Annotated in this window: 51 protein-coding genes (1 of these 51 only partly in view); 24 read left to right on the top strand and 27 right to left on the bottom strand. The window is 61.8% G+C overall.

Translation table 11 applies throughout. From position 1 onward, the window contains the following. Positions 1-158 carry the start of a glycosyltransferase family 39 protein gene (locus MUG98_RS12230; RefSeq protein WP_265112387.1) on the bottom strand. The gene continues 1567 nt to the left of window position 1, outside the view, so the window shows 158 of its 1725 coding nt (coding positions 1-158); its start codon is at positions 156-158; the stop codon falls past the left edge of the window. 82 nt (positions 159-240) lie between these two features. After that, positions 241-1224 (bottom strand): NAD-dependent epimerase/dehydratase family protein, encoded by a 984-nt coding sequence (locus MUG98_RS12225; RefSeq protein WP_265112386.1) that lies wholly within the window; start codon positions 1222-1224, stop codon positions 241-243. A 358-nt stretch (positions 1225-1582) separates the two neighbouring features. Between MUG98_RS12225 and aglF (MUG98_RS12220) the strand changes: the two genes are divergently transcribed. Together aglF (MUG98_RS12220) and MUG98_RS12215 are read left to right on the top strand one after the other, a co-directional pair. Continuing rightward, on the top strand, positions 1583-2356 hold the full coding sequence (aglF, locus tag MUG98_RS12220) for a UTP--glucose-1-phosphate uridylyltransferase AglF (protein ID WP_265112385.1): 774 nt from the start codon (positions 1583-1585) through the stop codon (positions 2354-2356). A gap of 176 nt (positions 2357-2532) precedes the next feature. After that, positions 2533-2715: a hypothetical protein gene (locus tag MUG98_RS12215; protein ID WP_265112384.1), complete on the top strand. Its 183-nt coding sequence runs from the start codon at positions 2533-2535 to the stop codon at positions 2713-2715. Positions 2716-2886: 171 nt separating this feature from the next. Here the strand turns inward: MUG98_RS12215 and MUG98_RS12210 are convergent, their stop codons facing one another. Further along, positions 2887-4647 carry a PGF-CTERM sorting domain-containing protein gene (locus tag MUG98_RS12210; protein WP_265112383.1) on the bottom strand — a complete coding sequence of 587 codons (1761 nt, stop codon included), beginning with the start codon at positions 4645-4647 and terminating at the stop codon, positions 2887-2889. Positions 4648-5247: 600 nt separating this feature from the next. Beyond that, entirely contained in the window at positions 5248-5949 is a 702-nt protein-coding gene (locus MUG98_RS12205) for a phosphatase PAP2 family protein (protein WP_265112382.1), read from the bottom strand. Between the two features lie 399 nt (positions 5950-6348). On the opposite strand from MUG98_RS12205, the gene aglF (MUG98_RS12200) reads away from it, so the two are divergent. The 5 genes from aglF (MUG98_RS12200) to MUG98_RS12180 all read left to right on the top strand — a co-directional run bounded on the left by aglF (MUG98_RS12200) (position 6349) and on the right by MUG98_RS12180 (position 12152). Next, positions 6349-7122: a UTP--glucose-1-phosphate uridylyltransferase AglF gene (gene aglF, locus MUG98_RS12200; protein ID WP_265112381.1), complete on the top strand. Its 774-nt coding sequence runs from the start codon at positions 6349-6351 to the stop codon at positions 7120-7122. Positions 7123-7128: 6 nt separating this feature from the next. Next, a complete protein-coding gene (locus MUG98_RS12195) occupies positions 7129-8115 on the top strand; it encodes a GDP-mannose 4,6-dehydratase (RefSeq protein WP_265112380.1) in 987 nt (328 codons plus the stop codon). Further along, positions 8112-9311, top strand: coding sequence for a glycosyltransferase family 4 protein (locus MUG98_RS12190; protein WP_265112379.1), 1200 nt, complete (start codon positions 8112-8114; stop codon positions 9309-9311). Before MUG98_RS12195 ends, MUG98_RS12190 begins: the two co-directional genes overlap by 4 nt. Positions 9312-9701: 390 nt before the next feature. Further along, positions 9702-10949, top strand: a complete 1248-nt coding sequence (locus MUG98_RS12185; protein ID WP_265112378.1) for a glycosyltransferase family 4 protein — start codon at positions 9702-9704, stop codon at positions 10947-10949. Positions 10950-10967: 18 nt separating this feature from the next. Beyond that, positions 10968-12152, top strand: coding sequence for a glycosyltransferase family 4 protein (locus tag MUG98_RS12180; RefSeq protein ID WP_265112377.1), 1185 nt, complete (start codon positions 10968-10970; stop codon positions 12150-12152). 54 nt (positions 12153-12206) lie between these two features. Here MUG98_RS12180 and MUG98_RS12175 read toward each other — a convergent pair whose 3' ends face one another. From MUG98_RS12175 to MUG98_RS12165, 3 genes are all read right to left on the bottom strand, one after another. Beyond that, entirely contained in the window at positions 12207-13118 is a 912-nt protein-coding gene (locus tag MUG98_RS12175; protein WP_265112376.1) for a glycosyltransferase family 2 protein, read from the bottom strand. After that, entirely contained in the window at positions 13115-14059 is a 945-nt protein-coding gene (locus tag MUG98_RS12170) for a glycosyltransferase family 2 protein (protein ID WP_265112375.1), read from the bottom strand. Before MUG98_RS12170 ends, MUG98_RS12175 begins: the two co-directional genes overlap by 4 nt. 164 nt (positions 14060-14223) lie before the next feature. Then, the gene (locus tag MUG98_RS12165; protein WP_265112374.1) at positions 14224-14922 is read right to left on the bottom strand and encodes an FkbM family methyltransferase; all 699 of its coding nucleotides are present in this window, start codon (positions 14920-14922) and stop codon (positions 14224-14226) included. Between the two features lie 626 nt (positions 14923-15548). On the opposite strand from MUG98_RS12165, the gene MUG98_RS12160 reads away from it, so the two are divergent. Next, positions 15549-16211 (top strand): hypothetical protein, encoded by a 663-nt coding sequence (locus MUG98_RS12160; protein ID WP_265112373.1) that lies wholly within the window; start codon positions 15549-15551, stop codon positions 16209-16211. Between the two features lie 153 nt (positions 16212-16364). Here MUG98_RS12160 and MUG98_RS12155 read toward each other — a convergent pair whose 3' ends face one another. Then, complete coding sequence (locus MUG98_RS12155) at positions 16365-17108, bottom strand: polysaccharide deacetylase family protein (RefSeq protein ID WP_265112372.1); 744 nt, start codon at positions 17106-17108, stop codon at positions 16365-16367. A gap of 466 nt (positions 17109-17574) precedes the next feature. Here MUG98_RS12155 and MUG98_RS12150 point away from each other — a divergent pair, with 466 nt between their 5' ends. Beyond that, positions 17575-18423: an FkbM family methyltransferase gene (locus MUG98_RS12150; RefSeq protein WP_265112371.1), complete on the top strand. Its 849-nt coding sequence runs from the start codon at positions 17575-17577 to the stop codon at positions 18421-18423. A gap of 8 nt (positions 18424-18431) precedes the next feature. Here the strand turns inward: MUG98_RS12150 and MUG98_RS12145 are convergent, their stop codons facing one another. Further along, positions 18432-18734: a hypothetical protein gene (locus tag MUG98_RS12145; RefSeq protein ID WP_265112370.1), complete on the bottom strand. Its 303-nt coding sequence runs from the start codon at positions 18732-18734 to the stop codon at positions 18432-18434. Between the two features lie 619 nt (positions 18735-19353). Here MUG98_RS12145 and MUG98_RS12140 point away from each other — a divergent pair. Then, complete coding sequence (locus tag MUG98_RS12140; protein ID WP_265112369.1) at positions 19354-20268, top strand: glycosyltransferase family 2 protein; 915 nt, start codon at positions 19354-19356, stop codon at positions 20266-20268. Positions 20269-20652: 384 nt separating this feature from the next. Continuing rightward, a complete protein-coding gene (locus MUG98_RS12135) occupies positions 20653-23082 on the top strand; it encodes an MFS transporter (protein ID WP_265112368.1) in 2430 nt (809 codons plus the stop codon). 98 nt (positions 23083-23180) lie between these two features. Here MUG98_RS12135 and MUG98_RS12130 read toward each other — a convergent pair whose 3' ends face one another. Further along, positions 23181-24110, bottom strand: a complete 930-nt coding sequence (locus MUG98_RS12130; protein ID WP_265112367.1) for an NAD-dependent epimerase/dehydratase family protein — start codon at positions 24108-24110, stop codon at positions 23181-23183. A gap of 342 nt (positions 24111-24452) precedes the next feature. Here MUG98_RS12130 and MUG98_RS12125 point away from each other — a divergent pair, with 342 nt between their 5' ends. The 4 genes from MUG98_RS12125 (at position 24453) to MUG98_RS12110 (ending at position 29419) form a co-directional block, all read left to right on the top strand. Continuing rightward, positions 24453-25886 (top strand): sugar transferase, encoded by a 1434-nt coding sequence (locus MUG98_RS12125; protein WP_265112366.1) that lies wholly within the window; start codon positions 24453-24455, stop codon positions 25884-25886. A gap of 38 nt (positions 25887-25924) precedes the next feature. Beyond that, entirely contained in the window at positions 25925-27076 is a 1152-nt protein-coding gene (locus MUG98_RS12120; RefSeq protein ID WP_265112365.1) for a glycosyltransferase family 4 protein, read from the top strand. A gap of 380 nt (positions 27077-27456) precedes the next feature. Further along, a complete protein-coding gene (locus MUG98_RS12115) occupies positions 27457-28398 on the top strand; it encodes a glycosyltransferase family 2 protein (RefSeq protein ID WP_265112364.1) in 942 nt (313 codons plus the stop codon). A gap of 64 nt (positions 28399-28462) precedes the next feature. After that, positions 28463-29419 carry an NAD-dependent epimerase/dehydratase family protein gene (locus MUG98_RS12110; protein WP_265112363.1) on the top strand — a complete coding sequence of 319 codons (957 nt, stop codon included), beginning with the start codon at positions 28463-28465 and terminating at the stop codon, positions 29417-29419. A 15-nt stretch (positions 29420-29434) separates the two neighbouring features. Here the strand turns inward: MUG98_RS12110 and MUG98_RS12105 are convergent, their stop codons facing one another. The 3 genes from MUG98_RS12105 to MUG98_RS12095 form a co-directional block, all read right to left on the bottom strand. After that, positions 29435-31246: an ABC transporter ATP-binding protein gene (locus MUG98_RS12105; protein WP_265112362.1), complete on the bottom strand. Its 1812-nt coding sequence runs from the start codon at positions 31244-31246 to the stop codon at positions 29435-29437. 285 nt (positions 31247-31531) lie between these two features. Next, complete coding sequence (glmS, locus tag MUG98_RS12100; RefSeq protein ID WP_265112361.1) at positions 31532-33328, bottom strand: glutamine--fructose-6-phosphate transaminase (isomerizing); 1797 nt, start codon at positions 33326-33328, stop codon at positions 31532-31534. After that, positions 33328-34512, bottom strand: coding sequence for a sugar phosphate nucleotidyltransferase (locus MUG98_RS12095; RefSeq protein ID WP_265112360.1), 1185 nt, complete (start codon positions 34510-34512; stop codon positions 33328-33330). Before MUG98_RS12095 ends, glmS begins: the two co-directional genes overlap by 1 nt. A 1117-nt stretch (positions 34513-35629) precedes the next feature. On the opposite strand from MUG98_RS12095, the gene MUG98_RS12090 reads away from it, so the two are divergent. Both MUG98_RS12090 and MUG98_RS12085 read left to right on the top strand, forming a co-directional pair. After that, the gene (locus MUG98_RS12090) at positions 35630-35995 is read left to right on the top strand and encodes a hypothetical protein (protein WP_265112359.1); all 366 of its coding nucleotides are present in this window, start codon (positions 35630-35632) and stop codon (positions 35993-35995) included. Between the two features lie 330 nt (positions 35996-36325). Further along, on the top strand, positions 36326-36955 hold the full coding sequence (locus tag MUG98_RS12085) for a hypothetical protein (protein ID WP_265112358.1): 630 nt from the start codon (positions 36326-36328) through the stop codon (positions 36953-36955). Between the two features lie 53 nt (positions 36956-37008). Here the strand turns inward: MUG98_RS12085 and larC are convergent, their stop codons facing one another. Next, positions 37009-38421: a nickel pincer cofactor biosynthesis protein LarC gene (larC, locus tag MUG98_RS12080; RefSeq protein ID WP_265112357.1), complete on the bottom strand. Its 1413-nt coding sequence runs from the start codon at positions 38419-38421 to the stop codon at positions 37009-37011. Between the two features lie 201 nt (positions 38422-38622). Between larC and MUG98_RS12075 the strand changes: the two genes are divergently transcribed. Next, the gene (locus MUG98_RS12075; RefSeq protein WP_265112356.1) at positions 38623-40851 is read left to right on the top strand and encodes a CDC48 family AAA ATPase; all 2229 of its coding nucleotides are present in this window, start codon (positions 38623-38625) and stop codon (positions 40849-40851) included. Between the two features lie 393 nt (positions 40852-41244). After that, the gene (locus tag MUG98_RS12070; protein ID WP_265112355.1) at positions 41245-41517 is read left to right on the top strand and encodes a DUF8028 family protein; all 273 of its coding nucleotides are present in this window, start codon (positions 41245-41247) and stop codon (positions 41515-41517) included. A gap of 76 nt (positions 41518-41593) precedes the next feature. On the opposite strand, the gene MUG98_RS12065 is transcribed toward MUG98_RS12070, so the two are convergent. The 7 genes from MUG98_RS12065 to MUG98_RS12035 all read right to left on the bottom strand — a co-directional run bounded on the left by MUG98_RS12065 (position 41594) and on the right by MUG98_RS12035 (position 50012). Beyond that, positions 41594-42520 carry a DMT family transporter gene (locus MUG98_RS12065; protein WP_265112354.1) on the bottom strand — a complete coding sequence of 309 codons (927 nt, stop codon included), beginning with the start codon at positions 42518-42520 and terminating at the stop codon, positions 41594-41596. A 185-nt stretch (positions 42521-42705) separates the two neighbouring features. After that, positions 42706-43071: a DUF7344 domain-containing protein gene (locus MUG98_RS12060; protein WP_265112353.1), complete on the bottom strand. Its 366-nt coding sequence runs from the start codon at positions 43069-43071 to the stop codon at positions 42706-42708. Positions 43072-43201: 130 nt separating this feature from the next. After that, on the bottom strand, positions 43202-43534 hold the full coding sequence (locus MUG98_RS12055) for a DUF7268 family protein (protein WP_265112352.1): 333 nt from the start codon (positions 43532-43534) through the stop codon (positions 43202-43204). An 8-nt stretch (positions 43535-43542) separates the two neighbouring features. Beyond that, positions 43543-44478, bottom strand: coding sequence for an ABC transporter permease (locus MUG98_RS12050; RefSeq protein WP_265112351.1), 936 nt, complete (start codon positions 44476-44478; stop codon positions 43543-43545). A gap of 1 nt (position 44479) precedes the next feature. After that, the gene (locus tag MUG98_RS12045; RefSeq protein ID WP_265112350.1) at positions 44480-45523 is read right to left on the bottom strand and encodes an ABC transporter permease; all 1044 of its coding nucleotides are present in this window, start codon (positions 45521-45523) and stop codon (positions 44480-44482) included. A 69-nt stretch (positions 45524-45592) separates the two neighbouring features. Next, the gene (locus MUG98_RS12040; RefSeq protein ID WP_265112349.1) at positions 45593-47251 is read right to left on the bottom strand and encodes an ABC transporter substrate-binding protein; all 1659 of its coding nucleotides are present in this window, start codon (positions 47249-47251) and stop codon (positions 45593-45595) included. Between the two features lie 70 nt (positions 47252-47321). Beyond that, positions 47322-50012 (bottom strand): ABC transporter ATP-binding protein, encoded by a 2691-nt coding sequence (locus MUG98_RS12035; RefSeq protein ID WP_265112348.1) that lies wholly within the window; start codon positions 50010-50012, stop codon positions 47322-47324. Between the two features lie 127 nt (positions 50013-50139). Between MUG98_RS12035 and MUG98_RS12030 the strand changes: the two genes are divergently transcribed. The 4 genes from MUG98_RS12030 (at position 50140) to MUG98_RS12015 (ending at position 52428) form a co-directional block, all read left to right on the top strand. Continuing rightward, the gene (locus MUG98_RS12030) at positions 50140-50652 is read left to right on the top strand and encodes a DUF7529 family protein (RefSeq protein WP_265112347.1); all 513 of its coding nucleotides are present in this window, start codon (positions 50140-50142) and stop codon (positions 50650-50652) included. A 150-nt stretch (positions 50653-50802) separates the two neighbouring features. Next, positions 50803-51450: a ribonuclease H family protein gene (locus MUG98_RS12025; RefSeq protein WP_265112346.1), complete on the top strand. Its 648-nt coding sequence runs from the start codon at positions 50803-50805 to the stop codon at positions 51448-51450. An 81-nt stretch (positions 51451-51531) separates the two neighbouring features. Next, on the top strand, positions 51532-51984 hold the full coding sequence (locus MUG98_RS12020; RefSeq protein ID WP_265112345.1) for a DUF2240 family protein: 453 nt from the start codon (positions 51532-51534) through the stop codon (positions 51982-51984). Between the two features lie 24 nt (positions 51985-52008). Then, positions 52009-52428: a DUF7993 family protein gene (locus MUG98_RS12015; protein ID WP_265112344.1), complete on the top strand. Its 420-nt coding sequence runs from the start codon at positions 52009-52011 to the stop codon at positions 52426-52428. 282 nt (positions 52429-52710) lie between these two features. On the opposite strand, the gene MUG98_RS12010 is transcribed toward MUG98_RS12015, so the two are convergent. The 5 genes from MUG98_RS12010 to MUG98_RS11990 all read right to left on the bottom strand — a co-directional run bounded on the left by MUG98_RS12010 (position 52711) and on the right by MUG98_RS11990 (position 56528). Further along, entirely contained in the window at positions 52711-53379 is a 669-nt protein-coding gene (locus MUG98_RS12010; RefSeq protein WP_265112343.1) for an HAD family hydrolase, read from the bottom strand. A gap of 109 nt (positions 53380-53488) precedes the next feature. Further along, positions 53489-54769: a cation:proton antiporter gene (locus MUG98_RS12005; RefSeq protein WP_265112342.1), complete on the bottom strand. Its 1281-nt coding sequence runs from the start codon at positions 54767-54769 to the stop codon at positions 53489-53491. 35 nt (positions 54770-54804) lie between these two features. Then, positions 54805-55299, bottom strand: a complete 495-nt coding sequence (locus MUG98_RS12000; protein ID WP_265112341.1) for a cation:proton antiporter regulatory subunit — start codon at positions 55297-55299, stop codon at positions 54805-54807. Positions 55300-55399: 100 nt separating this feature from the next. Then, positions 55400-55768 (bottom strand): methylglyoxal synthase, encoded by a 369-nt coding sequence (locus tag MUG98_RS11995; protein WP_265112340.1) that lies wholly within the window; start codon positions 55766-55768, stop codon positions 55400-55402. Between the two features lie 58 nt (positions 55769-55826). After that, positions 55827-56528 (bottom strand): SDR family NAD(P)-dependent oxidoreductase, encoded by a 702-nt coding sequence (locus tag MUG98_RS11990; RefSeq protein WP_265112339.1) that lies wholly within the window; start codon positions 56526-56528, stop codon positions 55827-55829. Between the two features lie 290 nt (positions 56529-56818). On the opposite strand from MUG98_RS11990, the gene MUG98_RS11985 reads away from it, so the two are divergent. Beyond that, positions 56819-57238, top strand: a complete 420-nt coding sequence (locus MUG98_RS11985) for a VOC family protein (protein WP_265112338.1) — start codon at positions 56819-56821, stop codon at positions 57236-57238. Positions 57239-57299: 61 nt separating this feature from the next. Here the strand turns inward: MUG98_RS11985 and MUG98_RS11980 are convergent, their stop codons facing one another. Further along, positions 57300-57578: a hypothetical protein gene (locus MUG98_RS11980; RefSeq protein WP_265112337.1), complete on the bottom strand. Its 279-nt coding sequence runs from the start codon at positions 57576-57578 to the stop codon at positions 57300-57302. Between the last annotated feature and the right edge of the window lie 93 nt (positions 57579-57671).

Here is a 57671-nt window from a genome sequence, read left to right as displayed (position 1 = left end):
GGTCCGACGTACCTGATGGCGGAAGCCAATACGAGCGCACCTGCCACGATGAGCGTCAGTCGATCGATTGGAACGATCGACCCGATATCGACGACGACATCGAGCGCCACGAGCCCGACTGTCACGTAGAGCAGGTATCTAACGGCAGTCTGACCCACGGACCGGTGCGTCGAACCCATCATTCGCTTTTCCACGTCCAACCCTTAGAATTCCCGTAGCGGGCCACCGAACGATCACGTTTCACGACTGAACGACGAGCGGCTCGTACCAATCGCGGTTCTGCCGGTACCAGTCGACGAACGCCGAGACTCCGTCTCGAATCGATATCGACGGCTCGTACCCGATCAGATTCCGGGCTTTCGACACGTCGGCGTGGGTGTGGCGTGCGTCCGCCGCTTTCGGCTCGGTGTACTCGAGTTCGAACTCACCGCCGGTCGCCTCGGCGACGTGTTCGGCCAGTTCCACGATCGTGATGTTGCCGGTCGACCCGACGTTCAGCACCTCGCCATCGGCCGCGTCGGTCTCGAGCAAGGCTACGTTCGCGTCGACGACATCGGCGACGTGGGTGAAATCCCGGCTCTGCCGGCCATCGCCGTAAATCTGCATCGGCTTTCCGTTGAGACAGCGGGACGTAAAGTTCGTGATCGCCATGTTCGGGCGCATCCGCGGCCCGTAGACGGTGAAATACCGTAAACTGACTGTCGGAACGTCGTAGACGTCGTTCCAGACGCGACAGTAGTGTTCCCCGGTACGTTTCGTGACGGCGTAGGGGCTCCGGGGCCGAGTCCGGGCATCTTCCACGTACGGCAGGGTGTCCGCGTCGCCGTACACCGACGACGACGAGGCGTTGATGAGCCGATCGACGCCGTGTTCGTCTGCGGCCTGGAGCACTGTCAGTAGTCCGGTCGTGTTGATTTCGTGGGGTTTGTGGGGATTCTCGACGCTCGTGCGGACGCCCGCCTGGGCGGCCTTGTGATAGATCACGTCGACGTCGCGACTCGAGATGACGTCGCGTACCGTTCGCTCGTCAGTAATCGATCCTTCGACGAACTCGAATCGATCGCCGCCGGTTTCACGACAGATCCGCAGGTTCCGTCGCTTGATCGAGCGATCGTAATACGAATCGAGGACGTCGAGCGTGACGACGTGGTGACCTCGGTCGAGCAGTCGTTCGGCGACGTGCGAACCGATGAACCCGGCACCGCCGGTAACGAGTACGTTCATGGCCGATCGAACTGCGGTACGACATCGGCTCCAGTTCGTACTCGACCGGTATCTCTCTGTTCAGCCGTGTCCCCGATTGTCCACGGTACTTTCGTCTCTGTTGCAAGTGCGTGGCCGGGCCCCTCGAGTTCGCCCATACCACGCCTCCACACCGAATCAGTACATTATACTTCCATACGTTAATAGCGTAGAATGACAAGATCTGTGGACAAAGAACCGTCTAATTCTGGGTATACGGCTAATTTTCGCCAGGTGTTCGAGTCGATTATCGACGGAAACGTGTCCGCACAGTCGAATCGACGACCGCTGAAAATGCAGGTGACAGCTATTTACCCGGATTCGAAGTGGTTGGCGGCACATGCAAGCAGTCGTCTTGGCGGCAGGGAAGGGAACGCGCCTGCGCCCACATACGGAGGACAAACCCAAGGTACTCGTAGAGGTCGACGGACGCCCCATCATCGAGGACGCCTTCGACAACCTCCTCGAAATCGGCGTCGACGAGTTGATCGTCGTCGTCGGGTACCTGAAAGAACAGATCATCAATCGGTACGGTGACGAATACGAGGGCGTTCCGATCACCTACGCCCACCAGCGCGAACAGCTTGGGCTGGCCCACGCGATTCTGCAAGCAAAACCCCACGTGGACGGTGACTTCATGCTGATGCTCGGTGACAACGTCTTCCGGGCAAACCTGGCGGACGTCGTCAATCGTCAGCAGGAAGACCGCGCCGACGCGGCCTTTCTCGTCGAACAGGTACCGTACGAAGAGGCGTCCCGCTACGGTGTACTCGACACGAACGAGTACGGTGAGATCGTCAAAGTGGTCGAAAAGCCGGACGATCCGCCGTCGAATCTCGTGATGACTGGCTTCTATACGTTCACGCCGGCGATCTTTCACGCCTGTCACCTCGTCCAGCCGTCGGACAGGGGCGAGTACGAACTTCCAGCCGCTATCGACCTGTTAATCCAATCCGGCCGAACCATCGATGCCATCCGTATGGAAGGATGGCGAGTCGACGTCGGCTACCCCGAAGACAGAGATCGCGCCGCGGAGCAGCTACAGGACGAATCGAGTCGGACTGGTGCCATCGAAGCAGAAATCATGGAAGAACCGGAGTCCGCGACCGACTGACAGTGATCGTTTACTCAGGAGCGTCTACCGTCGCTATCGTGATTCTATTTCCTCACTTGAGCCACTGCTTCGACTCACCGAAGGACGTCTCGAACGGGTAGCCCCGTATCCGAAGCGATCGGCCGGGCGACGGATCAGAGCGTCCCCCTCGAATCGATCGCGCCCGGGGGTCCGCGGTGGATCGTGTACGTTTATTCGAATCGGTCCCGAAGGGGGCAGTCGTTATCGTCGTCGCCACCGAGGACTTCGAACTGTGGCGGGTTGCGGCCGGCGAGTTGACGATCGATGAAGCGCTGGCCGAGCACCGCGGCGAGGGCGCGGCTCTCGACTCGTCGAATACCGACGATACGAGCAACTGACGATCCGCCGTCCGCTGAGGACTCGACGTACGCTGACGGTCCGCCATACGCAATTCGATCCCGCGGCCGTTGCAACACTGTCTCTGGCTGCCGACGTCCGAAAAAACGAGTCGTCGAAATTCGACCGATTACACTCGACCGGAGCCGTTTCGTCGGAAACGGTGCTCGCTGTTACGTGCGCCTCGCGAGCATCGCTGCGGCGAGCATCGCGACGAGAGCGACTGCGGCCCCGAAGCCGGGCATCGAGTCGTCCTTCTTGGTGTCGTCGTCGGATTCGGATTCGGATTTCGTCTCTTCGACCGTGTCGGACTCCTCGTCGTCGTTCGTCTGCTCCTCGTCGTGGTCCTTCTCGTCCTCATCGTCCTGGTCTTTCTCGTCCTCGTCGTCGACTGGTTCCTCGTGGACCGACGTCGCCTCTGCGTTGGCGATCTGGACGTTCTCGTTCTCCTGCATGCTGATCTGGAACGCGGAGGCACTTCCCTCGTCCTCGGCGACCGCTAGTGCGGTGTTCGAGTTAACAAGGTTCACCTGCGTGACGTTCTGACTCTGCTCGATCTCCGCGTTCGAGTACTGGTCGACGTCGTTTAGCTGATCGTTGGAGCCGTCGTAGTCGAAGGCCGTCATATTGGTGTCCCCGACCCCGTCACCGTTGATCGTCGCGGTCGTCGTCTCGGTCGTGAAGACACCCTCGTAGTCGTGGCCCTCTTCGTAGTCGCCATCCCCTTTCTTGTCTTTCTTGTCGTGGTCCCCGTCGGCGTCTTCGAGGAAGACGTTCAGGGCCTCGGCGGAGGCGACCTGCGCGTTGATGTTCTGCTGGTAGGTCAGCTGTACCGCTTCAGCCTCGCTCCCGCCCGTGGCGATCGCCTGGGCCGAACTGTTGAGGTTGAAGTTCACCTGTTCGACGCTCTGGTACTGCGTGACGCTGGCCTCGGCGGCCTGCGTGACGCCGTCGTCAGCGTGGTCGCCCTTCTTGTCCTTGGGCTCGGGGTAGTCCGCGCTGTCCTGGCTCACGACGTCGGTGGTACCGTCGGTGCTCGCGGTCGCGACGTGCATTCCCGCGGATTCCATCAGGACGTTGATGGCTTCTGCGGTCCCGATCTGTTCGTTGATGTTCGACTGCTCGCTGATCTGAACGGCCGTCGCGGACGCGTTGTCACCGACTGCGATGGCGACGGCGGCGTTCCGCTCGTGAACGTTTATCTGCTGGACCTCCTGGGCCTGTTCGACGGTTGCGCTCGCGGCCTGGGCGGCAGTCGCGGCGTCACCGTCGTCGCCCTTCTTGTGTTTGTCTCCGTCGTAGTTATCGCCGTACACGTTCGTCGCGTTCGCCGACCCCTCCTGGAGGTTCAGGTTCGACTGTTCGGTCACCTGCACCGCGGTCGCCGTACTCTCGTCTTCGGCGTACGCGAGCGCGGTGGTGTTCTGGATGACGTTCGCCTGACTGACCTCCTGGGCCTGGGAGACGGACGCCTCGGCGGTCTGGGTGACCGTCGCCTCGCCGTTGTCGTCGACGATCCCCCAGCCGTCGAACTGCTTGTCGCCGTCACCCATGATCAGGTAGACGTCGCCGACGTCCTCGAACATCGTCTCGTGGCCGGCGAAGTTCTCCGCGGCCGCTTGGCCGATCTGGGAGTTGTTGTTCTCCTGGTTGACCTCCTGGATGGCAGTGGCCTCACCGCCATCGATGGAGATGGAGACCGCCTGTCCCTGTTCGTTGATGTTTACCTGATCAACGTCCTGGTACTGGATGACCTCCGAGTTCGACGTACCGCTCTCGTCCGCGTGCTCCTCGACGTACTCCTCTAACGACATGTCGCCGAGATCGGCACCGAACGAGAGGTAGAGCGCCTCACCGTTCTCCATTTCGATCGTCTGCATACCGTCGTCGTTGTCCTCTCCCGCGATAGCGGCCGGTCCGGCGGCTGCTACCATCGACAAGACGACCATACAGGCGACTAAAATCGTCGTAAACCGTGATCGTTTCGCTGTCGTAACTTTCATGGATCGATCTGCGATTCGCCGTGAGAGTCTTTTTTGCTGAATCTGCGCATCGCAAACCGACCTATCTCGAAGACTTGCTTTGTTATCTACCAGTTGTCGCAGAGAACAAGGGGGCTACCGAGACCTCATGCGTCGACTACTCGAGCGAAATCCCGTGCTTCTCCACCATCCCTGACGAGACGGACCTCCTGTCACCGGGACAATCGATCGAATACTGTTCAAAGCGGTCTCGCACGGTCGAACGGAGCGTTTTTGAATCGAGTGATCGATTCAGACTACTGTTTCTGCCAGAGAAATCGACGGGTAGCGTGTTACAAACGGCAGTTCGAGATCCTCCGGAACTATTTCTGGGACGGCGTGCGGGTCGACGGCTCGTTAGTCGTGGTTACTCGATCGAGTGGCGCTTTCACCATTGGACACGGGGTATCGGCACCGTGACGGTTGTATCAGTCCCGATTCTGGTGCACACCGCGGCACCCCGTGCCGTCCGTGAGAACAGCGCCTCACATTCAAGGTGACGACGCCGGGGAGTTACTGCGTTACTCCGCGCCAGACCTTCCAGATCGACGGTCTGGTTATGACCCACCATCCTGCGGTACCACCGAGACAGCCGACGAACGCCAGCCATCCGTCGACGGTCCCTCCAGTCAGCAGGACTGCCAGGCCGCCGAGCAACGCCGTGCCAGCGAACGCCCTGTCGGGTTCGTGTTCGGTGACCTTCGCAGCGAGCACGAGATACGCGATGCCGAACCCCACCGACGCGAGGACGTCGACGAGGTAGTGGACACCGAGTGCGAGGCGAGAGAATCCGACGAGTGCAATTACGACTACCGTCGCAACCATCCGTTTGCGGTCCGTGAATCGCTCATCCCAGAGTGCGAGCGCCCCCCAGAAGACGGTCGCAGCCATCGTGTGGCCACTCGGGAAACCGCCGCCTTCGCGGGGGATCGCTTGCATAGACGATGGGGGGCGTGAGAATCCGAACGTCGTCTTCAGGACTAGTGCGAGCGCGAGCCCTCCGAGAACGGTGGCGACGACGAATCCCGTCCGATCGGACGCGAGCCGATCAGACCCGCGCCGAACCGAGCCCCGGACGTCCGCGATCACGAGCACCAGCAACCCGATGACGATCACGAGTTCGTTGCCGAGCACGGACGCGAACTCGAACAGTTGTACGCTCCACTCGGGGAGGGCAGCACGCACCAGTTCTGTCACGCCGAGGCTTCGATCCATGGCGGGTTTCAGCGGGGTGATGTTGCAGATGCCGCAACGACGTCACGGACGCCGCATCACGTCCCCCGTACACTGTCCAGTCGGATAATGGCTACAATCGGCGACGAGAGCCGGCAGTGGCGAGCGAGAACTGTGCGACGATCGTCGAGCGGGCCGTTCGATCGCCGACGGCGAACCTCCCTTCCGCCGAGACGGAAGACACCACCTGGCCGAACTCTCCCGTCGTATCTGCCCTCAGTAGTGTGGTAATCGCCCCGTTCGTCTGTGCCTCGTTGGGAAAGACTTCCAACGGTGATTGTCCCGGTAACGGGAACGAGAGCGACTCTGAATGGGTTCTACGTTGAAAACCGGCAATGACAGGCCGCACCTATTTACCCGATTTTGGAGTGGTCGTAGCACATGCAAGCTGTCGTCTTATCTGCAGGAAAAGGAACACGTCTTCGCCCGCTCACCGACGACAAGCCGAAAGTCCTCGTCGAGGTCGACGATCGGCCGATCGTCGAGGACGTCTTCGACAACCTGATCGAGATCGGTGCCGACGAACTGATCGTCGTCGTCGGCTACCTCAAAGAGCAGATCATCGATCGGTACGGCGACTCCTACGAGGACGTTCCGATCACCTACGCCCACCAGCGCGAGCAACTCGGGCTGGCTCACGCCATTCTCCAGGTCGAGCCGTTCATCGACGACGACTTCATGCTCATGCTCGGCGACAACGTGTTCCGGGCGAACCTCGCGGACGTCGTCAACCGCCAGCAGGAAGACCGCGCCGACGCGGCCTTCCTCGTCGAACAGGTCCCATACGACGAAGCCTCCCGGTACGGTGTGCTCGACACGAACGAGTACGGCGAGATCGTCGAGGTGATGGAGAAACCCGACGATCCGCCGTCGAACCTCGTCATGACTGGCTTCTACACGTTCACGCCGGCGATCTTCCACGCCTGCCATCTCGTCCAGCAGAGCGATCGCGGCGAGTACGAACTTCCGGACGCGATCGACCTGCTGATCCAGTCCGGCCGAACGATCGACGCGATCCGCATGGAAGGGTGGCGCGTCGACGTCGGCTACCCGGACGATCGAAACCGTGCGGAGCAGCGACTGCAAGGTGGGCCGGAGGGAACCGCCGAGCTAGCAACGGAGACCGCCCAGCCCTCGGAAGCCGGGACCGATTGACCCGCGATGACGCACGCACTCGTCACCGGCGGTGCCGGGTTCATCGGGTCGCACGTCGCCACCGGACTGCTCGAACGGGGCCACGTCGTCACCGTCCTCGACAGCATGGAGCCGTACTACGACCTGCGGATCAAAGAGCAGAATATCGGTCGTTGCCGTGAGGCCGGCGGCGATCGGTTCCAGTTCGTCGAGGGATCGATCACCGACGAGGAACTCGTCGACGACCTGTTCTCGAGCCAGGACATCGACGTCGTCTATCACCAGGCCGCCCAGGCGGGCGTCCGCACGAGCGTCGAGAACCCGAAGAAACCTCACGAGATCAATACGACTGGATTGCTCACTCTCTTGACCGCGGCCGACGAGTACGGCGTCCGCCGGTTCGTCAATGCCTCGTCGTCCTCTGTCTACGGCGAAGTGGAGTATCTGCCCTACGACGAGGATCACCAGACCGTCCCGCAGAGTCCCTACGGCGTGACCAAGCTCACGGCCGAACACTACTGTCGCGTCTGGAAGGACGTCTACGACGTCCCGACCGTCAGCCTCCGGTACTTCACCGTCTACGGGCCGCGGATGCGCCCGAACATGGCGATCACGAACTTCACCTCGCGGTGTCTCGACGGAAAGCCGCCGATCATCTACGGCGACGGTGAACAAACGCGGGATTTCACCTACGTCGACGATGTCGTCGAGGCGAACCTCGCGCTGCTCGAGACGTCGGCCGCCGACGGCGAGGTGGTGAACGTGGGCTCGACGCGGAGGATCACGATCGAGGAACTCGCCGAGCACGTGATCGCCGAAACTGGGGCGGATGTCGATCCCGAGTATACCGATCCCAAAGAAGCGGATGCGCGTCACACGCACGCCGACGTCACGAAAGCCCGCGAGTTGCTCGACTACGAGCCGAGCACGGAGATTCGCGACGGCGTCTCTCAGTTCGTCGACTGGTACCGGGAAAATCGAGAGTGGTACAGGCCATTGGTGGTCGAATCTTGATCGATCCGTCTATCGAGGCCGACGCGAGCGTGTTCACCCGAACTGAGACCGAAAGCACACGGCCTTCACAGCAGGTCCCTGCATCGTCGAATCGTGAGACGGCGACGAATCAGGGACTGTTGACGAGCCGGGAAACGGACGTGTGCAACCTGGTGTACGTGATCACCACGCTTGATACGGGAGGGGCCGAGGTCGGCCTGTGTCGATTGCTGGATGGGCTGAATGACGATCGGTACGACGTCACGATCGCAACTCTCGACGGCTACGACGAAACGTTCGTCGACCGACGAGTTCCGGACGTCGAATCGATAATCGACTGCAAACGCCTCAGAACCCCGCGGGATGTGTCGAGACTGGTGTCGGCCGTCGTTGACGCAGACGTCATCGTCGGCTCGCTCTTTCACTCCGTCTTGGTCGCTCGACTCGCTGGCGTCGTCAATCCGGACGCTGTCGTTGCCACGTGGCAACACAACGAGCGATTCCAGACGACGGTTCGAAAGAAAGTCTTCGAAACCACGAACTCTTTGAGTACCGTTCTCCTCGCGGATTCCGAACCCGTCGCGGAGATGTTACGAGATGAATTCGGACTCAGCGAGGAGTTCGTCAAGACGGTTCCGATCGCTGGCATCCCACTAGACGAGTTCGAACGGCGAGAGCACGAGGATACCGACTGCGTAGTCGTCGGAAGCGTCGGCGTATTGTCGGAACAGAAGAACTATCGAACGCTCCTCGCCGTCGCGGATGCACTCTCGGACGACGAGATCGTCTTTCGAATCGCCGGCGACGGCCCCAGACGACGGGCGCTAGAATCCAGAATCGAGTCGGCCGGCATCGAAAACGTCGAGTTTCTCGGAGCGGTTCGCGATCTGCCGCAGTTCCTCGACACCGTCGACATCTACGCGCAACCCTCGTTGTACGAGGGTCTCTGTATCACCGTCATCGAGGCCATGGCAGCCGGACTTCCGGTCGTCGGCAGTTCTGTCGGGGGGATTGAGCACAGCGTGGCCGACGGCGAGTGCGGCTACCTCCATGAGCCGGACGACGTCACTGGCTTTTGCCGATCGATCCGGAAACTGGCCGCCGATCCCTCGAAACGCCAGCAGTTCGGCGATCGAGGACGGGAGTTTGTCGAAACCGACTACTCACAGGACGTGCTCGTCGAGGAATTCCAGCGAGCGATTCACGGCGATGTGTGAATCCGGAACCGTTTACAGTCGCCGTTTCGGGCGCAACGCGTGATACTCGTCACCGTCGGCTCTCGACGCGTGTCTTCTGCGGCGGTTCGTCTTTAGCCCAGACTGGTAGTAATCTGAGGAATTAGTATCATAATTGATGATATTTGAGAGGCGATCCCAGCTGGTGAGATGCTCTTCATTGTGAAATCAGACGCCAGACAACGCTGAGAATTGGCGTCTCCGGCGGTTTAGTGAGGTTCATGGATGAAATCAGACCGAAAATCACGGTCAGACTGTATTACTGTGGGTATTAGCCAAAGACGGATGCTTCCGCGGCGATTCGTTAGCTTCGAACACTCTCACGGCGATAGTGACGACCTATTATAAAACGCCGCGTGATACCCGTTCGTAATGCAAATCGCCTTCATCCATCCACATTTTCCGTCGGCAGAGGGAACGGGGGCGACTCACACGGCGACCCAGATCGTAACCGGCCTCGCTGAAACGGACCACGAGGTCTGCGTCTACTGTACCGACACGCCGGACGACGAACTCCAGTACGCCGGCGTCGAGTACCGGTATCTCACCGGCAACAGCAGCCACCCGCACACGGACACGAGATTAAACGAGGAGGTCACCGCTCGACTCGACGAGTTCGGCGAGTACGACGTCGTTCACAGCTACCTGATGTCGTTGATCCCTGCCGTCGCGAAGATCGGAGCGGCGACTGACGCAGGGACCGTCGTCACGCTGAACGCGTACCAGGGCGTGTGCGCGAAGAACGATCTGCTCTACCTGAACGAGACGCAGTGCGAGCGGAAATCGCTCTCGAAGTGTCTACACTGCATCGCTCGGACGGGGTTCGAAAACGAGGAGTTCGGCTATCTCTATCGGACGGCGAGCCAACTCTTCTCGCTTCGATTGGTTCGATCTGGAGAACGACGCCTCGAGCACGTCGACGCGTTTCGTGCACCCTCCGATCACGTCCGAGAGAACTACGCTCAGTTCGGGTACGATCGCGACAAGATACGCGTCGTTCCCCATCCCGTAGACGAGACGTTCTGGATCGACCACCGGAGCGAGTTCACAGAGCGCTACAGACTCCTGTACGTAGGGTATCTCATCGAAGCGAAAGGTGTGAGAAAGCTGATTCCGATCCTGAGCGCGCTGGACGACAGCGAGTTCGAGTTCGAACTGACAATCGTCGGAACCGGTGGATTGGAGTCTGCGCTGTGGACCCAGGCGGAAGCGCACGGCGTCGAGGACCTCGTTGATTTCAGGGGATTCGTTCCGAACAGCGACCTTCCGGCCGTGTATGCGGAGCACGATTGCTTCGTCTATCCCGGTATCTGGGAGGAACCGTTAGCTCGAGTGTACCTAGAGGCGCTCGCAACGGGGACTCCGATCGTGACCAGCGAGTACGGGACCGTCGAATCGATCGTCGGACCGGGCGGCGTCACTACTGACGGTTCCATCGACGACTTCCGGGAAACGATACTGCAACTCGTCCGCGACGAACGACTCCGCACCCTGTCGCGTGGCGGGAAGCGGAAAGCGAGGGAGTACGATCGGGAGCGCGTCCTCGAGAGTATCCTGAAACTGTACACCGCTGTCGCGGATAATGGAAGTGAGGCGGAACTGTACGCGGAAACACGATAGCAACCGGGTAGCAAATACATGGAGATCACGATCGTTTGCGAGAAGTTGACCGCAAGCGGCGGCGGATCGAACGTCAGTCTCGATGCGCTGGCCCGGTCGCTCTCGGAACGCGGCCACTCGGTACGGGTCGTGACAATCGATCGGGATCAGAACGAGTTGCCGTTGGAGCGACCCTACATCGTCGCCGAACACTCGATCGACCGATCAGCGCACGCGGTGCGCTGGATTCGGGAAGTCGCACGACTCATGGATCGATACGACGACTGTGACCTCTTTCACGTATTTACGCCGATTTTGCTTCCCGCGGCCGGACTGTATCGAAGCAGCGGCGAAACCCCGGTCGTCGGGAGGCTCAATTCGTACGCCCTGTTCTGTACGAATCAGTCGAAGATGACTCCCGACTGTTACGAGCGCTGCTCCAGTTTCAGTAAATTGGTCCACGACGACGCGGGAGGAATTCGAAAACTGCTGAAGACGCCGGTGTACGTCGGTCGGACGTCCGTCGTCCCTCGACTGGTCGGTCGGGTGGACAAGCTATTCGCACAAAGTCCGGCCGTAAAAGAGGTCTACTCGTCCGTCGGGTTCGACGTCGAGATCACGGTCGTCCCTAATTTTTACGTCCCCGAATTCGCTCGGATGGACTCGCCCTGTCGGCTTCCCGATCGATTCGACGAGCGAGGCCTGGACGTGCTCTCAGTCGCCCGCCTCGAGGAGTACAAGGGCCTTCGAACGCTCCTCGATGCGACTGCGGAACTCGATCTCCCACTGCGCGTTCACGTCGTCGGAGACGGACCTGACCGGAGGGCGCTCGAATCGTACGCGACGTCGCTCGGCGTCGCGGATCGAGTCACGTTCCATGGCTGGGTCTCCCACTCGGAGCTTCCGGCCTATTACGCCGCAGCAGACGTGTTCGTCCACCCGGCGACGTGGCCGGAGCCGTTCGGCCGAGCGGTGCTCGAATCGATGCAGTGTGGGACCCCGGCGATCGTTTCCGACGTCGGCGGTCCCCCGTGGGTGGTCGGCGACGCCGGCCTGACGTTCGACCCGGGTGACGTCGACGAATTACGCTCGAAACTGGCGTCCATCTCCGACGATCCCGAGACGAGAGCCGTGCTCTGTGAACGGAGCGAGGCCCGACTCGAACGGTTCGAACCCGATCACGTCTTGGATCACATCCTTCGGGAGTATCGTAGCGTCACGTGACTCTCAGGTGACCGGGCGATGTAATTCTCTCGGGTGGTGATAGCTGCGCGGTTTTCAGGTGAGTTTCGAGGCCAACTCTCTGGCGCTTTCGTGGACCGTTCGTGCCGCGTCGTACCGTCTCCTCCCAGCCATCGTCGCGATGAGGTAGTAGTAGTATGGAGGTCGGAACGGAAAGGCTGCGATCGCGCGCCGGAACTCCTCGATCGCTTCCTCGGTATCGTTCCGTCGGGCACAGATGTGGGCCAGGTTGTAGTGGCGTTCGGCGAGACGGTACGCCGACATGCGATCTTCGTGTTTGTCGAGGAACCGTCTGATACTGTCCCTGTGCTCGTAGTGGCCCCGTTCCGACGTGAGTTGTTCTTCGATGCCGGTGTAGTGGACGTAGAGCGGCCGATCGAGGGCGTACAACGGGAACCGCTCGGCGAGGCGGAGATACAGGTCGTAATCTTCGCTGTGTCTAAGGTCCGGATCGAAGAGTCCGACGGCCTCCAGAGCGTCGCGTTCGAAAATACCGCCACCGATACCCCCGAGAACGTTCTCTTCGCGGAGATCCTCGGCCGTCACGACGGCGGCTTGCAGGGTTTTGTATCTGACGCTCCCGTCAGCTTCGACCTTCGTTTTCGAGGGGATCACGCCGACGAACTCGCCCCGATCGATGGTGTCGACGAGCACCTCGACCGCGTTCGGCTCGAGTTCGTCGTCCGCGTCAAGAAAGACGATTCGGTCGCTGCTCGCGTTTCTGATTCCGACGTTCCGCGTCTCGCTGAGCCCGCCGTTTTCTTCTTTCCTGATGTATCGGACCCGATCGTCGTAACTGGCCATCACCTCGGCCGTGTCGTCGGTCGACGCGTCGTCGACCACGACGTGTTCGATATCGTCGTACGTCTGATCGCGGACGCTTTCGATCGCTCGAGGCAGCAGATCCGCGTGGTTGTACGTGGGGGTGACGACGCTAACGGTACTCATGACTCGCGTTTCCCGAGACGGGTCTGTGGGAGTGTCGAGCCGACCCGTCGCCTAGTCTCCTCGTGGAGTTTCGACGCCGCGTCGTACGTCCACTCGCCGAACAGCACGGCGACCAGATAGTAGTAGTACGGCAGCCGGAACGGGTGCGCAGCGATCGCGTCGACGAGGTTTCTCGCTGCTCCGTCCATGTTACCGGCCTCCGCGTGTGAGTGTGCGATCCGGTAGTAGTGTTTCGACCGGTGTCGTTTCGAGAGTCGCTCTCGATTCTTCTTCAAAAACTTGCGTCTCTGGCTCAGGTACTCGTCTTTGTGCGTGGTCAACTGGCCCTCGTACCCTCGGTGATACAGGTACAGTATTTCGTCCGTTCCGTACAGCGCCCCCTCCTCGACGAGTCGGAGACAGACGTCGTAATCCTCAAGATACCGGAGTCGTTCGTCGAACCATCCAGCGGCTTCGAGCGCTCGAGATTCGACCATCATTCCCCCGACTCCGCCAACTACGTGCATTCCATCGGTCCGCATGTCCTCCGTCGTAATTTTGCGAGGTGGGGCGGGGTCTACCTCCGTCGTTCCGTCTTTCCAGATCCACAACTGCGACGGACACACCGCGATCCAGTCGCCGGCTTCGACGAGTTCGATCAGGGTTTCGATCGTGTGCGGGAGTAATTCGTCGTCAGCGTCGAGGAAGACGACGTACTCCCCCTTCGCGACTCGAAGCCCGTCGTTTCGAGCAGCGGCCAGTCCCCCGTTCGTTTCCCGTTTTACCCGTTTGATCCGCGGATCGTCGTACTGGTCGAGAATTCGAGACGTATCGTCCGTAGATGCGTCGTCGACGACGACGTGTTCGTAGTCGTCGTACGTCTGACCAAGGACGCTGTTTATCGCTCGAGAAACGGATTGAGCGTCGTTATACGAGGGAGTAATCACGCTGACGCGAGCCATTCACCGGTGGACGTTGGAGGGAAATCGCATTGTTATATGCGCGCTACTGCGGGGGCAAAATATCCTTGTGTGACTGGTTCTGTGCAGTTCGTTGGTTTGACTCGTCTCCTCGGTCCCCCCAGCGCCCATACCGTGAGAGCGTGGATACCTCCGTCCCGGCGCGATCAGGTCCGCTCACAGCGGATGAAGTGCCCGCCGTCCCAGTCCCACAGCCGTTCGGTTTCGAACCCGTGCCGGTCCAGCCAGTCGTACACCTCGTCCGGTGCCACGGTCCGGTCGTAAAATTCGTCCGACGTGATCACGTCGATGTAGAGTACCCGGACGTCCTCCTCGACCGTCCGTTCCATCCCTTTCAGGACCTCCAGTTCCGCACCCTCAACGTCGATTTTGAGCACGTCCGGGGCGGGGACGCCGTCGTCGACGAGCGCGTCTCCGGTCGTGGTTTCGACGCGAACACTCTCGGTCGGATCGATCGTCAACGACTCGCTCTCGACCGAGGACCCGTCCTCGGAGAGGAACCCGAATGCCCCGGCCTCCGCGTCCTCGTAGATCTGTAGTACGCCTTCGTCGTTTTCTGCCATCAGTGCCCGTTCGTGGACGTCCGCCGAAAGCCCGTTCAACTGCAGGTTCTCCTCGATCCGATCGACGTTGTTTGGATTTGGTTCGACGCTAACGACGTGGCCCGACTGGAGTTTCGCCGCCGCGAAACAGGTGTAGATGCCGACGTTGGCCCCGACGTCCCAGAAGACGTCGTTCGGTCCCAGGTGTGTCAAGATATCCCCGTGGACGGGGAACGACTCGTCCTTCTCGGGGTACTTTTGAAAGACGAAGTATTCCTCCACGTCCTCGATTTTGAACCGCATCGTGAGTCCATGGGCGGTAATATGTTGTTCTATCGGAAAAAACGGACTGAGTATCCACCGATAAGCGTCCGACAGCGCCGATTTCACGCCAAGCAGGCGAAGTGGCGACTTGACCGGTTCCGGAACATATTGAACACTATTTTTGAGTTTCGGGACCAGTGCGCTAACGAGGTCCACGACGTTCATACGCTCGCTCATCCCTCTATCGATTATGTTATCCGGATCCTACATTGACGATGCGATAGCAAAAATCAGGTTATTCCGTACTATTCGGTGCGATTTGCTTCAGAGGAGAAGTGTGCGATCGCAACTGACGTTCCTGTCATTATCGCGCCCGAAATTGACGTTTACCACCTCGTGCGCCCCCCTTCGAGGGCTATATGAGCGTCTTGGTGACGGTAGTCTTGACCAAGGGATCGTGATTCATTCCCGAGTTATTTCGCCGTCACGCCTGCGGAACGCGGTCAATCGTACCCTGGTCGGCGGTATTCTAACTTACCTCCGCGGTGCGCTGATTTCACGACCGACATTCGCAATACCATGAGTGAAATGTTATGGGTCTCGGTGACATTTCTTGATCAATTGACTTTCCCCGATGAAGCCATACGTTCGAACGGGTATGTGGTGTGCGGGCTCTCCTCCCGACTCTGATCGACGACGTTGATGATTATAGGTTCAAGCAGAAACAGATCCTGAAGCTAGTGAACTTTGGGTACGACGCGCCAATCGATCCCTTCGGACTCGTATACGTCGATCCGGATGCGATACGGTCGTACAAAACGGTCTTTAGCAAATACACCGACGCTGGAGCCGTTTACGGCGGTGACTGGGACGAAAAAACGCATGAATTTTCGGACTCTCCCACGCATATGGCGATTTGCCATCATTTCAAGAGGGGAGTGCCGTGGGAGGAGAAATACCTCTTAAACAAGTATAAAGAAATCGTTTCTGATCGGGGGTCTGTGAAAGGATGCACGGCGGTGGACGAGGTACGGGAGTACTGCAACAGAATCGATCGGTCGTACGACTCCGTCCAAAAAAAGGGTGTACCTAAGCGAGAACTGATGGGTTCACCGTCTGACGATTTAGATACGTTTCTGGACGACGTTTGTATCAATATCGGACGCGACTGTCAACTGATATTCCGTGGGAACGGGTGGCATCGGCTAAGTATTGCAAAAGTACTTGACCTCGACGAAATCCCGGTGCGGATCGTGGTCCGCCACGAGAGGTGGCAAGAGATACGCGACGAGATATACAACGTCTCGACGGCGGGTTTCAGCCGCTGATCGATTTGCAACGTAGACCACCCGGACGTACGACATCTCCTGAATAATCACGCGGATCGCTCTCCGCTCAGATAGACGCCGGTGAAAGTTCGAACGCGTATCCGAGCGGCCAGCGGTGTGTCGGACTTAGATGTCTCTACAGGGCACCTCCTCCTACCCGAAGAATCGACGGTATCCGCCGACGAGTTGAGTTGAAAAATCGGGTACGAGCCACCGAACGACTTCCGGCGTCTTTTCGCCTCTCGTCCGCGGAATCCGGTGCGGATCGGTCTCGGCCGTGATTAGCTGTTGATCGCCGCCGCTAGTAACGGCCGTGGCGTGGTGTCTTCGGGCGACGTCGACCGCCGTCGCGTCGTAATCGTTGAACGGGTAACAGAACCGATCGACCCCGACGCCGAGTTCAGACTCGATGATCTCCTTTCCCTCGACGATTTCGGCTTCGATCGCCTCTCGATCGAGCTCCGAGAGCTTCGGATGGCTCCGCGTGTGATTGCCGACCGTGACGAGCGAGTCGTCGACGATTTCGGTCAGCTGATCCCGGGTCATGTAGTCCGATTTGACCGGCATGTACTCGCCGTCGGGATCGAGAACCGCCTCGCCGATGAGATAGACCGTTGCCGGCGCGTCGTACTCTCGAAGGATCGGCAGGACTGTGTGGTGAAAACTCTGTAATCCGTCGTCGAACGTGAGTGCGATTTCTTTACCGGCCGTCGATGAAATCACGTCGGGGAGATCGACGATCTCGTACTCCGATTGCAACCACTCGAGGTGTGCTCGAAACCACGCATCCGGGATGTCGTCCCAGCCGGTCCCGTTCACCGAGTGATACTGGAGGACGACGGGATGGCGGTCTGCGAAGCGGTGAACGAACTTCCAACGGGCGTTAACCCGGCGCAAGATGCGTTGCTTTGGAACCATAGGAATAGCTAGGTTCGGCGTGATGGGATTCAGCCGCGACGCGGAAGTCAAAGGTGATCCGCGATTCGGTCGCATTTCGAGATTCGATCACGATCGTCGTTCGGGAAGCGGAGGCCGATCGGGACGACGGCTTCGCGGATCGCGACACCGGTTGGTTCGGACGAGCGTCTCCGTATCGAACGTGTTGGGCCATCGCTGCGCAGTCCGTGCCCACCGACGGGATCCTGCTACTTGACTATTCTCTCCGAGAATTCGGTAACTCCCGATCGCGCTCATCGTCCAGTGACGATCATCGGCGAACCGGTTCGGTATCGTCTCGTGACTGGACGGATGCCGCTCGTGATCGTTCGGGTATGAGTCCGTTACCGGTCACCGATCGTCGCCGAAGCCGCTCTTCGATCGATATGCTGGATTTAAATAAATAGTCCCGTGGCCACGTGGGGGTATGGAATTTGCGAAGCTACTCGTCGGACTGCGCTCGAATCTCAGACATGGGATCGGTTACGTGCCGGAGCCGATCAAGGACCCGCTTCGGAAGCAGGGGATTAGAGAAGTGTTCTCGTACTCGTATCGACGGGCGCTTGCGCCGTTCGTTCCCTCCGAAGAGCGGATCACGGTCCACGGGCTCACGATTCGGTTCAAAATAGCGAACGTCGACGAGTACCTGCTGTTCCAGCGCTATCCCGAAACTGACCGGTCGTTTCCGGTCCTCGGCGATATCTTGACGCACCTCGAACCGGACGACGTCTTCTGGGACGTCGGGGCGAACGCGGGTATCTACACCTGTTTCGCGGCGGCGAAACTGCCAACTGGTCGCGTCGTCGGCGTCGAGCCGAACCCGAACAACGTCGATCGGATCGAGGAGAACCTCCGGTTGAACGGGCTCTCGGCGGACGTCCACGAGCGGGCACTGATGGCCGAACGCGACGAACGAACGCTCAAGATAACCGAAAAGGCGGGTGCCGGCGAGTTCGGCTATCTCTCCGACGATGCGTCGGACGGCATCCGGGTCGAAACGGCGAGGGGTGACGACCTCGTGGCGGAAGGCGTTCCGGCTCCGGACGTGCTCAAAATCGACGTGGAGGGCGCGGAGATGGGCGTTTTGCGGGGGATGGAACGGGCAATCTCGGAGTGTCGACTGGTCTACCTCGACGTGGTCACGTCGGATAGTTACTACGGGTCCAACGCGTCGGCGAACGAAATCTACGGATGGCTTCGAAACCGCGGCTTCGAGATCGACCGCCTCTGGGAGTGGGACAGTGGCCACTTTATTCGCGCGGAGCGATCCGCCTGAATCGCCGCTCAATCGGCGCTGTCTCCGTCGACCCTGTCGGGATTAGTCATCCGCTTCCGGTGACGAACGAGCACGTATACGGGCACCGACTCCAGGTCGAGAAGCTTCGCCATCGAGAGCCGATGAAACGAATCGACGAAGAGCAACTCGCCATTACGGCCGATATCGGCGGTGATCTCGTTGACGAGTAAGTAGGGAAAAAATTTGTTTCGTTGGGAAAATTGCTCCCGAAACCGGTCTGGATTTCGCTTCCATAACTCTCGCTGGCTTTGATAGCCATCGTTGCGTAACGATCGCCAGAGCCGGTCCATCCCTGCGGCTTTTCGCCGGATCTCGGCCGGAGAGTCGAGATCCCAGGGCGGGATCCGTTCCGTTACGACGGGCGTTTCCTCCCACGGCCGGTCGTGGAGATATCGTTGTCGCACGGAACGATAGATCTCGCTGTCGTCGAACTGCCGATCGGTTCGATCCCAGTCGCCGTCCCTGACTCGTCCGATCGCTCACGTCTTGTACGTCGTCGGTTCTGAACGGGCCGTTCGATACGTTATTCGGTCGGGTGCGACCCGGATGAGCGTCGTCGGATCCGGCGGCCGAGGATAAGTTCCAATCTCCCTGTTCAGCCATTTCCGGCGATAGTACCTTCTTGCAAGTTCGTAGATAACCGGTTGTGAGACCGACAGCGCGGTTCGGTTTCGCGAGCGAGCATACCACGACCCGTCTACGAGCGGCGCCACGACCCCTTCGGTGTGGTATTTATACAGCTCGCTGTAGTTCGGTCTTCATCTCGAGATATTGATCACGTCAACACGACGGGAAATAATGGTTGCTCCGGTGACGATACGAGCGACGTCGACAGTGTCCATTCGGTAGCGTTAGTGCCGAGTTCTAACCAGTCACATCGTTTTTGCACCTGTCCAGTCTACAATCGGTATGATAGCCGCAAGCGTTGTCGTTCCGACGTACAACCGGGCCGACGTTCTTCCCCGAACTCTCGACAGCGTCCGCGAGCAGACGTTTCAGGAGTTCGAAATTGTCGTCGTGGACGACGGCTCCACCGACAACATCGCCGCCGTCGTCGATCAGTATCCGGACGACAGGATCAGATACGTTTCACACGAAACCAACCGGGGTCCCTCGGCCGCTCGAAACACCGGTATACGGGCCGCGGAGGGGAAGTACGTCTCGTTTCTCGACTCCGACGACGAACTCAAACCGACGTTTCTGGAGCGATCGATCGAAACGCTTCGGGCGGAATCCGCCGAGTGTGCGGGGACGTTCGTCGCGCTCGAACGCTATCGAGACGGCGAGGTCATCGAGACCCACGGGGCGACGCCGGTGATGGCTTCGCCCGCCGACTTCGGACCGTCGATCGAGACCGAGGCGAGGACGGGTGGGTTGACGGTGCGTGCGTCGGTGTTCGCGGACGTAGGGACTTTCGACGAACGGATCGCGTATATGGACGACGTCGCGTTCTGGGTGAAACTCCTCCGAGAGTACTACCTGGTCGGTGTCGACGAACCGCTGTACAGATACCACAGCCACGACGGACAACTCACCGGAAACGACGCCGAAAAGATCGAGGGGTTGACCACGTTTCTCGAGACGTACCACCACGAGTTGCCCGCTTCGTACCGTGCACAGTACCGGTACATTCTCGGCAAATCCCACGTCCGGCGGCGAGAGTTCCTGAACGCGGCGTTGGAGTTTCGCAAATCCGTAATGGCCGATCCCCGGCGGGCGCGGGACGTGTCTCGCTTTCTGTTCGAAAAGGGTAAACTGCAACTGAGCGGCGTCCCGTCCGCTATCAGCGCGCGGGTTCGACGGCGCGACGGCGGACGCGACTGAGTCCGACCGCCCTGCCGTGGTAACGGCGAACTGAACTCGGGGCCCGAGCGTGTAGGTGGGCGCAAACAATAATCGTTCGTCGGGAACGCCTCCCGAAAGATGGTTCATGAGGGTTCGAGATCTATCACGAAATCCGACCGGTCGGCTTCGGGTAACGTGGAGAGCGATCGCTGACGGCGATCGGACGGCGAACGCGTCTCTCGAACCGCGTTCTCGAGCGCCGTCGAGGGGATCGAACCGGATCACCACCCGCCGTCACGTCGGTTCTTCGATCGAGTGCTCGGTCCCGAGGTCGGCCGGCAGTAGCGATCGGATCCGCTCGCGTCGCGATCGTCGGCCGGGGCGGAATCCGAACCGAACCGGGAACCAAACGGGGAGCCGGTAATGGTCGGCGACACCGATCCCGCTACGGTCGCAGACGCGGTCGACTCGTTCTGTGAGAACTACGCCGACGGGGAGCGTGCGATCGAGACGCTTCTCGAGGTCGATGCCGAACACGACACCTGGACCTTCGACGTCCTCCCGCTCGATTCCGGAACGTTCGGGGAACTCGTCTCTCGCGGCATCGTCACGAAGGTCGACGGCGAGTATCGCATCTCGAGTAGAGAGGGGGTGCGGGCCGGTCTCACCGGCGAACCGATCGCGGTCGAGGAGGAGTCGGGCCCGGGATCCGTCCGCTCGATCCTGATCGACATCGATCGACGCGCTGCGGTGGCGTTGGCGGCCGCGCTCGGCGTGCTGTTCGCGACGCGAACGCTGATTTATCCGTCAGTAATGCGCGGCGAGCACGTCGTCTCGCCGTCGAACGATCCGTACCACTACCGGTACTGGCTGGAGGAACTCCTCGCGGAGGGTGGAATCGTGATAACCGACATGCCCGAGGGGGCGGCCGGGACGAGACCGCTGACTCACGCCGCGAACTGGCTTTTCGCTACGTTGCTCGGCGGGGACCAGTGGGCAGCGAACATGGTCGCCGCGTGGTTGCCCGTCGTCGCGACGCTCGCGCTTGGCGTCATCGTCTACTGGCTCGCCGTTATCGTCAGCGACGACGTTCGCGTAGGGGTCACGTCTGTCGTATTGCTGGCGATCACCCCCCTGCACGCCGTATACTCGACCATCGGCTTTCTAGAGCATCGACCGCACCAGTACTTCTGGCTGGGCGTGACGATGCTGACGCTCGCCTGGCTGGCCGTCGACCTCGATCGGCGACGGAACGGTGCATCGACGGTGCAAGCGGCGATCCACGAGCACCTTCGACAGTCGTGGACGTGGATGGCTGCCGTCGCACTGGGTATCGCGGTCGCGTTCTCGGTCCACGCCTGGGGTGGTGGGATTCTGTTGCTCGTTCCCGCTGCAGCGTACGTCGGGCTGAAAATCGCGATCGACGTTCGGGCCGGCATCCCGCCAGCGTCGGCGAACCTGCCGGTTCTCGTCGGGTTGAGTCTGGGGGCGGCTCTCGCCGCGTTCCTGCACTTCGGCTGGGGGTGGCACGAAGTGTTCACTGCAGCGATCCCGGTACTCGTGGTCGTCGGTGCCGTCGCCGTCGTCGGACTCGGAAAGCTGTGGCGTCGCTTCGAGTGGCCCACCTGGGGACTCGTCGGTCTCGAGGGCGGCCTCACCGGCGTCGGTCTCGTTGCGTTCCGATATCTGCGACCAGAAGACTGGGCCAGACTTTCCGAACGGGCCGGCGACCTGTTTTTTAGGGGAGGTGCCGTGGAGACGTCGTCGTTGTTCTCGTTAGAGCATGCAATCGTCCTCGGGCCCCTGTCGCAGTTCGGAGTCTGGTTTTACATCGCGCTTCTGTTCCTGGGATGGGCCGGCTGGACCTCGGCTCGGCGCTATGCGCCCGGTTGGACGCTGCTCTCCGTCTACGGTGGCTTCTGGCTCGCGCTGGCAGCAATACAGGCTCGCTTCGCGGGCCAGTTGACCCTCCCGTTCGCTGTACTCGGGGGGCTTGGCTTCGTGCACCTGTTGGCGTGGGCGAATGTAGCCAGAGTTCCAGTCCCGCTCAGAGGATCAGACGCGAGCGAACGTGCAAGTTCGCACGCACAGACCGCCACAACAGACGGTGGGGAACGCGAACCCAGTATCGTCGTCCCGAGGAACGTCAAGACGTTCGTCGCGCTCGTCTGGATCGGACTGCTGATCTTCGGAATGAGTCTGCTCTTCCTCCCGTCGTTAGTCGGGCAAACGACCTACAGCGATGCGGAGTTCGAAGCAGCGATGGCCATCGACGAACACGCGACGGGCGTCGACCGAGAGTATCCGGACAACTTCGTGTTGAGCGACTGGGGGGACAACCGCATGTACAACTACTTCGTCAATGGGGAAGCCGATCGATACGCGTACGCCTTCAACCACTTCTACGAGTTCCAGGTCGACGACAATCCGGACGCCTGGTACGAGGAGTTCGAACGGAGTCAGGTCGGATACGTCGTGATGACCGATGTAGATGAGCCGTACCCCGAAAACATCTCACAGGCGAAACTCCACGATAATCTCGGGACGGGTGGCGACGACGGAGAACCGCTCGAGCACTACCAGGCGATCTATATCGACAACGAAGTGACGGTGTTCGCCGTGGTCCCCGGAGCGACGATCACCGCGACCGGCGAACCGGGCGAGACGGTGACGGTCGGGACCGAGGTGACAGTCTCGGGCGAGACGATCACGTACGAGCAGGACGTGACTGTGGGAGAGGACGGAACACTGGAAGCGACGGTACCGTATCCCAGCGAATATACGATCGGCGATCAGGAAGTCGACGTCTCGACAGACGCCGTTGAAGACGGGTCGACGCTGGAACTGGATTGACGCGGTTGGTCGCTGCTGCAACTCGACTTGAGCGACTCCACGAAGAAACAGGCTCTCTCGGATGCTCCTATCTTGGAGGGGTGTGATCACTCGTCGAATTAGCGTTCGGTGTTCTCGGCCAGGGACCGGAGGCCCGCTTCGAGCATGACCGTCGGCTCGTACCCGAGTTCGGTCTGTGCCTTCGTGATGTCCGCCTCGCTGTGGCGGACGTCACCTTCGCGTGGATCGTCGTAGACGAGTTCACTGTCGGAGTCGGTCACGTCGACGATTGACTCCGCGAGTTCCGTGATCGTGACTCGGGTTCCCGTTCCCACGTTGTACGCTCTTCCGACCTGTTTGGTCGTCGCGGCCCGGAGGTTCGCCTGGACGACGTCGTCGACGTGAACGAAATCTCGGGTCTGCTCACCGTCACCGAAAATAGTCAGGGGGTCGTCGTTGCGGGCACGCTCGACGAAAACGCTGATCACGCCGCTATAGTCGTTCGTTTGCTGGCCCGAACCGTAGACATTGAAGTAGCGCAATGCAATCGTCTCGAGACCGTATAGCTCGTTGTAGAGGCGAGCGTAGTGGTCGGCCGTGAGTTTCTCGAGTCCGTACGGGGAGGTCGGTGTTTTCGGGTCGTCCTCGGCAATGGGAATCCGAGTGGGACGTCCGTAGATTGCGGCACTTGAGGCGAACACGACGCGAGCATCTTGCTCGCGTGCCGCTTCGAGGAGATTGAGCGTCCCGGTCGCGTTTTGACGGTGACTCACCAGCGGGTCTCTGACCGATTCGGCTACGCTGACGAGTGCTGCCTGATGGAAGACGACGTCTACGTTGCGAACCGCTTCGGCAATGGCTTTTCGGTCGCGGATATCGCTCTCGACGACGGCCGCTGCGTCGGGGACCCGATCGGGCCGTCCGCTCGAAAAGTCATCGAGGATCGTGACCTCGTTGTCGGCCACGAGTGCGTGCGCCAACCGACTGCCGATAAAGCCCGCACCACCGGTGATGAGGACACTCGCGTCTGTGAGCTGTGGCTCTTCCATCATCGTACTTGTAGACCGCGACGTGGTAAGGCATAACGGGGAAACGGTTGTAAGTGTGTCGTCAAATTTCGCGATTACTTCGTGAAACAGAGAGTATATGTGTATTACCAACCTCGAGACGATGCTTCCCTGTAGTCGGGTAAACATACTTAACAGCCGGAAAGCGTTCGATTCAGTCTCATCGGTCCACGTCGACCTCGTTGGCAGTCACCAATAATATGATGCGGACACATACTAATTGACGGTATTTAATCGTATGGTGCAAAGATTATGTTTCTGGAATAAATCATCACGAGAAAACATCAAATGTGTTATACTACTCACGGGTGTGTCAATCAATGAATGACAACGGGATGGAAGTACCGCGTAGTGAGCACCCTCGGTGCGATTCTGCTAACCGTCGGAGCGGTACTCGTCGCAAACCACCAGATCGCCCAGTGGTGGTTTACGACGTACGTGCCACTGTTCAACCGTCTCGACGTGACCGTGTTGGGCGGTGAATCGCTGTACTGGACGATCACATTAAGCGTCCTCGCGGTCGCGGGTAGCCTCGTCCCGTTGTACAAACCCCAACCACGGCGCGTCCTCGATATCGTGTTTCTCGCGCAAAAGCGCGTCCTCGTCGGCGGCCTCGCGCTCGCGACGCTGGGATATTTCGAATGGTCGTATCGGCTTCCCCGAGCGACGCTCGTGATGACCATTGGATTGTTGGCCGTCGTGATTCCGCCGTGGTTCGTCTGGATCCGCCGTCGGCCAACCAGCGACCCCGAACGGACGCTGGTCGTCGGCGACGATCCGGCACAGATCGAGCAGATCGCTCCCTCGATCCCGGCGTCCACCCTCGGTTTCCTCTCCCCCTCAATCGGTGCGGGTGACGAACGTGCGTCCGGCGAACCTGCTTCGGACGGCGGAATATCCATCGACGACGCCGATATCACCTCCCGGGAAACCACGACCACACTCCCTCGTATTGGCGGCTTATCGCGGCTCGGAGACCTGCTCGTCAAGTACGACGTCGACACCGTCGTGTTAGCGTTTCAGCGAGCAGATCGTGCGGAGTTCTTCGGTGCACTGAACGCATGTCACGAACACGGCGTCGACGCCAAAGTGCATCGGGAGTACACAGACGATGTTCTGGTGTCGACGGACGAGGTTAGCGAACTGGTAGACGTGAATCTCGAGCCGTGGGACCCGGTCGATCACTTATTCAAACGTGCCTTCGACGTGATCTTTGCCCTTGTCGGGGTGACGTTACTCGCTCCACTGATACTCGGCGTTGCGGTCGCGATCAAGCTTAACAGTTCTGGACCGGTGCTGTACAGCCAAGAGCGTACCAGAGGGTTCGGAGATACATTCGTTGTGTATAAATTCCGTACGATGGCCCCCGACGAGGAGTCTACAGTCCCGACCGAGGACCACGAAAACGATCGGATCACCGGTGTCGGTCGCACGTTGCGGAAAACGCACCTGGACGAACTTCCGCAGTTGTGGTCGATTCTTATTGGACAAATGAGCGTCGTCGGTCCGCGGGCCGCATGGGTCGACGAGGAACAGTTGGTCGAGCAGGACACTCCCACGTGGCGCAAGCGGTGGTTCGTCAAACCAGGACTGACCGGACTGGCACAGATCAATGACGCCAAGAGCACTGATCCGAGCACGAAGCTCCGTTACGACCTCGAGTACATCCGGCGGCAGTCGATTTGGTTCGACCTCAAGATCGTGATTCGACAACTCTGGAAGGTGTTCGAAGACATCTATGAGGTCGTGTGCCGATGAGAGGATTCAGTAGAGATCGGCGGCACGGAGCAGAGACGATGCGAATCCTCCGAGTCGCCCAGAAAGTCCACCCGGACGTGAACGGTGGCGGACCGTACCACGTCCACGCGATGAGCCGCGATCAGGCGGCGATGGGCCATGACGTCACCGTTCTCACCGTCCGAAACGATCCGAACTTGCCCCGAGCCGAGGAGCGCGACGGATACACGGTAGTGCGGTACGATCCGGCGCTCGAATTGCTCGGGAACGACATTAGCCCCGGCGTTGCTCGGTATCTCTCGAATGCGGCGAAGTTCGATGTCGTTCACGCCCATTCTCACCTGTACTTCTCGACGAATCTAGCCGCGCTGAAGACCGCGATCGGAGACGTTCCGCTCGCAGTAACGAACCACGGACTCTACTCGCAGAACGCCCCCGAGTGGGTGTTCGACCTGTACCTTCGATCGCTCGGTAGGTGGACGTTCAACCGGGCCGACGTCGTGTTCTGCTATACGGAGACCGACAAGGAACGAATCCGGGAACTCGGCGTCTCGAGTCGGATCGAGGTCGTTTCGAACGGGATCGATACGGACCGATTCACGCCCGACGGGCCGGAGAGCGAGTCGATCGATCACGACGGTCCCGTGGTGTTGTTCGTCGGTCGGTTTGTCGAGGGAAAACGGCCGACCGATGCGCTCCGTGCTGTCGCTCGGGTTCGGGAAACGTTCCCGGACGTCGAATTACACTTCTGTGGCGACGGACCGCTTCGAGGTGAGTTGGAATCGATCGCTCGCGACCACGGGCTTCGGGACAGCGTCCGGTTTCACGGGCAGGTTCCCTACGACGAGATGCCGGAGGTGTATCGCAGTTCGGACGTGCTGGTCCTTCCGAGCAGGTCCGAGGGCGTCCCACGAACGGTGTTAGAGGCGATGGCGACCGGGACGCCAGTCGTCACGAGCGATCTCGACCAGATCACGACTCTCGTCGGGGACGTGGGACGAACCGTTCAAGTAGGACAACCGGACCGGTTTGCGATGGCAATCGAACGCGAATTAACGGAGACGCTCGAAACCTCTCCGCGATCGGTGATCCGGAAAGGTGGATACGATTGGCAGCGTACCGTCGACGGAACGACCAGGTATTTGCGAGAGATCGCCGATCGATCCGGTCTGAATGCCGTGATAGGCGACTCTCTGAACATTTCGTCGTGATCGAGTCGTCTGACAACCCCGGCGAATTCAGTCGGTCGGTCGAGATCGGCGTGGGAATCGGTATCGCGAACACTCGGTGCGTCGACGTCGATGTTCGGCGGCCATTCCGTCGCGGATTCGTCGATCTGTGCGGTACCTTCCGATCGCTCTTCTCGACTGTCGTCAGTGGACCGTTCCCGGTCGGAATTACAAGAGACCCGGTATCGACGAGGCGAGCCTCCGTGTACTGTATTCGAGGCTAAATATCGCACTGTTTTACATTTTATATTGAGTATTTATTCAATTATTCGGATGCGTGAATAATTATTATGGGCGTCGTCGAAGTGCCTTCGATTGGTCGATGGATGGTCAAGCACGGACTAACTACGACGGTTGCGGTGGTGACGTACGATCGGCCCGGGCGCGTCGATCGCTTGCTGGAGCATCTTCCCTTTCAGCAGTCCACCCCTGACGAGGTGATCGTCGTCAACAACGGTGCCAACGAAGAGACGAGAACCGTCGTCGAGTCGTACGCGACGCGGTTCGACCGCCGTTCCATCAGCCTCCGCCACCTCGCACGATCGGACGATACTACCCTTCAGCGGGGTCGAAACACCGCGATCGCGGTATCGAACGGGGACGTCATTTGTTTCGTAGACGACGACGTCGTCCCGCGAAAATCGTGGCTGAAAGGGATCGAACGCGGATACGAATGGGACGACTCTGCGGTCGCCGTGGGCGGTCCTGCACCAATCACGGACGACGAACTTTCGTTGCAGTACGACATCGACAACTCGTCGACGAACCAGAATCACTTCAACCGATTCGGTGAACACAGACAGATCGCGTACAAGTGGATCCCGCCCGCCCCGGTCAAAACGGACACGCTCGTCGGTGCCAACATGTCGTTCAAAGTTGACGTCCTGGAGGAGATCGGTGGTTTCGATCCGTCGTACGAGGGCCACCCGCAGTTCGAGGAAACGGACGTGATGGCGAAGTTGTGGAATCGGGGCGAAACGATAGTCTACCATCCGCACGCACTTGTGTACCACATAAACGATTCCCGGAAACAGAGCGAACGCGTGTCGTACTGGTACGGACGTAACAGTGTTCGATTCCGTCGGAAGAATTTCCCCGAGACGTATCATCGTTCGCTTTTTCGCCTGTTGTTCGGTCCGGAGTTCGGGACGCCCGTTTGGCGACAACTCAAAAATGCCGTGATGAAAGACGATAGCCCCTACCGATGGCGATTACGAGGCTACCTGGACGAATTGATCCTCGATCGTATCGACGAATCGGTCAGCGATCGCTTGAAAGCACCGTACGCGAAGAAAAGCAAATGAGACTCACGAAGACGGTACGTCGCCGTACGTATCGACGAACGACCTCGGCACGGGGTACAGAACCATGACCTTCGAATCCATTCTCGTCACCGGGAGTAGCGGGATGATCGGAACGGCACTCGTCGAACGGTTACTGTCCGAGGGGTACGACGTAACCGGGGTCGATATCGCGCCCAATTCCTGGTCCGACGAGATCGACGCCGAAACGGAACCGGTCGACCTTCGTGAGAAGAGCGATCTCGAGCGGCTGCCGTCGGACGTTGACGTGATCGTTCATCTTGGAGCGCACGCACGCGTTCACCGACTCGTCGAGCGTCCAGAACTCGCGATGGAAAATATGACTATGACGTTCAATCTCCTCGAATTCGCGCGAGCGAACGACGTTCCCAACTTCCTCTTTGCCAGTTCGAGGGAAGTATACGGGAACACTGGTCGGGTCGTTTACGACGAATCGGCGACGTACGCCGACACGAGTGAAAGCCCGTACACGGCGAGCAAAATCGGCGGCGAGTCGATGGTCACCGCGTACAACCAGTGTTACGATATGACGACGACGATCGTCCGTTTTTCGAACGTCTACGGGCGATACGATACTTCGGATCGAGTTGTCCCGTTGTTTATCGCTCGATGTCACGAGGAACTCGATCTGACCGTCTACGGGGCGAACAAGGTGCTCGATTTCACGTACATCGACGACTGCGTCGATGGGCTGTACAGAATTATCGATCAGCATCACAAAGTAGCGAACTTAACGCTAAATATTGCGTCCGGACGAGGGACGTCCCTGATCAAACTCGCCGAGCGAGTGAACGAGTTGACGCCGAACGATTCTGACGTTACCGTGGAGTCGACGAGAACGGGCGAAGTGAGTCGGTACGTCGCAGATATCGAACGAGCGAGACGGGTTGTCGATTACGAACCGCGGTTCACGTTCTCGAACGGAATCGAAGAAACGGTCGAGTGGTACCTCGAGCGTCCGTCCGTGCTCGGTCGGATCCCGGTCGGTTCGACAGACACCTGATCCTGATCCCGATCGTTAATCGGACTGCAACGAGTACAGCGACGAGTACGTACTCGAGTTCGACAGCAAATCCTCGTGGGGTCCGGACTCTACGATTTTTCCGTCTTCCATCGTGTAAATCCGATCGGCGTTGGTTACCGTCGAGAGCCGGTGGGCAATTACCAGCATCGCGTAGTCTCGGTCCATCGATTCGATCCCGTCGTGAACTCGCTGTTCGAGGGCCGTGTCCAGATCGCTCGTCGCTTCGTCCAGTATCAGCAGGTCTGCCTCTTTCAACAGCGCACGAGCGATCGCAACTCGCTGTTGTTGGCCGCCGGATAGCTTCACCCCTTGATCGCCGAGTACGGTATCGTATCCGTCAGGCAACTCGGGAAGAAACTCGGTTACCTGTGCGATTTCACAGACTCGTTCGATTTCCGCCTGTGGCGCGTCCCGTTTTCCGACGGTCACGTTATACCGAAGTGTGTCGTTGAAGATGTGCGGGTTCTGTCTGACGACACTCACTCGAGAGCGCCACTCCCGAATATCGAACTCGTCGATCGGAACGTCGTTGGCTCGAACGTTACCACGATCGGGTTCGTACATTCTGGCGAGCAACGACGCGACCGTCGACTTCCCCGCGCCGGACGGGCCGACGAACGCGACGAACTCGTCCCGATCGAACCGAAACGAGACGTCGTGAAGTACCGTCTCGTCGCTCGAATCGTAGCTGAACCGGACGTCGTCGAACTCGATTCGATCGACCGAAGTCGGCACCGGCCGGGACGCGACGGACGGCTCGCGGTTTCGTTCGAGTTCGTCGATGAATTCTTGCGTTCGAACGAGATGCGGGAGTTGGCTATCGACACGATACAGGTACTTGTTCAGGCTGCTGATCTTCGGGCCGAGCTTGAACACTGCGAACAGGAAGACACCGAGTTCGGCGAGGTTCAACGACGAGAACGTTAACGCGAGGTAGATCAGGCCGAACACGGACACGGCGGTCGTGAGCTGGTAATAGTTCGTGATCGCAGAGTCGTTCCGCTCGACCGTGATAGAGTTCTCTTCGAACTTCTCCGCCGATTCGCTAAAGCCATTTCGAAGGTCGTCGACCATCCCGAAGAGCTTTACCGCTCTCACGCCCTGGGTCCCCGCCTGTGCTCGAGACTGAATCCCTTCTTTGGCGTCAGCCACCCTGTCTCCGAGAGAATAGCCGGTATCGAGCACGTACTTGAACAGGATCGTCATGCCGCCAAGAAACATCGCAGCGATCACCGTCAAGAGCGGAGCAAGATAGAGTGCGATAGCAAGATATATGCTAGCGAGCAACGCTTGTTCGATAACCAGCAATGCGTGCGTGATCACGCCTCCCGCGTATTCTGCCTGCGTGACGATCGCGTTCAAAATATCGTCGGATCCTTCTCGATCGAAGTAGGAAACGTCCGCCTCGAGCGCGTTGTCGAACGCCGTTTCTTGCAGGTGTCTCACGTACTTCGTCTCGATCGCAGCCCGTAACCATCCGACGAGAAACGACGCGGTGAACCGAACCGTCATCACGGCCGCGACGCCGACCACCAAATATCCGAGTGTGAAAGGAATCCCCAGCGTCCCGTAGATCGTCAGAAACGTCTCCAGTAGCCCGTCGGCTTCTTCGGCCGGTGCGTCGGTCTGGGCGACCTCAACGATCGGCATGATGAAACTCAACCCAACTCCCTCGAGCAACGCCGCAACGACGCTCAACGCGATCACTGCGACGGCGAGTCTGGGTCGAAACGTCGCAACGCGATACAGGGCGCGTCCCTTGTCGCGCCACGTCGGGCCGGAGTCGGACGTATCTGTCTCTGACATGGTAGATGGAGTGAACCGACCACGATAGTCTCTCGACGTGTATCAGGGCCCAGCGTAAAGTCACGTCGTCCGTTCGAGTCGGGAAATGTACGCCTTAGCCGTGTGGGAGGGATCCAGGCGAGCGCCGCACGTCCATATCTCTCGGTGTAATACCTCAATGTCTCCGTTATCCCGATCGTATTCGTCCGGATAGATTCAGACGATGAGAATATCCGCCGCTCAGAATCGATCGATCGTTCCTCGACGGCCAGCGACGCTCCGCCAGAACTGTACGGCAGTACCCCGTTACTCGACTGTCACGCTCTTCGCCAGATTCCGCGGCTTGTCGATCGATCTGCCGAGTCGATTCGCGACCCAGTACGACGCGAGTTGCAGTTGCACGTTCGCCAGAACCGGCGTGAACCGCCAATGCGTGTCGGGCACCCCCAACACGTGATCGGCGTGGTTCCTGACCGCTTCGGGCGTGTCCGTCACCGCGATCACCGGAGCGCCCCGGGATTCGACTTCTTTGACGTTTCCGATCATCTTCTCCGGGTTCGACTCTCGATTGACCACGGCGAAGACCGGCGTTCGGTCAGTGACCAGCGCCAGTGGGCCGTGTTTCAACTCGCCTGCGGGGAACCCTTCAGCATGTTTGTATGTTATCTCTTTCATCTTCAGCGCACCCTCCCGCGCCACCGGGGCGCAGTAGCCACGACCGATGAAAAAGTACGCATCCGAATCCACGTACTCGCCGGCGATCGCTCGCGCGCGCGAATCGTCCAGCACCGACTGTACCTGATCCGGGAGCGCCCGCAGTGCATCAACGAACTCCTGAGAGCAATCGTCGGTGAGTGCGCTCGAGAGCATCGCCAGCGCGATTTGCTGCGAGGCGAAGGTTTTCGTCGCAGCAACGCCGATCTCCGGGCCGGCACGAATGTACATCACGTGATCGCTCTCGCGGGCGGCAGAACTCCCGACGACGTTCGTCACCGTGAGCGTCGTCCCGCCGGCGCCGTTCGCGTCCCGGAGCGCGCTCATGGTGTCGGCCGTCTCGCCGCTCTGGGTCACGCCGACGACCAGCGTGTCGCCGTCGATCGGGATCACGTCGCTGTCGTACTCGCTCGCCAGGAAAGCGGTCGCCGGAATCCCCCGCTCGCGAACGAGTCGAGCGCCGTAGAGGGACGCGTGATACGACGTCCCGCAGGCCACGAAGTGGACGCGTTTCGGTTCTGTGACGTCCGCAACCGCCTCGAGCAACACGGCATTTTCCAGTCCCTGCGGCCGGCCGCGGAGACACTCGCGCAGTGCGTGGGGCTGCTCGTGAATCTCCTTGAGCATGTAATGATCGTAACCGCTTTTCCCCGCGTCTTCAGGGTCCCAGTCGACGGTCTCGACCGACGTCTCGACCAGTGCACCCCGTTCGTCGGTCACTTCGACGCCCGCCGGCCGCACCGTCGCGAACTGTCCGTCTTCGAGATAGATGACGTCCTCGGTGTATCCGAGAAACGCCGAAACGTCGCTCGCCAGGTAGTAGTCATCACCATCGATGCCGATGATCAGCGGTGAGTGATGGCGTGCAGCGTAAAGCGCTTCGCTTCCGGAGCGGACCGCGATAACGGCGTAACTTCCCTCCAATCGATCGATCGCGCGGCGAAACGCCGTTTCGACGTCGGCACCCTGATCGATCGCCGATTCGACGAGGTGCGGGATCACCTCGGTGTCGGTCTCGCTCTCGAACACGTGGCCGTCGGCTTCGAGCGCGTCACGGAGTTCCTGATCGTTGTCGATGATCCCGTTGTGAGCGACGGCTATCCGATCGTCACAGTCGGTATGTGGATGTGCGTTCGCGTCTGACGGCGGGCCGTGCGTACTCCACCGCGTGTGACCGATCCCGGCGAATCCGTTGGGGGGCTGCTCCGGAAGCGACTCTTCGAGCGTGGACAGGTCTCCTTCTCGTTTGTAGACGTCGAGTGACGAGTTCGCGACTGCGACACCCGCCGAGTCGTACCCCCGGTACTCGAGTCCCGAGAGTCCGTCTAGAAGCACATCGAGGACGTCCTTGCTCGTTTGCTCCCCCGCGTATCCAACGATCCCACACATCAGGACCGCACCCCCGTGTCTGCCGCGATCGTTCCGCTGATCGCGGTCCCCGACTCGATGTCGGCGTCGGGTCCGACGATGGATCCGGGAGCGTACGTGACCCCGCCGCGATCGGTGACCCGATCGGCCAGTAGCGCGCCGAGGGCTTCGCCCTCGAAGATTCGATCCTCGACGCGAACGTCGCCTGGGCCACCGGGAATCGTCGATCCCGCTCCGATCGTAACGCCGGTTCCGGTAACACAATCGATCGCCGTCGCGTTGGCCCCGATCCGCGTGTCGGTGTCGATGATGCTCCGTTCGACGAGCGCGTTCGATTCGACGGTCGCGTTCTCGCCGAGACAGGCGTACGGACCGACGACGGCTCCCGGTTCGACGACGCAGTCGCGGCCGACGACGACCGGCTGACGGATCACTGCGGACTCATGTACGGTGGCGTCGTCGAGTCCGTTCGTCAACCGCTCGCCGTCGACCACGCCGGCGTCGAACAACTCGAAGGAAACCTCGAGCAGGTCCCATGGGTAGGTCGCGTCGAGCCAGACACCCTCGGAGACGACGCCGCTAACGGTAGCCCCTCGCTCGATAAGAGTCGACAATCCGTCGACGAGTGAGTGCTCGCCCGCGGTCGGCTCCGTCTCGCGAACGGCGTCGAACGCCGCTGGCTCGAGGACGTAGACACCGGCGTTGAGATGGTAGTCGCGATCGTCACGTGGATTCTCGACGATACTCGTCACGTTCCCGTCGTTGGTGCGGACGCCGCCGTATTGGTCGACGGTCGATCGCTGTAACAGGGCGACCGTCGCAGCCGCGTCCGTCCCGTGTGCGTCGGCGACGTCACGCACGATTCGACTGTCGACGATTTGATCGCCGTTGATTACCAGACATGTACCGTCCACAGCGGACTCGGCCGCTAACAGGGCGTGGCCCGTCCCGAGCTGGGACTCCTGCGTCACGTACGTAAGCGGGACGTTCCGGTACGACGGGCCGAAATGTGACTGGACGCGTTCACGCTGGTAGCCGACGACAACGACGATATCGTCGATCCCCGCGTCGACGAGCTGGTCGAAGACGTGCGTGAGGATCGGTTTCGTCGCCGCCGGAAGCATCGGCTTCGGCCGATTCCGCGTTAGTGGCCGCAACCGTGTTCCTTCTCCGGCAGCCAGAACGATTGCCGTGTTCCCGATCATATCTTCCTTCGACGAGAAGCACGTCTTACCTGGCACCGATAGTGTCACGCAGAAACTGTAGATATATCTACGAGGTTCGTCGTCGGTGAAACTCACCGGCGGAAATCAGTGCTCTTCGTCTCAATAAATTCACGACTCTACGACCCGTTTCTTTCATCGTCGGCGAATGTGATCGGTAGCCAAATGTACAGGATTGATCCCTATCGGTCCCGGTTCACTCGTTAGACTTCGACCCCATCCGATCGGTACACCGTCCCCCAGATTGGCGGGTCGAGATCGTGGAACTGGACTGCCCGTTCGTCGCGATCGAACCCGCCCAAAGACGGTCGGACGTGCCCTGATCGCCGCTTATCACCTCGTTTCCGACCGTTTCTCTATGTTTCACTCGCGAACTGTGTCAGAAACTGTTCAGTGTTCCAGAGTGTCGATCTCGAGACAGGCCTGTTCGATCGTGCCAGCACGTTCGGGACGGCACCGATCTCCGTCGCGGGACGCCCCCGCCGGTGACTGGCGTTCGTTTCTGAGCCCGATTCGTGAGTTCTCGCTGTCCCGTCTGTATCGTCCATCCGGTCCGCGTCGTCCGTCCCGTGTCGTCCCAGTCGTCGATTCTGGCCCTCGTCCGCTCGAATGTGACCTCGCGCTCACTGGTTCGTCCGCGATGACGAAGTGCTAGTCGAGGGTGGCCTCTTATCGACTGTGAGTAGTTTGCAGTCGATCGGCGAAATAACAAAAAGCGGGACAGTTTCACCATCGTTTCTGGACTCTCACCAGCTGTTGTCTATCATACACGCACCTACTAGTCGATATTTCGGGGACGGGGCAGCGAAGTCGAACCAGCAAGACGGCCTTCAGCGTGGTAGATAGCGTCGTTCTAACGGCGATGAAACGACAGCCACAGAAAGTGGATATTCATTCAGAACAGTCGAGGATGGATCGTTCGCTCCTGTAATCTGGTAATTCCTCCGAAACCGTTCTCTGGGTATAAGTGACGACCTGTGATGAGATTCGACCGGCCAACGCGTCACAGCGAAAGTGCAGGGGAAAGCGTGAACGTATCAATTCACGTGATGATTAGGTCGTCTTCCGTCCTGCGTGTGATGCGTGGCCTACGAGAACAATGAAACGTACAATCGCAATCACGCTGACGGTAGCGATGCTCGGTGGCCTCATGTTTATCGGGTTCGCAGGATCGGCAGCAGCACAGGCAAATAACAACCAAGACGGAATCGATATCGACATCGACGGCGGTGACGGAGGAGATGGCGGCGATGCGACCGTTTCGCAGACAATAAACCAGGAGAACAACAACGAACAGGTAGGCGTTGCCCAATCGAGTTCCTGGAAGTACAGCAGTAGCGTCGTGGTGCAAGATCAGGACAATACGCAGGTGAACAACGCCAATGCTGAGGCAGTTGCCATCGGCGGTGACGGCGGTGACGGCGGCGATGGTGTCGACATTGACCTGAGGCCGTTCGCGACCTAGACGGAATGAGCGACGAATTCTGACTAATCACAGGTGCTGGCCACGCGGTAATCGACTGATTTTTTCGGCGGACGCATCGCACAGGTAGATCCGAGTCACATCGCTATTGTGACTATCGACGACGCCTGCGAGTTTGGTACCACACGTAGCGTGAACTCTTGAGTTATGTACGTTCCGCGCTCAATAGACGCCTTCTATCGGTTTCAGTCGGTTCTCTCGATCGGCTAGTAGCCGACTACTGACGAAACGGTTTCACCGATTAATAGCCGAACCCAACGACTGTCGGCCCGACTGGGGACGGACGATGGCTCTCCGGTTGAGGCAACGAATATGGACCACCGAACCGCGATCGCACTCGCGATCGGGATTGTAGTGACGACGGGCGTCGTCGCGGGCGCGCTGGTGACTGCAACACCCGACGAGTCCCCGAGCGACGCGACCGAGAATACAGCATCAACGATGGAGACCACCGAATTCGACTGGGGAACGGTAACCCACGAAACCGATTCCGAAACCGATGAAACGCACGTCGAAGTGACCGTCGAAGGCGAGGGCGACGTCTCGATCTCGGCGATGGCGGCATCCGACGCGACCCACGATCGCCCCGACGAAGTGACCGACGCCGATCGAGACGCCGAGACGGAGACGTTCCCGTGGGGAGCGGTGATCCACTCGACTGATCCCGACACCGGTGAGACGGATATCGAGGTCCTGGTCGACGCCGATGACGACGTTTCGCTTTCCGTCACGACGGTCTCCGAGGACGGGACGCAATCGACGTCGACGGCGATCGTCACGGCCGCGGGCGAGGCCGGAGAGTCGGGCGAAGCGGGTGGCGTGGGTGAGGCTGGCGAGGCTGGGGAACCGGGCGAAGCTGGCGCGAACGTGAGTATCTCCCAGTCGACCACCGTCTCGTCTGGAACGTCGATCTCGATCGACGACGAGAGGGAGGACGACTGAATCAGTTGCTCGAAACCGGTTCGTCACCCGGACAGTGACCATTCCCGTGATTTTCAGTCGGCCCGATCGTCCAGTACGACCTGTTCCGCCCGCCGGACGATCTCGCGAACGGGCCGGTCCGTCTCCCGAGCGATCGCAGCCGCGTCGTCGTACTCCGCACTCACGTCGTAGACATCATCCGCTGCATCGCTGGCGATCTTCACCGTCACCGCGTACGTTTCGTCGTCGATCTCGATCTCGGCCGTCTCGAACTCCCGCTCGGCGATCCACCGGTGCGTCGCGCCCGCGTCTCGTACGCCGAGCGTTCCCGTCTCCTCGGCCAGCCGTCGGGCGACGCGCTCCCGATCGTCGGGCTTGCAGATGACCTTCACGAGGTGTCCTGGCCGCGACTTCTTCATCGTCGCGGGTAAAATCGAGACGTCCCGAGCACCCACGTCCGAAAGCGACTCTTGCAGTCCACCGAGCACCTCCGGCGTCGCGTCGTCGAGGTTGGTCTCGAGCACGGCGATGTCGTCTTTGACGAACTCACTGCCGCCATCGCCTACCAGCACCCGCAGCACGTTCGGATGAGGATCGAGATCATACCCGCCGGCACCGTAGCCGGACGACTCGAGATCGATCGAGGGAAGCGACTCCACCCCCTCGGCGTAGTGCCCCAGAATCGCCGCACCGGTGGGTGTCAACAACTCCGCATCGACGGGGCCACCGCGCAGCGACCAGTCCGATCGCTGGGCAATCTCGACCACCGCTGGCGTCGGGACGGGGTACTCGCCGTGGCTCATCGAGACCGTCCCGCCGCCGGTCGCGAGCGGCGTCGTGACGATACGATCGGGTTCGAGGTCGTCGACCAGCAGGGCGGCCCCGACGACGTCGGCGATCGCGTCGTCGGCGCCGACCTCGTGGAAGTGGATGTCCTCGAGCGACTCGCCGTGGACGCTTGCCTCGGCCTCGCCGAGCAGTTCGAAGATCGCGAGCGCGTCCCGTTCGACCTCGGTGGGGAGGTCCATGTCCTCGACGATCTCGCAGACCTCGAGGTAACTCCGGTGGGGACCGCGGCCCTCGGCGTGAACGTGGCCCTCGTCGTGGCCGTGGCCGCCGTCGGCGTGATCGTGGTCGTGTTCCTCGTGAGCGCGTTCGTGATCGTGGTCACCGTGCTGGTGGTCGTGATCGTGTGTGTGGTCGTGTTCTCCGTGCTGGTGGTCGTGTTCTCCGTGATCGGCCGGGTGATCGGACTCGTCGCCGTCGAGACCGTGGCTGTGGCCATCCGATCGATCGGTATCGGTGAGCAGTACGTCGACGGTGGTCGCGGCGATCCCGCTCTTGATCGTCTCCCTGGATCGGTACTCGAGGTCGAGGGCTGCCGTCACGGGATCCAGGACGGCCGGGTCCGCACCGGCGTCGAGGAGCGCTGCGAGGATCATGTCACCGCTCGCCCCCATCCGGCCGTCGAACGCGATCGTTCTCATAAATAGCAGGGAGACAGGGGAAGTGAAAAAGCCACCCCCTCACGACGCGAAGAGTCATCAAAACCAACCGAGGCCGGTACATCTATGTATCCTCCTCCCGCATTCTGATGTGGTAGCATTTGGCAAAGCTGAATCCCGCGTTAGCAAAAAACCTATCCGACACCGAATCGGAGTCACTGACATCGCCGTCCATCCCGAATCATGAACGAAGTCCAACTGGAGGTAGCGAAGGCATACCCGAACGACTCGGGTCGTGGTATCGCCCGACTCGACCCGGACACGCTGTTACATCTGAAGCTGAGCCCGGGCGACATCATCGAGATCGAAGGTGCAGACACCACCGCCGCCAAGGTGTGGCGTGCGGATCGGCAAGACTGGAACACCGACACCGTTCGCATCGACGGCTTCACCCGACAGAACGCCGACGTGGGAATCGGTGAACGGGTGACGATCCGCAAGGCCGAGGCGACGAAAGCCGACAAACTGGTGCTCGCGCCGCCCGAGGAGGCGTCGGTCCAGTTCGGCTCCGACGCCGCCGGTATGGTCAAACGACAGATCCTCAAACGGCCGGTCGTCGGGCGCGACATCGTTCCGGTGATGTCCTCGACGAACCACCCGTTCATGCGATCGCCGGGCCAGGCCATCCCGCTGATCGCCGTCGAAACCGAACCCGAAGGCGTCGTCCTCATCACCGAGGATACCGACGTCGAACTCCGCGAGGAGCCGATCTCCGGCTTCGAGAAGACCGGGGGCGGGATCACCTACGAGGACATCGGCGGCCTCCAGGGCGAGATCCAGCGGGTCCGGGAGATGGTCGAACTCCCGATGAAACACCCGCAGATCTTCAAGAAGTTGGGGATCGAGCCGCCACAGGGCGTCCTGCTCCACGGCCCGCCGGGCACCGGGAAGACCCTGCTGGCGAAAGCGGTCGCCAACGAGACCTCCGCGAGTTTCTTCTCCATCGCGGGCCCGGAGATCATCTCGAAGTACTACGGCGAGTCCGAACAACAGTTACGCGAGATCTTCGAGGACGCGAGCGAGGAGTCGCCGTCGATCATCTTCATCGACGAACTCGACTCGATCGCACCCAAGCGGGAGGACGTCACCGGCGAAGTCGAGCGCCGCGTCGTCGCGCAGTTGCTCACCATGATGGACGGCCTCGAGGCCCGCGGTCAGGTGATCGTCATCGCGGCGACCAACCGCGTCGACAGCGTCGACCCCGCACTGCGTCGCCCGGGCCGGTTCGATCGGGAGATCGAGATCGGCGTCCCGGACGAGGTCGGTCGCGAGGAAATCCTCCAGATCCACACCCGCGGGATGCCACTCTCCGACGACGTCAACCTCGGCCACCTCGCCGACGAGACCCACGGCTTCGTCGGCGCCGACATCGAGAGCCTGACCAAGGAGGCTGCGATGAAGGCGCTGCGACGCTACCTCCCCGAGATCGATCTCGACGAGGAGGACATCCCGCCGAGCCTGATCGATCGAATGATCGTCAAGCGCGAGGACTTCCGCGGCGCGTTGAACGAAGTCGAACCGTCGGCGATGCGGGAGGTCCTGGTGGAGTTGCCCAAGATCTCGTGGGACGACGTCGGGGGGCTCCACACGGCCAAAGACAAGGTCAAGGAGTCGGTCGAGTGGCCGCTGAATAACCCCGAACGGTTCGATCGGCTCGGAATCGATCCGCCGGCCGGCGTCCTCCTGTACGGCCCGCCGGGGACCGGGAAGACCCTGATGGCGAAAGCGGTCGCCAACGAGACCAACGCCAACTTCATCTCGGTCCGCGGGCCGCAACTGCTCTCGAAGTGGGTCGGCGAGTCGGAGAAGGCCATCCGCCAGACCTTCCGCAAGGCCCGGCAGGTCTCCCCGACGGTGGTCTTCTTCGACGAACTCGACGCGCTCGCGCCCGGTCGCGGCGGTGAAACCGGTTCGAACGTCTCCGAGCGGGTCGTCAATCAACTCCTCACGGAACTCGACGGCCTGGAGGAGATGGAGAACGTGATGGTCATCGGCGCGACGAACCGCCCGGACATGATCGATCCCGCACTCCTGCGCTCCGGTCGGTTCGATCGACTCGTGATGATCGGCGAACCCGACATGGACGGTCGCGAACGCATCCTCGACATCCACACCGAGGACACGCCGCTGGCGGCCGACGTCAACCTGACCGAGATCGCCGAGATCACCGACGGCTACGTCGGCAGCGACCTCGAGTCGATCGCCCGCGAGGCCGCCATCGAGGCCCTGCGCGAGGACCACGAGGCCGAGGTCGTCGAGATGCGCCACTTCCGCAAGGCCATGGAGAACGTCCGTCCGACGATCACCGACGACATCCTCGACTACTACGAACGGATCGAAGAGGAGTTCCAGGGCGGGACGAGCGGCCCGGACCCGACCGGTCGTCGCGGCAGTCGGATCGGCTTCCAGTAGGGGATCACTTCGGGCGGTACCGCTGTTCTCGTTCGGTCTGCACCGTCGCCGATAACTAGCGAGACCGGTTTCCAGCGCGTGAGACGCTCGTTCGTCGCCGTTCGGTCCGGACCCGTCTGTTCCGGCCCCCGATAGGATCCCGAGGTCACGGCGGCGACCGAACGGAGCCCGTATCGATCGTGTAACCGGCGATTGTCCGTAGGTGCGGCCGTTCTGAACGGTCGTCGAGGGTTCGTGCCCGCGGATCACCCCGCGAACGCGTCGACCCGATCCCGTAGTGAACAACGGTCAGTTCAGTTCCCCCTTATCTTTGTGAACGAGTACCAAACAACTGAAACGATCGGGCCGATATATGTGGCCGTGATCGGAACGATACTACGTGCACGTCGTTCCATGTCGAACTCCCCCACTGCTCACGACCAGCGTTCGGCCGGGTCAGACGAATCGTCCGACGATACCGGCGAGACGGGCGCACTGGAGCGAATCGTTCCCTCGATGGCGACATCGATCCGCAAGACGGGCTTCTGGGCTGCGATCGTCCTGCCGTTCCTGTACGTTCCGCTGCTCGCGACTGGACTGTCGACCTCGAGAGAGACCATGACGTTTCTCGTCCTGCTCGTCGTGAACCTCGTCGCACTCTACGTCGGCCACGCGCACAGACGCTAACGGTATCGCTCGCTGCCACTGGGGGGTGGCGGAGGGTCGCTGTACGGGGGGTCCACGTCGGCGGGACTCCGTCAACTCACTCGCTCGAGTGTCGACGCCGGACGTGCCCGACTTCCTCGCGGAGTGCCCGTCGTTTCACGAGCACGAAGCCGATCGCGATGAGCACGAAGCCAGCGAGGGTCGTCGCGTCGACGACCTCGTCGAGATAGAGCCAGCCGACGATCGCCGCGAAGACGGGTGCGACGTACGACACCATGTTGATCTCGACGGCGCCGAGTCGTTCGAGCAGGTCGAAGTACAGCAGAAAGCCGATCGCACTGGCCACGAGTGCGAGATAGCCCAGCGCGCCGATCGCCTCCGGATGGGTCCACGTCGCCGGCTCGATCGGTTCGCCGAGGCCAAGACTGACGAGGTGCATCACCGCGGCGCCGCCGAGCATGGACCACGCTTCCATCGTCTCGATCGGGAGCGAGGCGTCGATCCGCCGGGTGAGGACGCTACCGAGCGCGAACGAGCCCGCAGCACAGAAGACCAGGAACTTCGCCACGACGTCCGTCGCCAGGAGGTTCGACGGATCCGGCTCAGCGATGACCGCGACGCCGACCAGACCGAGGAAGACGCCGACGACCCCGACCACCGAGAGCGCGTCGCTCGGAACCAGCGCACGCGCGAATCCCGTCGTCAGCACCGGCGAGAGACTCACGAGGATCGCCGCGGCGGCCGCCGTCGTGTGCTGCTGGCCCACGAACAGGAAGGCGTGGTAGGCCGCGATCAGCAGTACAGCGCCGACGCCGACGACGGCCCACTCGGCGCGACCGCACGGTCGCCAGTCGTCGACGGCGTACGCGGCGTACCCGAGCATGAGCACGCCTGCGACGTCGTAACGCAGCGCCGCGAACAGGACCGGCGGGAAGTACTCCAGCCCGGCACTGATCGCGACGAACGCCGTCCCCCACACCGCAGCGAGCGTCAGGAAGAGCCCGAAATTACGATACCGAGTCACACCGGTGATCGACGGTGATCCGACCTATGTATTTCGATTCGAAAACCTCGCGACCGGCGATCGTGTCCGTCCAGTACCGTCGGAGAACTGACCGACGAGCGCGTCAACCGCACCTGTGAAAATCCGACTGGGGGCGTCGACTCCGTCCCGGTAGCGATCCGACCGTCGATCGAGTCGTCACCGACCTAGAGGGGCGGTAGCTGACGGATCTCGACCTCTTCTTCGGTCTGTCTGAACTGGTCCAGCAGGGGTTTGATGTCGTCAAATCCCTCCGCGAGGACGATGTCACCGCTGCGCAGGTCGTACTCGATGATGTCGTAGTCCGCGAGGCGCGGCAGGTGGTTGTGGACCATCGAGACGTAGACCCGCTGTCTGAGATCCTCGTCGACCTGCGCCGGCGGGATGTCCAGTTTCCAGGCGGCGATCTGCGTCATGAGGTGATCGAGGTTCGCTCGATCGGTTTCGGCCAGCTGATACAGGAGATATCGGCGCTCGGACTCCGCGAGTAAGGAACACGCGGCCTCCATTCGCGAGGCCTTTGTCTGGCTCATACCGCTTTCAGGGGCCCACAGCTAATACACCCACTGCCTAAAGAGATAGGCTTCGATCCGGAGATACCGATCTCACCCGGGTGAACGACGGTTTTCGCGTCGAAGCCCGACTGTACCGCCGTTCGACGGGTCACGGCCCGTACGCGATCACCTCGACGAGCGCGCTTCCGACCATCAGCCCGCCGCCGAACCCGCCGACTCTCGCCATCGCTCGCCGGGACTTCGCTTCCGTCCAGTTCGTGCTCGCGTCGAGGTGATCCTGCATGGTTTCGATACCCCGACCCGCCATTACCGCTCCCGACCAGCCGAGCAGGCCGACGCCGAGCGCGAGCGCCCCGATCGCGAAGGCGAGTTCCGACGCGCGGGCGGTCGTCTCGCCGGTCACGATCAGCGCGGCAACGACGAGGACGCCGACGACGGCGCCGGCGGCGAGCGCGTCGACGACGAGTCGCACCCGGCGCATCGGCCCCGTCACTCGACCGTGTCCCGCATCCGCGGGTCGAGCGCGTCACGCATCCCGTCACCGAGCAGGTTGAACCCGAGGACGGTGATGGCGAGGAACAGACCCGGGAAGAAGGACATCCACCACTTGCCGGTGAGCAGCCCGTTCTTGACGCCGTTCGAGAGCATCAGCCCCCACGACGGCGTGCCAGCCTGGGCACCGAAGCCGAGAAACGACAGCGCGGCGAGGTCGATGATGGCGAGCCCGAAGTTCAGCGTGGACTGGACGGTGATGGGGGCGAGCGTGTTCGGCAGGATGTGCCTGAAGAGTACCCGAGGGTCCTTCGCCCCGAGCGCCACAGTCGCGTCGATGTACTCGTCCTCGAGCACCTTCAGGGACGCCCCGCGGACGACGCGCGCGAACCGGGGCGTGTACACCAGTATCAGCGCGATAACCGCCTTCCAGAGGCCGGCCCCGAAGATGGCCACCAGCGCCAGCGCAAGCAACAGCGACGGGAACGCCAACAGGACGTCCATCGTCCGCATGATGACGTTGTCGACCCAGCCGCCGTAGTAGGCGGCGATGATCCCCAGCCCGACACCGGCGGCCGTCGAAACCGCGACCGTGATCGTTCCGAATTTCAGCGCGATCCACGCACCGTACAGCGTCCGCGTGAAGATGTCTCGTGCGGACGCGTCGGTCCCGAATAGTCCGGCCGAGCTGGCCTTGCCCGTCCAGTACGGCGGCGCACGGTCGGGGATCGTGCCGCCGAGTCGGGAACTCGCGAGGGTGTCGACGTCGTAGAAGAACCGGGCGTAGATGGCGACGACGAGCATTCCGAAGATGATCGCGAGCCCGAAGAGGGCGAGTCGGTTCGACAGCAGCTGGGAGAGGAACGGCGAGTTGCGCAACCGCTCGAGCGTGTTTCGGGTGTCGGTCCTGGTGATCGCTGTGTCAGTACTCATGTTATTGCTGGATACGTGGATCGAGATGGCTGTACGTGAGGTCGACCGCGAGGTTCACGAGGGTGAAAAGCAGCGCGAACGTCAACACGATACCCTGGACGACCGGGTAATCGCTGTCGCTTATGGCCTCGACGAGGGTCGTCCCGACCCCGCCGATTCCGAACACCGTCTCGGTCAGCACCGCACCGCCGAGCAGGGTGCCGAACTGGATCCCGATGACGGTGATGACCGGAATGAAGGCGTTCCGGAATCCATGTTTCAGCACGGTTATCCTCGCGCCCTGTCCCTTCGCGCGGGCCGTCCGAATGTAGTCCTGCCTGACGACCTCGAGCATCGACGAGCGCATCATCCGGGAGATGAGCGCCATCGAATAGACGCCGATCGTTACCGACGGCAGGAACATGTGGTGTACGGCGGACAGCCACGCGTCCAGTCGCCCGAGCAACAACGTATCGAGGAGGATTATCCCCGTCAGCGGGAGTTCCTTCCCGAACAGCGTCCACGTGTCCGGGAGGAAGATCGTCGAACCGATGCGGCTCCCGGCCGGGAAGAGACCGAGGTACGCGGAGAAAAACAGGATGAGCAGCGGCCCGGACCAGTAGATCGGAACCGAGATACCGGTGAGTGCGCCGATGCGGGTGAGGTGGTCCGTGAGCGAGTCCTGCTTTACCGCCGAGAGCACGCCCAGCGGAATGCCGAGCATGATCCCGATCGCCTGGCCGTACAGCGCCAGTTCGATGGTGACCGGGAAGCGCGTGGCGATGACCTGTCGTACCGGGTTCCCCTGGGACACCTTGTACGATTCGCCGAACTGGAACTGGGCGGCGTCGAGCAGGAACCGCACGTACTGAACGTACAGCGGATCGTTCAGCCCGAGGCTCTCACGCACGGCTTCGACCTGTGACGCCGGTGCCCGTTGCCCGACGATGAGGCGGGCCGGATCGCCCGGCGAGAGGTGGAGGATGGCGAACACTAGCGACGCCACCCCGAACAACACCGGGACGAGCAACAACAGCCGCTTCAGGACGTACCGCTTCGAGACCATGTTATGAGACGACGTATACGTATTCCGGACCGGATAAAATGCTTGTTATCCGGACCGGGCATCACCGAATCAGTTCAGCGAGACCCGATTGAGGAACGGGCCGCCGACGGAACTGATGGTATACGAGTCCTCGGCGACCGCCTCGTTCGCGGCCCGCAGGGTCTGTGCGTAGTCGATGAACACCCACGGCGCCTCCTCGTTGGCAAGTGCGCTCGCCTCCTGGTAGAGTTCCTGGCGAGTGGCCTCGTCGTAGGTGGACTGGGCCTCTCGGACCGTCTCCATGTACTCGGTGTTCGCCCACGCGGACACGTTGAGAGTGCTGTACCCCTCCGTGTCGAAGCTGACCCAGTCCTGACCGTCGGGAACTGCGTCCAGGTCGACCTTCGGGTCGAGTAAGACGTACAGGAAGTTGTCCGGATCGGCGTTGTCGGTGTACCAGCCGAGGAAACACGCGTCGTGGCGACCCTGATCGGTGTAGTCGAGGTACGAACTGAAGTCCGAGAACTGGTTGATCTCGACGCTCATCCCGATGTCCTCGAGGTCGGACTTGACCTGGTTGGCCGTTTCGACGGGACTGGGATTGTACCCGCGCGGGTTCGAGAACGTGGCGAGTTCGAAACTGAGATCGGTCGCGCCGGCCTCTTCCAGCAGCGACTCCGCCTCGTCCTTGTCCTGCGGGTACGGATCGAGGTCGCCGTTGTGCCCCATCACGTCCGGCGGAAGCGGTTGGCTGGACTGAGCGGCGAACCCTTCGTAGATGTCGTTGACGATCGCTTCGGTGTTGACCGCAAGGCTGACGGCCTTGCGAACGTTTTTGTCGCGGAATTCCTCGACGCGCGCCATGTTGAACGCCATGTAGCCGGTGTTGATGCCGTCCTTCGAGAGCAGACTCGCCGTGTCCGCGTCGTCGGCCTGCTGGGAGGACTGGGAGTCGAGGTTGTCGGTGATGTGGGAGTCACCGTTGACCACGTCCTGCACGCGCGTGGAGTTCTGACCGATGGTCTTGAACACGACCCCGTCGACGTTCGGCCCCTCGCCCCAGAAGTCGCCGTTGGCGGAGAGTCGGACGCGCTCGTTGCCGTTGTCGAGTTCTTCGAACTCGAATGCGCCGGTGCCCTTCGGATCGGTGCCGAGTTCCGTCTGGTCGTCCAGCGATTCGATCTGGGCCTTCGAGAGGATGGCCGCCGCGAACATCGCCAGATTACGCAGGAACGGCGCGTACTGCTGGGTCAGTTCGATCGAAAGCTCGTAATCTGACTCGACCTCGACGCTTTCGACCCAGTTACCGAACGTGAACGGACCGTACCCGGATCTCTCTTCACCCAGGTAGTACTCGTAGTCTTCGTCGATGAACCGGCGAATGGTCGCGCGGACGTCCTCCGCGGTGAAATCTTCGCCGCTGTGGAAGGTCACGCCCTCGCGGAGCGTGATCGACGCCGTCGTCCCGTCGAGGCCGTACTCCGTCGCCAGTCCGTCTATGAGCTGGCCGCCGCTGCCGGGCTCGAACTTGATGAGTTGGTCGAAAATCTGGTTCGTGACCTTCGCGACCTCGCCGCTGGTCGTCTGTTGCGGATCGTAGTTCTCCGGGTGGTCACCCCGAGCGTAGACCAGCGTGTCGCCACCACCGCCGCCGCTCAGCGAGTCGATACATCCTGCCGTCATCGTGGTTGCTACGGAGGCTCCCCCCGCTGCTTTCAAGAAGCTTCGCCGGTCGATATCGCGTGGCATGCCCCGTCGTTTGCTGTAGCGTAATTATAAATATACCGGAAAGGTAGACTCAGCCTATAAAACCGGCCCGTTAGTTGTTGTTGACGAGGTGACATGCCGCCTGATGCCGTCCCTCCCCCCGATCGGGTTCCTCGCGCTCGCACGGACTCTCGAATCGCTCGCGCAGTAGGTTCGACGCTGCGTCCCAGTCGCCGTCGACGACGTGCTCGCACGCCCGCCTGACGACGTCGCCGACCTCGCCCGTCGGTCGCTCCTCGAACTCTCGATCGAGCAGACTCTCGACGACGGCGTCCGACGATCCGCCGTCGGTAGCCGCGACGGTCGCCCGTTCGCCCTCGTCGGGAGCGGCCTCGCGAGCCACGTCGACCTGAATATCGCGGTTCTCGACGCGCTCGCGGAAGTCCATCGCCGCCCGGTAGCTCTCCTGGTCGGTCTGCAGGTCGGCCGGCGGGATGATCTTCGGACAGCGGGTGCGGAAGCTACACCCCGACGGAGGGTCGATCGGGCTTGGAACGTCCCCTTTGAGGATGATCCGCCCTTCGGTCTCGGCCAGCGGATCCGGTCGTGGGATCGACGACAGCAGTGCCTGCGTGTAGGGGTGTTGTGGATCCTCGAAGAGTTCGGTCGTCGTCGCGGCCTCGACGATCTTCCCCAGATACATGACCGCGACGCGGTCGCAGATGTGCCGGACGACGCTCAGATCGTGTGCGATGAACAGGTACGTCAGGCCGAACTCCTCTTGGAGATCCTCCAGGAGGTTCAGGATCTGTGCCTGGACGGACACGTCGAGCGCCGACACCGGTTCGTCGGCGACGATGAAGTCGGGATCCACCGCGAGTGCCCGTGCGATGCCGACGCGCTGTCGCTGGCCGCCGGAAAGTTCGTGGGGATAGCGATCGATCTGGTCCCCCGAGAGTCCGACGGCGTCGACGAGTTCGAAGACGCGTTCCCGTCGGATCCGGTTTCGCGACCAGGCGACCGACACGGATACCTCGACTTCCGCGTTCCGTTCCGTGACGGACGCCTCGAGTCCGGCCGGGAGGTCGACCTCGACCGTCCGATCGCCGTCGTCCGACTCCGCCCGACGCACCGTCACCGGAACGCGGGCGGTACCCGCCTCTGCGTCGACGATCACGTCCACGTCGTCGGCCAGGTGCACGGTCACGTTGCGGCCGGTTTCGTTCGTGACGTCGGCGACGGGTTCGACGTCCGGGTCGGACTCGGGGAGACCGTGTATCTTCAGCGGCTCGGTTATCGTCTGCCCGACGGTCATCCGCGGGTCCAGCGACGACAGCGGGTCCTGAAAGATCATCTGGAGGTCACGACGCTTCGCGCGGAGGTCGTCGCCGTCGAGCGCAGTCAGGTCGTCGCCGGAGAAGACGACGGTACCGTCGGTCGGTTCGAGCAATCGGAGGATTGACCGTCCCGTCGTCGATTTTCCGCAACCGGACTCGCCGACGAGCCCCAGGGTCTCGCCCTCGTAGATGTCGAACGAAACGTCGTCGACGGCTTTGACCGTCTGTGGCTCCGTCGCGAACCACTCGTCGAGCAAGTCGTCCGCCCGCGAAAAGTGCTTGCGGAGGCCGTCGACGTGCATCAGCGGCTCCCCGTCGAACGTCTTCGACTCGGCCGACACCTGCGGCGCGTCGGCCCCGTACTCGCTCTCGTCGAACGATTCGAGGACGCACTTGGCGGTGTGATCGACGTCGTCCGGCCCGTGCTGGAGGTTCGGTATCTCCCCGGCGGTGCACTCCTCCGTCGCCCACGGACACCGCGGGGCGAAGTGACACCCGTCGGGCATGTCGATGAGGTCCGGGACGTTCCCCTCGATGGGGTAGAGACGATCCGTGTCCTCCCTGGGAATCGACTCCAGTAGCGCGTACGTGTACGGGTGCGAGGGATTGTGGAAGATTTCCTCGACCGGCCCCTCCTCGACGATTTCCCCGGCGTACATGACGGCGACCCGATCGCAGGTCTCCGCGACGACGCCGAGGTCGTGCGTGATGAACAGCACGGACATGCCCAGATCCTCCTGTAACTCGTTGATGAGGTCGAGGATCTGGGCCTGGATGGTGACGTCGAGCGCGGTCGTCGGCTCGTCGGCGACGAGCAACTGGGGCCGGCACGCGAGCGCGATGGCGATGAGCACGCGCTGGCGCATTCCCCCGGAGAACTCGTGGGGATACTCTTCCAGGCGGGCCTCGGGTTCGGGGATGCCGACCGCGTCGAGTATCTCGACGATGTCGTCGATCACCTCGTCCGAGATGTCCCTGCCCGGGAACGCCTCACGGACCGCGTTGAGCCACGAATCCTTCCGCTTGCCACCGTACCGGTGCAACTGCAGGCTCTCGGCGACCTGTTCGCCGACGGTCATCGCGGGGTTGAGCGACGTCATCGGGTCCTGGAAGATCATGCTCATCTCCCCGCCCCGGATGTCGCGCATCACCGTTTCGGGTGCCTTCGCGAGATCGACGGCACCGTCGGTGACGAACTGGTTCGCGTACTCGGGGTACTTCTCGCCGAGACGATCGGCGAGGTCGGGATCCCGGAGCAACACCTCGCCGTCGACGACCTCACCCGGATCGTCGACGAGTTGCATCGCCGAGAGAGCGGTCACGCTCTTGCCCGACCCGCTCTCGCCCACCAGACCGACGGTCTCGCCCCGCTCGATGGTGAGGTCGATCCCATCGACCGCTTTTACCACGCCGCGTTCCGTGCGAAACTGCGTCCGAAGGTCGGAAATCGACAGGAGATCAGTCACTATATGGTGAGGTGTACTGACGGATTATAACTTTTCGTATGTCACAATTCACACACAACCGGCGGCCGTCCGCCGTGCCGGTTCCCGAGCAGAAGACTTTTTGTCGGTGGCTTCCCCGGCCGAGAGTATGGACGAGTTCGAGGACGCCGAAACGGTCGAAACCGTCGCGAACCGGGTCACGCCCGCGTGGGATCGGGTCGTCGAAGACATGGAGGTGACCGCCGACGCGTACCGGGAGGACGGCTGGGACGCGGTCGAGTGCCACCCCGGAGACGTTACCGCCGTCGGCGACCAGGACGTCCAACGCGACGACGCCCGTACCGGCGTCGACGTCCTCGTTCCCGACGACGAGTTCGAGCGCGCGGCCGCGGCCGTCGACGGGCCGGGCGAGTTCGACGAGGTCGACGTGTTCCGGGCCGAACGAAACGGCGTCGTCTTCTTCGTCGCCGCGCTGGAGAACGACGTCGCCGAAACCGCCATCCTCGTTCCCGGGTACTACGACGTCCGGAGTTCCCGGGCGTTCCTGGAGACGGTCGAACGCGAGGGGGAACTCCGCCTACACGTGCGGCCGCTCGACCAGCACCGGGTGCTCACGTTCGCGCAGGCCGATCCATCTCCGTTCGTTCCGACCGACCCCTGAGCGATACGCGCCGAACGGCCGGCACGCGTCACCGGTGGCCGGCGTGCGAGGCCGACCGAGACGGAAATTTCCTCGGTCGATAGCCGACGCAGTTTGAGATATGTTATCGTAGACAGAACAATTAAGTTACGGAGTGACTTACGGCTATTCATGGCCGCTCACGGCCGGTCCGCTTTGCGGGACCTGTTCGACGAGTCGCCCACGCCGCACATTGCCCACCCCCCTCGCACCCATCACCGTGACTTCTACGTCGCTACCGACGGGTCCTTCCGGGAGTCGGGCGGTGGGCTGGGCGCCGTCATCGAAACGCGCGACGGTACCCGTGTCGCTCGCGTCGCGACCACGGACACGCCGCCGGACAACAACGTGGCCGAGTACCGGGCACTCCACCTCGGACTCGACGTGCTCGCCGCCCGTGCACCGCGAGACGCCAGCGTCGGCGTCCTCGTCGACCACGACGCGCTCGCGAGCAACGTCAACAACGTCGTCCTCGCGGCGAGCCACCCGGATCGAAACCCGCCACAGCGGGTCTCGGTCCCCGCTGCGACGCGGAACCACTGGAGAGGCGTCCAGGCGCGGCTCAGCACCTTCGAGGAGGTCCGCGCCGCCCGGATCGACAGCGACCAGAATCCCGCACACCCGCTGGCGAACGCACCGACCCAGTACGAACACGTCAATCGCGAACCGGACCGCTGTGTCCTTCCCGAACCGCCGGAACCGACCGGTGTGACGGAGTTCCCGCCGCCGTCCCGCGCCGATCGGAACGGTGGCAACGGTGGCGGTCGGGCGTCCGATTAGCCGCGGGGCCGTCACCCGCGGACCGGTCTGACTCGACCGGAACCGCTATCGTTATTTCGTCGCTCCAGAGAGTCGTCCTCGATGAGTCTTCGCGTCGCCGTGGCCGCGCCGTTCGTCCAGAACGGTAGCCGACGCCTCCGGGAGAACGAGTTCGTCGTCGCGCTCTCGCTCGATCGGGACTGGTTCTCGCCCGACCAGGCACAGCGGCTGATCGACATCGCGACCCGGGAGTCGTTGCTCGACCGCGACGGCGACGACCTGGAACTCGCGTTCGACCCGGCGGCGGTGACGGTCCCCGACGACTTCGTCCCCGACGAGGACCTCCTGCAGGAACGATCGGCCTTCGAACGAGTCCTCGACGCGCTCGTCGCGGAGGGAATCGAGAAACAGGTGGCCGTCGGCGCGATCAACACCCTCCAGCAGGAACTCGGACTGACCATCGAGGCCGCCGCCGTCGTTTACGCACACCGCGAGGGGGTCGACGTGGACGACCTCGCCCCGATCGCCCGCTCGGCCCTGACCGAAGACGGTTAAGCACTCCCGCACCGATCGGTCGACATGGTCGAGGATCGAGTCACCGACGGCCGACGGATCGGGGAACTGCTCGCATCGGAACTCGACGGGCGCGACGACGGCGTCCTCGATCGGATCGCGGTCGTGAACGCCGATCGGGACGTCGAACCGACGGTCGACGGGGCGCGGGCCTACGACGTGGCCGTGACGAGAGTCGAAGACGAACCCGACACGGAGACCGAGGAGCGACTTGCACGCGTGTTCGTCCACGACGATCGGACACACCTCGAATTCGAGGCCGGCCAGGACGTCGCGGTCGAGGCGGCCGAGGCGGTCGACCTGCGCGTCAGGCCGAAGGCGACCGAACCGCCGAAGACGCTGGTGTTCGTCGAGAGCGGAGCGGCGGTCAAACGTGCGAGCGACGTCGTTCAGACGGTGACGCGATCGATCGACGGTCGCGAATAGCGTGGCCAGCGGACCCGATGGCGTCGCTGTGGGACCGAGAAAATTCCGGTCGATCGGGGCGCGCGATCGCAGGACGATCGGCCGGAACGGTCAGTCGGCGCCGTGAAGCGGCATGAAATCGCAGTTCGGACACCCGTTGTGCTTCGTCGTCCGGTAGTGCAGTGGCGCCCCGCATTCACTACAGTTGTAGTAATCTGCCGTCATCACCCGACCGGAGACCGGGGACGCGTATATGCGTTTCGTGGGCGGCGGTCACGAGCGGCTGGCGATCCCGGGGAACTGCTACCCCGCGTCCTCCATCGAGTCGAGAATTCGGGGCACGGCCGTCGCAACCTCGGCTTGCTCGACGTGACCGATCGCCCGCGGGTCGGACTCGGGACCGTTCGGTCGGAGCACCTGGATGACCGCCATGTCGGCGTTGGTCGCCCCGTAGACGTCCGCTTCGATCTCGTCGCCGACGTAGACCGCGTCCGCAGGATCGACGCCCAACTCCGCCGCGATCGCCTGGAACGCCCGCGGGTCCGGTTTGCCGGCCTCGAGTTCGCCGGTGACGAGCGCGGCGTCGAACGCGTCCTCCCAGTCCAGCGTCGATAGTTTGTCCCGCTGGGCGCGGACGGGACCGTTAGTCAGAAGCCCGACGCAATATGCCTCGCGAAGCCGATCGAGCATTCCCTCGACGCCGGGGAGCGGTTCGAGTGCCGACGCGATCGTCTCGCGGTAGGCGCGTGCGAGTTCCCCCGGATCGGCGTCGCTGTCCCGGTCGGCGAGGAGGTCCTCGAAAATGGGTTCCCTGGTCTCCCGGGTGAGGTTCCGGCGGTGAGCCGCGAGGTAGTCGTCCCGGGAGAGGTCGGGCGCGTCGGCGGCCTCGGTCGCCTCCGAGAGGATCGCGGCCCGATCCCGCTGCGGGACGGCGAGCGTGTAATCGAGGTCGAAGACGACCGCCCGTGGCATAGACGTTACGGGGGCCTCGAAGCGGTTGAAGCTATCCCTTCTGCACGACCGGGCAACAGTGACGCCGTGAGCGACCGCGAACCGCGCGACCGTCCACGGATCCGGTCGATCAGTCGTCGATCGGTTGTGGCGTCGGCGCGGATACGCGCTCGAGTTTCGGAACGACGACGGACTCGATCCGATCCGAGTACTGCATGAGCGTCGTCCCGAGGAGGCTCATGAACAGCACGTAGCCGACGGCGAAGGCGTAAATCTCCTCCGCTGTGCCCTGTGCGAGTCCGGCCCCCGCCCCGGCGAGCGCGACACTCGCGATGATCAGCGAGAACTCGCCGCGAACGGTCATTCCGAGTCCGACCCGAACCGATCGGCGCTCGTCGAGGTCGTAGATCCGGCCGCCGAGGTAGCCGCTTACCAGTTTCGTCGGGGTCGTCACCGCGACGGCGGCCACGATGAGTCCTGCGACGCCGGGGAACAGCGACGGATCGGTCACGAGGCCGATCCAGAAGAAGAAGATCGCGGCGAAGGTGTCACGGAGCGGCTCGAGCAGGTTCTCGAGGTCGTGGACGTGCTCCGTCGCGGAGAAGGCCATGCCGACGAAGAACGCGGCCACGGCCTCGCTGACGCCGATCGAGAGTGCAGCGCCCGAGATGAGCACCGTGATCCCGAGCACTCGCAGGGTCGTGAACTCGTGCGAATCGGTCTCGAGCGCGCGCTGGAACCACTCGGTCCCGAGGTAGACCAGCAGGAGCAGGACGAGGATGAACCCGATCGCGACTCCGATCTGGCCGACGGCCTCGACGACGTCGCCGCCGCCGAAGACGAGCGCCGTCGCGATCGACAGGTACACCGCGATAAAGAGGTCCTCGTAGACGAGCGTCCCCAGCATCGGTTCCGCCTCGTCGTTCGCGATCCAGCCGAGGTCGATCAGCGACTTCGTGATGATCGCACTCGAGGAGATGTAGACGATCCCCCCGGTGAGGAACGCGGGCAGGAACGAGCCGAAGATCGCCCAGCCGAGAACGAACCCGAGTCCGAAGTTGATCCCGAGGTCCCAGGTTCCGGCCTTTCCGATCCGGTCTCTGGCGGCGATCAGTCGATCGAGGTTGAACTCCAGTCCGAGGAAGAAGAGCAGGAGGACGATCCCGATCTCCGCACCGAGGTAGATGAACTCGGTCTCGAGGAGCGCGAGTTCGGAGCCGTGCGGAACGAGTTCCGTACCCAGAAGCGCCGGGAAGTCGAGCCGTCCGAGCACGTACTCGCCAAGCACCATCCCGACGAGGATGTAGAAGGGAATCACGGACTGGTTGATCCGCTGTGCGACGAGGCCCGCGATCGCCACGGCGGCGAACAGGACGCCGAGGTCGATCAGTGCGGTCGATTCAGCTGCCACTGGGTCTCACCTCCGACGTTGCCAGCATCGGTTGTTCAGGCCCTGTGATCGTCGCCGAGTAACGCCTCGAACTCGAGGCAATCCTCGCGGTCGCCGATGACGACGAGCGTGTCGCCGACCTCGAGTACCGTCTCCGGCGTCGGCGGCGAGATCAGCTCGTCCCCGCGCTGAATGGCGACGATGGAGACGCCCGTACGCTCGCGCACCCGCGCTTTGGCGAGACTCTGTCCGGCGATTTCGGCGTTCTCGGTGACGCCGTACCACTCGAGGTAGGTCTCGTCGGAGAGCATCGTCTCCACTTGCTCGGTCTGGACCGGCTGGAAGTACGCCCCCTCGAGGATCGTGCCGATCTTGCGGGCGAGCCGATCGGACGCCTCGAACAGTTTGTCGCCGTCGGCGTCCGCGCTCGCCTTCATGTAGACCTCCCGTTTCCCCGTATTGTGGGTCACGATGACGAGACGACTGCCGTCGTCGAGTTCGACCTCGAATTTCTTCCCGACGCCGGGGAGGTCGCTCTCGTAAATGGTCATACACGAATGAGCGGACTGTGCGATAATAAAGGACGTGACACTGGTGAGTGGGGCGACAGGATCGGTGGCGGTGATCACCCGGGTAGGGATCGGTCGGCGACTACTCGGCCAGTCCCTCGATCAGGAACTCCGCGGACGCGAGGTTCGTCGCCAGCGCGGTGTCGTGGACGTCGCAGATCCGCAACAGCGCCGAGATGTCCGGTTCGTGCGGCTGGGCCCGTAGCGGATCGCGCAGGAAGACGATCCCGTCGAGCAGATCGGCCGCGACTTCCGCCCCGATCTGGAGGTCTCCGCCGAGCGGTCCCGACTCCTTGCGTTCGATGTCGAGGTCCGTCGCTTCTATCAGTCGCTGCCCGGTCGTGCCGGTCGCGAGCAGGTCGTATTCCCGCAACTGCGCTTCGTGATTCAGCGCGAACTCGATCAGATCCGGTTTCTTCTCGTCGTGAGCGATGAGCGCAACGCGCGTCATACCGAGCGGTTGGCCGCCGCGAAAATAATGCTAGCCCAACGCCGAGTGAGCCGTCCCCTCAAAACTCCTCCACGTGCGGCCGGAGATCGAGTTCGAGCGTCCACGCCGATCGATCCTGCGTGACGAGGTGCCAGTACGAATCCGCGATCGCGTCCGGATCGAGGAACTCCGCCCCCTCACGATCGGGTTGTGACTCCCGGACTGCCGGGGGTTCGATCTGGCCGTCGATCACGACGTGGGCGACGTGAACCCCGTCGGGGCCGAGCTCGCGGGCCAACGATTCGGCCATCCCCCGGACTGCGAACTTGGCCGCGCTGAAACCGAGCGCGCCGCCGCGACCGCGAACCGCCGAGGTCGCGCCGGTGAAGACGACGGTGCCACCGTCCTCGGCGAGCATGTCGTCGACGGCCTCCCGTGTGCACAGCAGGGCGCCGTACGCGGAGACGCGCCACGCTCGTTCGAACTCGTCCGGGGAAACGTCCCGAACTCCCTTCCACGATCCGCCGCTCGCGTGATTGACGAGGATATCGACGGGGCCGAACGCGTCGCGAACTTCCCGAAAGCCCGCCTCGACCGCTTCCGGATCCGTGATGTCCGTCGGCACGGCGACCGCGTCGTCACCGAGGTCGGTCGCAAGCTCCTCGAGGTAGTCCGTCGAGCGGGCAAACAGGCCGACTCGACAGCCCTCGTCGACGAATTTGCGGGCGAGCGATTCTCCGAGTCCGGGACCGACGCCGGCGATCACAGCTGTGTGCGCCATGGAATGAGAAACGATCACGTTCCTCAAAACGTTGTTCGGGGGACGACGATCCGTCGACGGAACGCTCGGAGACGGCTCCACCGCCACCGTCAGCCGTTACCGATTCGCTCTCGGACGGGGCGACGGACTCGGCCCCGGACCGATCGTGACGGCGACCCAGGGCCCCGGCTGCCGGTGTCGCGTCCCGAGAGTCGTCGTCTGGGCCGACCCCGTTCGGATCGATTCTCTTCCCGACGCGTCTGACCGATCAGACGGAAGCGTTTTTCCTGCAGGGTCGTACGGTCCATCCGATGACAGCTCTCGGCGCCCATCACGTCGGTATCACCGTCAACGATCTCGAAGCGACCCTGCCGTTCTACCGGGACGTCCTCGGACTCGACGTCACCGACAGGTTCAGCGTCGACGGCGAGGCGTTCGCCGACGCCGTCGGCGTCGACGGAGCGAGTGCCCGGTTCGTTCACCTCGCTGCCGACGGGGTGCGACTCGAACTCGTCGAGTACGAACCGGTAGCGCGCGAATCACCGGCCGCCGGGCTCAACCAACCGGGCGCGACACACGTCGGCTTCGAGGTCGACGACCTCGACGAGTTCTACGACGACCTCCCCGACGACGTTCCGACGATCAGCGAGCCGCGAACCACCGGGACCGGCACCTCGATCCTGTTCCTCCGCGATCCCGAGGACAACCTGGTCGAAGTGCTCGAGGCCTGAGCGGCGATCGGATTGCTGACACACGCGAGGTCGATCGTGCTGATACGCGGGATCGTCGCCCTTACCGGCACGCGAGCGTCGATCGAACCTGTTCGACCTCGCACTCACACTCCGAGCAGACCTGTTTTTCGGCGGCGATGTAGACGACGGCGCAGGTCGAGCAATGGAAGAGGTTCCCGACGGAGCGTGCGGACGAATCCGTCGGCTCCGATCCCTCATCCCGTCGGTCGGCGTCCGCCGTACTCGCGGCCCCGTCAGTTTCCGGGGAGAGCGTCGATCGAACGCGATCCCGGAGCCGACCGAGTCGTGTAAACGACGTCATCTGCCGTTGTAGTTGCATACCGTGATCGTCGACAATGGTCACGAAGTAGGTACTGTCTAAAGAATTTGGAGTTAGAGAGTGATTCACTCACAGGAATCGGTCGCTTCGAGT

Source organism: Halosolutus halophilus, from assembly GCF_022869805.1.
Classification (GTDB): Archaea; Halobacteriota; Halobacteria; order Halobacteriales; family Natrialbaceae; genus Halosolutus; species Halosolutus halophilus.
This window is presented reverse-complemented; position numbering and strand designations above follow the sequence as displayed.

Coding starts and splice junctions, on each gene's coding strand:
- MUG98_RS12225 (WP_265112386.1), bottom strand. CDS start 1,224: ATGAACGTACTCGTTACCGGCGGTGCCGGGTTCATCGGTTCGCACGTC.
- aglF (WP_265112385.1), top strand. CDS start 1,583: ATGCAAGCAGTCGTCTTGGCGGCAGGGAAGGGAACGCGCCTGCGCCCA.
- MUG98_RS12210 (WP_265112383.1), bottom strand. CDS start 4,647: ATGGTAGCAGCCGCCGGACCGGCCGCTATCGCGGGAGAGGACAACGAC.
- MUG98_RS12205 (WP_265112382.1), bottom strand. CDS start 5,949: ATGGATCGAAGCCTCGGCGTGACAGAACTGGTGCGTGCTGCCCTCCCC.
- aglF (WP_265112381.1), top strand. CDS start 6,349: ATGCAAGCTGTCGTCTTATCTGCAGGAAAAGGAACACGTCTTCGCCCG.
- MUG98_RS12195 (WP_265112380.1), top strand. CDS start 7,129: ATGACGCACGCACTCGTCACCGGCGGTGCCGGGTTCATCGGGTCGCAC.
- MUG98_RS12185 (WP_265112378.1), top strand. CDS start 9,702: ATGCAAATCGCCTTCATCCATCCACATTTTCCGTCGGCAGAGGGAACG.
- MUG98_RS12180 (WP_265112377.1), top strand. CDS start 10,968: ATGGAGATCACGATCGTTTGCGAGAAGTTGACCGCAAGCGGCGGCGGA.
- MUG98_RS12175 (WP_265112376.1), bottom strand. CDS start 13,118: ATGAGTACCGTTAGCGTCGTCACCCCCACGTACAACCACGCGGATCTG.
- MUG98_RS12170 (WP_265112375.1), bottom strand. CDS start 14,059: ATGGCTCGCGTCAGCGTGATTACTCCCTCGTATAACGACGCTCAATCC.
- MUG98_RS12165 (WP_265112374.1), bottom strand. CDS start 14,922: ATGCGGTTCAAAATCGAGGACGTGGAGGAATACTTCGTCTTTCAAAAG.
- MUG98_RS12150 (WP_265112371.1), top strand. CDS start 17,575: ATGGAATTTGCGAAGCTACTCGTCGGACTGCGCTCGAATCTCAGACAT.
- MUG98_RS12145 (WP_265112370.1), bottom strand. CDS start 18,734: ATGGACCGGCTCTGGCGATCGTTACGCAACGATGGCTATCAAAGCCAG.
- MUG98_RS12140 (WP_265112369.1), top strand. CDS start 19,354: ATGATAGCCGCAAGCGTTGTCGTTCCGACGTACAACCGGGCCGACGTT.
- MUG98_RS12135 (WP_265112368.1), top strand. CDS start 20,653: ATGGTCGGCGACACCGATCCCGCTACGGTCGCAGACGCGGTCGACTCG.
- MUG98_RS12130 (WP_265112367.1), bottom strand. CDS start 24,110: ATGGAAGAGCCACAGCTCACAGACGCGAGTGTCCTCATCACCGGTGGT.
- MUG98_RS12125 (WP_265112366.1), top strand. CDS start 24,453: ATGACAACGGGATGGAAGTACCGCGTAGTGAGCACCCTCGGTGCGATT.
- MUG98_RS12120 (WP_265112365.1), top strand. CDS start 25,925: ATGCGAATCCTCCGAGTCGCCCAGAAAGTCCACCCGGACGTGAACGGT.
- MUG98_RS12110 (WP_265112363.1), top strand. CDS start 28,463: ATGACCTTCGAATCCATTCTCGTCACCGGGAGTAGCGGGATGATCGGA.
- MUG98_RS12105 (WP_265112362.1), bottom strand. CDS start 31,246: ATGTCAGAGACAGATACGTCCGACTCCGGCCCGACGTGGCGCGACAAG.
- glmS (WP_265112361.1), bottom strand. CDS start 33,328: ATGTGTGGGATCGTTGGATACGCGGGGGAGCAAACGAGCAAGGACGTC.
- MUG98_RS12095 (WP_265112360.1), bottom strand. CDS start 34,512: ATGATCGGGAACACGGCAATCGTTCTGGCTGCCGGAGAAGGAACACGG.
- MUG98_RS12090 (WP_265112359.1), top strand. CDS start 35,630: ATGAAACGTACAATCGCAATCACGCTGACGGTAGCGATGCTCGGTGGC.
- MUG98_RS12085 (WP_265112358.1), top strand. CDS start 36,326: ATGGACCACCGAACCGCGATCGCACTCGCGATCGGGATTGTAGTGACG.
- larC (WP_265112357.1), bottom strand. CDS start 38,421: ATGAGAACGATCGCGTTCGACGGCCGGATGGGGGCGAGCGGTGACATG.
- MUG98_RS12075 (WP_265112356.1), top strand. CDS start 38,623: ATGAACGAAGTCCAACTGGAGGTAGCGAAGGCATACCCGAACGACTCG.
- MUG98_RS12070 (WP_265112355.1), top strand. CDS start 41,245: ATGTCGAACTCCCCCACTGCTCACGACCAGCGTTCGGCCGGGTCAGAC.
- MUG98_RS12060 (WP_265112353.1), bottom strand. CDS start 43,071: ATGAGCCAGACAAAGGCCTCGCGAATGGAGGCCGCGTGTTCCTTACTC.
- MUG98_RS12055 (WP_265112352.1), bottom strand. CDS start 43,534: ATGCGCCGGGTGCGACTCGTCGTCGACGCGCTCGCCGCCGGCGCCGTC.
- MUG98_RS12050 (WP_265112351.1), bottom strand. CDS start 44,478: ATGAGTACTGACACAGCGATCACCAGGACCGACACCCGAAACACGCTC.
- MUG98_RS12045 (WP_265112350.1), bottom strand. CDS start 45,523: ATGGTCTCGAAGCGGTACGTCCTGAAGCGGCTGTTGTTGCTCGTCCCG.
- MUG98_RS12040 (WP_265112349.1), bottom strand. CDS start 47,251: ATGCCACGCGATATCGACCGGCGAAGCTTCTTGAAAGCAGCGGGGGGA.
- MUG98_RS12030 (WP_265112347.1), top strand. CDS start 50,140: ATGGACGAGTTCGAGGACGCCGAAACGGTCGAAACCGTCGCGAACCGG.
- MUG98_RS12025 (WP_265112346.1), top strand. CDS start 50,803: ATGGCCGCTCACGGCCGGTCCGCTTTGCGGGACCTGTTCGACGAGTCG.
- MUG98_RS12020 (WP_265112345.1), top strand. CDS start 51,532: ATGAGTCTTCGCGTCGCCGTGGCCGCGCCGTTCGTCCAGAACGGTAGC.
- MUG98_RS12015 (WP_265112344.1), top strand. CDS start 52,009: ATGGTCGAGGATCGAGTCACCGACGGCCGACGGATCGGGGAACTGCTC.
- MUG98_RS12010 (WP_265112343.1), bottom strand. CDS start 53,379: ATGCCACGGGCGGTCGTCTTCGACCTCGATTACACGCTCGCCGTCCCG.
- MUG98_RS12000 (WP_265112341.1), bottom strand. CDS start 55,299: ATGACCATTTACGAGAGCGACCTCCCCGGCGTCGGGAAGAAATTCGAG.
- MUG98_RS11995 (WP_265112340.1), bottom strand. CDS start 55,768: ATGACGCGCGTTGCGCTCATCGCTCACGACGAGAAGAAACCGGATCTG.
- MUG98_RS11990 (WP_265112339.1), bottom strand. CDS start 56,528: ATGGCGCACACAGCTGTGATCGCCGGCGTCGGTCCCGGACTCGGAGAA.
- MUG98_RS11985 (WP_265112338.1), top strand. CDS start 56,819: ATGACAGCTCTCGGCGCCCATCACGTCGGTATCACCGTCAACGATCTC.
- MUG98_RS11980 (WP_265112337.1), bottom strand. CDS start 57,578: ATGCAACTACAACGGCAGATGACGTCGTTTACACGACTCGGTCGGCTC.